At 68.9% G+C, this 50,895-nt stretch carries 43 protein-coding genes and 7 pseudogenes; 21 read left to right on the top strand and 29 right to left on the bottom strand.

The window, feature by feature from the left end; genetic code table 11:
• Positions 1–155 precede the first annotated feature (155 nt).
• Positions 156–689 carry an alpha/beta fold hydrolase gene (locus AQI88_RS38735; RefSeq protein ID WP_244184542.1) on the top strand — a complete coding sequence of 178 codons (534 nt, stop codon included), beginning with the start codon at positions 156–158 and terminating at the stop codon, positions 687–689.
• 14 nt (positions 690–703) lie between these two features.
• On the opposite strand, the gene AQI88_RS44270 is transcribed toward AQI88_RS38735, so the two are convergent.
• The 4 genes and pseudogenes from AQI88_RS44270 to AQI88_RS38720 form a co-directional block, all read right to left on the bottom strand.
• The gene (locus tag AQI88_RS44270) at positions 704–889 is read right to left on the bottom strand and encodes a recombinase family protein (protein WP_317931126.1); all 186 of its coding nucleotides are present in this window, start codon (positions 887–889) and stop codon (positions 704–706) included.
• A 222-nt stretch (positions 890–1,111) separates the two neighbouring features.
• Positions 1,112–2,047 (bottom strand): hypothetical protein, encoded by a 936-nt coding sequence (locus tag AQI88_RS38730; protein ID WP_067009535.1) that lies wholly within the window; start codon positions 2,045–2,047, stop codon positions 1,112–1,114.
• A gap of 493 nt (positions 2,048–2,540) precedes the next feature.
• Positions 2,541–2,963 carry a hypothetical protein gene (locus AQI88_RS38725; RefSeq protein WP_067009532.1) on the bottom strand — a complete coding sequence of 141 codons (423 nt, stop codon included), beginning with the start codon at positions 2,961–2,963 and terminating at the stop codon, positions 2,541–2,543.
• A 46-nt stretch (positions 2,964–3,009) separates the two neighbouring features.
• Positions 3,010–3,831: pseudogene (locus AQI88_RS38720) on the bottom strand (IS5 family transposase); the annotation flags it as partial.
• 151 nt (positions 3,832–3,982) lie between these two features.
• On the opposite strand from AQI88_RS38720, the gene AQI88_RS38715 reads away from it, so the two are divergent.
• From AQI88_RS38715 to AQI88_RS38705, 3 genes and pseudogenes are all read left to right on the top strand, one after another.
• Positions 3,983–4,276, top strand: coding sequence for a hypothetical protein (locus AQI88_RS38715; protein WP_208616022.1), 294 nt, complete (start codon positions 3,983–3,985; stop codon positions 4,274–4,276).
• 178 nt (positions 4,277–4,454) lie between these two features.
• Positions 4,455–5,128 (top strand): annotated as a pseudogene (locus AQI88_RS44265) (HARBI1 family protein); the annotation flags it as partial.
• Positions 5,129–5,373: 245 nt separating this feature from the next.
• The gene (locus tag AQI88_RS38705; RefSeq protein ID WP_067009529.1) at positions 5,374–5,772 is read left to right on the top strand and encodes a hypothetical protein; all 399 of its coding nucleotides are present in this window, start codon (positions 5,374–5,376) and stop codon (positions 5,770–5,772) included.
• Between the two features lie 948 nt (positions 5,773–6,720).
• Here AQI88_RS38705 and AQI88_RS38700 read toward each other — a convergent pair.
• Both AQI88_RS38700 and AQI88_RS38695 read right to left on the bottom strand, forming a co-directional pair.
• Positions 6,721–7,233: a hypothetical protein gene (locus tag AQI88_RS38700; RefSeq protein ID WP_067009526.1), complete on the bottom strand. Its 513-nt coding sequence runs from the start codon at positions 7,231–7,233 to the stop codon at positions 6,721–6,723.
• Between the two features lie 124 nt (positions 7,234–7,357).
• Positions 7,358–8,047 carry a DUF6159 family protein gene (locus AQI88_RS38695; protein ID WP_159050504.1) on the bottom strand — a complete coding sequence of 230 codons (690 nt, stop codon included), beginning with the start codon at positions 8,045–8,047 and terminating at the stop codon, positions 7,358–7,360.
• A gap of 263 nt (positions 8,048–8,310) precedes the next feature.
• On the opposite strand from AQI88_RS38695, the pseudogene AQI88_RS38690 reads away from it, so the two are divergent.
• Positions 8,311–8,475, top strand: a pseudogene (locus AQI88_RS38690) (ISKra4 family transposase); the annotation flags it as partial.
• A gap of 704 nt (positions 8,476–9,179) precedes the next feature.
• Here AQI88_RS38690 and AQI88_RS38685 read toward each other — a convergent pair.
• From AQI88_RS38685 to AQI88_RS38650, 7 genes are all read right to left on the bottom strand, one after another.
• Positions 9,180–11,156 carry a glycoside hydrolase family 9 protein gene (locus AQI88_RS38685; RefSeq protein ID WP_067009517.1) on the bottom strand — a complete coding sequence of 659 codons (1,977 nt, stop codon included), beginning with the start codon at positions 11,154–11,156 and terminating at the stop codon, positions 9,180–9,182.
• An 80-nt stretch (positions 11,157–11,236) separates the two neighbouring features.
• The gene (locus AQI88_RS38680) at positions 11,237–12,442 is read right to left on the bottom strand and encodes a sensor histidine kinase (protein WP_159050503.1); all 1,206 of its coding nucleotides are present in this window, start codon (positions 12,440–12,442) and stop codon (positions 11,237–11,239) included.
• A 65-nt stretch (positions 12,443–12,507) separates the two neighbouring features.
• Positions 12,508–13,203, bottom strand: a complete 696-nt coding sequence (locus AQI88_RS38675; RefSeq protein ID WP_067009514.1) for a response regulator — start codon at positions 13,201–13,203, stop codon at positions 12,508–12,510.
• Positions 13,204–14,101: 898 nt separating this feature from the next.
• Positions 14,102–15,469: a D-alanyl-D-alanine carboxypeptidase/D-alanyl-D-alanine endopeptidase gene (dacB, locus tag AQI88_RS38665; RefSeq protein WP_067009508.1), complete on the bottom strand. Its 1,368-nt coding sequence runs from the start codon at positions 15,467–15,469 to the stop codon at positions 14,102–14,104.
• A gap of 324 nt (positions 15,470–15,793) precedes the next feature.
• Positions 15,794–16,516 (bottom strand): L,D-transpeptidase, encoded by a 723-nt coding sequence (locus tag AQI88_RS38660; RefSeq protein ID WP_159050502.1) that lies wholly within the window; start codon positions 16,514–16,516, stop codon positions 15,794–15,796.
• Complete coding sequence (locus AQI88_RS38655; RefSeq protein WP_067009504.1) at positions 16,509–17,015, bottom strand: SigE family RNA polymerase sigma factor; 507 nt, start codon at positions 17,013–17,015, stop codon at positions 16,509–16,511. The genes AQI88_RS38660 and AQI88_RS38655 overlap by 8 nt, the downstream gene beginning before the upstream one ends.
• A gap of 61 nt (positions 17,016–17,076) precedes the next feature.
• Complete coding sequence (locus AQI88_RS38650) at positions 17,077–18,090, bottom strand: L,D-transpeptidase (protein ID WP_079058088.1); 1,014 nt, start codon at positions 18,088–18,090, stop codon at positions 17,077–17,079.
• Positions 18,091–18,562: 472 nt separating this feature from the next.
• On the opposite strand from AQI88_RS38650, the pseudogene AQI88_RS38645 reads away from it, so the two are divergent.
• Positions 18,563–19,561: pseudogene (locus tag AQI88_RS38645) on the top strand (IS110 family RNA-guided transposase); the annotation flags it as partial.
• A gap of 15 nt (positions 19,562–19,576) precedes the next feature.
• Here AQI88_RS38645 and AQI88_RS38640 read toward each other — a convergent pair.
• The gene (locus tag AQI88_RS38640) at positions 19,577–20,767 is read right to left on the bottom strand and encodes an IS110 family RNA-guided transposase (RefSeq protein WP_067009503.1); all 1,191 of its coding nucleotides are present in this window, start codon (positions 20,765–20,767) and stop codon (positions 19,577–19,579) included.
• A 231-nt stretch (positions 20,768–20,998) separates the two neighbouring features.
• Between AQI88_RS38640 and AQI88_RS45495 the strand changes: the two are divergent.
• Positions 20,999–21,208 (top strand): annotated as a pseudogene (locus AQI88_RS45495) (IS110 family transposase); the annotation flags it as partial.
• Here the strand turns inward: AQI88_RS45495 and AQI88_RS38635 are convergent.
• Together AQI88_RS38635 and AQI88_RS38630 are read right to left on the bottom strand one after the other, a co-directional pair.
• Positions 21,201–21,686 (bottom strand): hypothetical protein, encoded by a 486-nt coding sequence (locus tag AQI88_RS38635; protein WP_208616020.1) that lies wholly within the window; start codon positions 21,684–21,686, stop codon positions 21,201–21,203. The pseudogene AQI88_RS45495 and the gene AQI88_RS38635 sit on opposite strands and share 8 nt — an antisense overlap.
• Before the next feature lie 582 nt (positions 21,687–22,268).
• Positions 22,269–22,646: an HIT family protein gene (locus tag AQI88_RS38630; protein ID WP_244184541.1), complete on the bottom strand. Its 378-nt coding sequence runs from the start codon at positions 22,644–22,646 to the stop codon at positions 22,269–22,271.
• A 253-nt stretch (positions 22,647–22,899) separates the two neighbouring features.
• On the opposite strand from AQI88_RS38630, the gene AQI88_RS38625 reads away from it, so the two are divergent.
• The gene (locus AQI88_RS38625) at positions 22,900–23,664 is read left to right on the top strand and encodes an IS5 family transposase (protein WP_067009500.1); all 765 of its coding nucleotides are present in this window, start codon (positions 22,900–22,902) and stop codon (positions 23,662–23,664) included.
• A gap of 630 nt (positions 23,665–24,294) precedes the next feature.
• On the opposite strand, the gene AQI88_RS38620 is transcribed toward AQI88_RS38625, so the two are convergent.
• The 3 genes from AQI88_RS38620 to AQI88_RS38610 form a co-directional block, all read right to left on the bottom strand.
• Complete coding sequence (locus AQI88_RS38620) at positions 24,295–24,846, bottom strand: SMI1/KNR4 family protein (protein ID WP_067009497.1); 552 nt, start codon at positions 24,844–24,846, stop codon at positions 24,295–24,297.
• A gap of 384 nt (positions 24,847–25,230) precedes the next feature.
• Positions 25,231–26,133, bottom strand: a complete 903-nt coding sequence (locus tag AQI88_RS38615; RefSeq protein WP_244184539.1) for an FG-GAP repeat domain-containing protein — start codon at positions 26,131–26,133, stop codon at positions 25,231–25,233.
• Between the two features lie 561 nt (positions 26,134–26,694).
• On the bottom strand, positions 26,695–26,913 hold the full coding sequence (locus AQI88_RS38610; protein WP_067009480.1) for a hypothetical protein: 219 nt from the start codon (positions 26,911–26,913) through the stop codon (positions 26,695–26,697).
• 282 nt (positions 26,914–27,195) lie between these two features.
• Here AQI88_RS38610 and AQI88_RS38605 point away from each other — a divergent pair, with 282 nt between their 5' ends.
• The 4 genes from AQI88_RS38605 to AQI88_RS38585 all read left to right on the top strand — a co-directional run bounded on the left by AQI88_RS38605 (position 27,196) and on the right by AQI88_RS38585 (position 32,180).
• A complete protein-coding gene (locus tag AQI88_RS38605) occupies positions 27,196–28,743 on the top strand; it encodes an isocitrate lyase/PEP mutase family protein (RefSeq protein WP_067009477.1) in 1,548 nt (515 codons plus the stop codon).
• A gap of 272 nt (positions 28,744–29,015) precedes the next feature.
• Positions 29,016–29,492 (top strand): hypothetical protein, encoded by a 477-nt coding sequence (locus AQI88_RS38595; protein WP_067009474.1) that lies wholly within the window; start codon positions 29,016–29,018, stop codon positions 29,490–29,492.
• A 167-nt stretch (positions 29,493–29,659) separates the two neighbouring features.
• Positions 29,660–30,109 carry a hypothetical protein gene (locus tag AQI88_RS46300; RefSeq protein ID WP_159050501.1) on the top strand — a complete coding sequence of 150 codons (450 nt, stop codon included), beginning with the start codon at positions 29,660–29,662 and terminating at the stop codon, positions 30,107–30,109.
• Between the two features lie 1,198 nt (positions 30,110–31,307).
• Positions 31,308–32,180, top strand: coding sequence for an SAM-dependent methyltransferase (locus AQI88_RS38585; protein ID WP_067009468.1), 873 nt, complete (start codon positions 31,308–31,310; stop codon positions 32,178–32,180).
• A gap of 446 nt (positions 32,181–32,626) precedes the next feature.
• Here the strand turns inward: AQI88_RS38585 and AQI88_RS38580 are convergent, their stop codons facing one another.
• The 3 genes from AQI88_RS38580 to AQI88_RS38570 form a co-directional block, all read right to left on the bottom strand.
• Positions 32,627–32,995 (bottom strand): nuclear transport factor 2 family protein, encoded by a 369-nt coding sequence (locus AQI88_RS38580; RefSeq protein WP_067009465.1) that lies wholly within the window; start codon positions 32,993–32,995, stop codon positions 32,627–32,629.
• 347 nt (positions 32,996–33,342) lie between these two features.
• Positions 33,343–35,016 (bottom strand): alkaline phosphatase family protein, encoded by a 1,674-nt coding sequence (locus AQI88_RS38575; RefSeq protein ID WP_067009462.1) that lies wholly within the window; start codon positions 35,014–35,016, stop codon positions 33,343–33,345.
• 985 nt (positions 35,017–36,001) lie between these two features.
• Positions 36,002–36,598 carry a Type-2Aa cytolytic delta-endotoxin gene (locus tag AQI88_RS38570; protein ID WP_279616600.1) on the bottom strand — a complete coding sequence of 199 codons (597 nt, stop codon included), beginning with the start codon at positions 36,596–36,598 and terminating at the stop codon, positions 36,002–36,004.
• A 452-nt stretch (positions 36,599–37,050) separates the two neighbouring features.
• Here AQI88_RS38570 and AQI88_RS38565 point away from each other — a divergent pair, with 452 nt between their 5' ends.
• The 3 genes from AQI88_RS38565 to AQI88_RS38555 all read left to right on the top strand — a co-directional run bounded on the left by AQI88_RS38565 (position 37,051) and on the right by AQI88_RS38555 (position 39,001).
• On the top strand, positions 37,051–37,791 hold the full coding sequence (locus AQI88_RS38565) for a DUF6193 family natural product biosynthesis protein (protein WP_067009459.1): 741 nt from the start codon (positions 37,051–37,053) through the stop codon (positions 37,789–37,791).
• Between the two features lie 489 nt (positions 37,792–38,280).
• On the top strand, positions 38,281–38,571 hold the full coding sequence (locus AQI88_RS38560) for an alpha/beta hydrolase (protein ID WP_067009456.1): 291 nt from the start codon (positions 38,281–38,283) through the stop codon (positions 38,569–38,571).
• A 55-nt stretch (positions 38,572–38,626) separates the two neighbouring features.
• On the top strand, positions 38,627–39,001 hold the full coding sequence (locus tag AQI88_RS38555) for a hypothetical protein (RefSeq protein ID WP_067009453.1): 375 nt from the start codon (positions 38,627–38,629) through the stop codon (positions 38,999–39,001).
• A gap of 21 nt (positions 39,002–39,022) precedes the next feature.
• Here AQI88_RS38555 and AQI88_RS38550 read toward each other — a convergent pair whose 3' ends face one another.
• Positions 39,023–40,285 (bottom strand): cytochrome P450 family protein, encoded by a 1,263-nt coding sequence (locus tag AQI88_RS38550; RefSeq protein ID WP_067009449.1) that lies wholly within the window; start codon positions 40,283–40,285, stop codon positions 39,023–39,025.
• Between the two features lie 609 nt (positions 40,286–40,894).
• On the opposite strand from AQI88_RS38550, the gene AQI88_RS38545 reads away from it, so the two are divergent.
• Positions 40,895–41,428 carry a GNAT family N-acetyltransferase gene (locus tag AQI88_RS38545; protein WP_067009446.1) on the top strand — a complete coding sequence of 178 codons (534 nt, stop codon included), beginning with the start codon at positions 40,895–40,897 and terminating at the stop codon, positions 41,426–41,428.
• A 335-nt stretch (positions 41,429–41,763) separates the two neighbouring features.
• Here the strand turns inward: AQI88_RS38545 and AQI88_RS38540 are convergent, their stop codons facing one another.
• The 4 genes from AQI88_RS38540 to AQI88_RS38525 all read right to left on the bottom strand — a co-directional run bounded on the left by AQI88_RS38540 (position 41,764) and on the right by AQI88_RS38525 (position 45,492).
• Positions 41,764–42,894 (bottom strand): FAD-dependent oxidoreductase, encoded by a 1,131-nt coding sequence (locus AQI88_RS38540; RefSeq protein ID WP_067009443.1) that lies wholly within the window; start codon positions 42,892–42,894, stop codon positions 41,764–41,766.
• 285 nt (positions 42,895–43,179) lie between these two features.
• Positions 43,180–43,563 (bottom strand): hypothetical protein, encoded by a 384-nt coding sequence (locus tag AQI88_RS38535; protein WP_159050500.1) that lies wholly within the window; start codon positions 43,561–43,563, stop codon positions 43,180–43,182.
• A gap of 79 nt (positions 43,564–43,642) precedes the next feature.
• A complete protein-coding gene (locus tag AQI88_RS44250; protein ID WP_079058087.1) occupies positions 43,643–44,338 on the bottom strand; it encodes a DUF4232 domain-containing protein in 696 nt (231 codons plus the stop codon).
• A 362-nt stretch (positions 44,339–44,700) separates the two neighbouring features.
• Complete coding sequence (locus AQI88_RS38525) at positions 44,701–45,492, bottom strand: ATP-grasp domain-containing protein (protein ID WP_159050499.1); 792 nt, start codon at positions 45,490–45,492, stop codon at positions 44,701–44,703.
• A gap of 899 nt (positions 45,493–46,391) precedes the next feature.
• Between AQI88_RS38525 and AQI88_RS38520 the strand changes: the two genes are divergently transcribed.
• The 3 genes and pseudogenes from AQI88_RS38520 to AQI88_RS48205 form a co-directional block, all read left to right on the top strand.
• On the top strand, positions 46,392–46,709 hold the full coding sequence (locus AQI88_RS38520; protein ID WP_067009432.1) for an alpha/beta hydrolase: 318 nt from the start codon (positions 46,392–46,394) through the stop codon (positions 46,707–46,709).
• Between the two features lie 620 nt (positions 46,710–47,329).
• A complete protein-coding gene (locus tag AQI88_RS38510) occupies positions 47,330–47,884 on the top strand; it encodes a GNAT family N-acetyltransferase (RefSeq protein ID WP_079058089.1) in 555 nt (184 codons plus the stop codon).
• A gap of 138 nt (positions 47,885–48,022) precedes the next feature.
• Positions 48,023–48,244: pseudogene (locus AQI88_RS48205) on the top strand (transposase); the annotation flags it as partial.
• A 222-nt stretch (positions 48,245–48,466) separates the two neighbouring features.
• On the opposite strand, the gene AQI88_RS38505 reads toward AQI88_RS48205, so the two are convergent.
• A complete protein-coding gene (locus AQI88_RS38505) occupies positions 48,467–49,396 on the bottom strand; it encodes an AraC family transcriptional regulator (protein WP_067009427.1) in 930 nt (309 codons plus the stop codon).
• 126 nt (positions 49,397–49,522) lie between these two features.
• Here AQI88_RS38505 and AQI88_RS38500 point away from each other — a divergent pair, with 126 nt between their 5' ends.
• Positions 49,523–50,290, top strand: coding sequence for an MBL fold metallo-hydrolase (locus AQI88_RS38500; RefSeq protein WP_067009425.1), 768 nt, complete (start codon positions 49,523–49,525; stop codon positions 50,288–50,290).
• Positions 50,291–50,500: 210 nt separating this feature from the next.
• Here the strand turns inward: AQI88_RS38500 and AQI88_RS49210 are convergent.
• A pseudogene (locus AQI88_RS49210) lies at positions 50,501–50,779 on the bottom strand (TetR-like C-terminal domain-containing protein); the annotation flags it as partial.
• Between AQI88_RS49210 and AQI88_RS47215 the strand changes: the two are divergent.
• The coding region (locus AQI88_RS47215; RefSeq protein ID WP_208616017.1) for a hypothetical protein at positions 50,710–50,895 on the top strand (186 nt) is incomplete at its 3' end. The pseudogene AQI88_RS49210 and the gene AQI88_RS47215 overlap by 70 nt on opposite strands.

The raw sequence follows: 50,895 nt of genomic DNA, 5'->3' as shown, positions 1-50,895 counted from the left end.
AAGACAGACCTAACGGAGTCCTATTAGAGGAGCTATCATCACAGGTCAAGACACCCTTCCCTTATCCAGCTCACATTCTGTCACCAGCACCGGCCCGCCCATGAATTCATGAGGTCGGGTGCACCAGAGGTAGTCTTTCTCGAAGGGGAGGGCCAATGCTGATCGACTTCGTTCCCGACGGGAGTCTGTACCCCTTCGAGTCTCGCTGGTTCGACTCGTCCGTCGGCCGGGTTCACTACATCGACGAGGGAACTGGGCCGCCGCTCCTGCTCTGTCATGGCGCTCCGACGTGGAGTTTCCTATACCGTCATAACGTGAAGGACCTGCGCGACCGGTACCGGTGTGTCGCCGTCGACTATCTGGGTTTCGGATTGTCCGAACGTCCTGCGGGTTTCGGCTACACGATCGCCGAGCACACCGCGGTCCTCGGCGAGCTGATCGATCACCTGCAGCTCGACGGCTTCGTTCTGATGGGACAGGATTGGGGCGGACCCATCGGTCTGGGCGCGGTCACTGCGCGCGCGGATCGGGTGAGGAAGATCGTGCTGGGCAACACCTCGTTCTGGCCGACCGAAGCGATGGCGAATCGGGCTTTCAGCGTGATCATGGACAGCCGTCCGATGCAGCGGCGGATACTCGAACAGAATTTCCTCGTTGAGCGCGTCCTGCTCTCAGAGGGCGTTCCGTGATGGTTCGTCGGGTTTCAGGTTGATGTAGGGTCCTGCGCGGGTGGTGTGGGTCGGGGCGAGCCTGAGCGCCTTTCCAGTTTCGGCCGCGTCTTGACCCGGGTGGAGATCTTCTCGGAGCACGTCCGCCTGCAGACTGGTTCGAGCGCGTCGAGCTGGGACTGGAGTTCCTGCTGCGCGGTCGAGCAGCGCGCGTAACCGATCCGGATGGGGGTCGCCGCCGCGACGTCGACCGACTGTCGGCGTGATGACCGCTCTTCCCACGATCCTGGTGGAGCCCAGGCGTCAGGCTGGGGTGATGGGAGATCCGCGGGGTGCGCTTACGCCTGGTCCTGTCCGGACGCAAGGGAGCCGGGCCGGCCTCACGGGTTGCGGGCGGCCCGGCCGGTTCTCTTACCTGTTGGTGAGGGCTGGTGGGTGTGTGGTCAGCCGGTGCAGCTGGGGACTGCGGGGGAACTGCCGGTGCAGTTGTTAGGGGTGTTGCCGGAGATCGGGGAGGTGGTGACCGTCATCGTGCCGTTTTCGCGGTAGACGCCGCCGGCATTGAGGGTGGCGTGGTTGGTGCTGACCGGGGTGCTGGTCAGGGTGGTCGCGGTGGATTCGATGGCGGCGATGCCGCCGCCCTGCGACCCGGTGTTCGTCCCGTTGACGAAGCTGCTGGTGGTCGTCAGCGTGCTTCGGATGCCGTTGTAGATGCCGCCGCCCCTGCCTGTGGCGGTGTTGTTGGACACGGTGCTGCCGGTGAACGTCGCCGTTGCCCCGGTGGCGGGGGCGCTGATGTCGGCGTTGGACAGGCCGCCGCCCTTGCCCAGGGCGGTGTTGCCGGTGAGGGTGCTGGCGGTGAGGGTCACCGTGCCGTCGTTGAGGATGCCACCGCCGTCAGTTCCGGCGAGACCGTTGCTGAGCGTGATGTTCCCCTTGAGGGTGAGGTTGCCGGTGGAGGCGACCTTGGCGATGCGGAAGGGGAGGGTACCGCCGGCCGTTGAGCGGGTGATGATGTTGTTGTTGCCGGAAAGGGTGATGGCGGTGGTGATGGTCGGCAGTCCGTCCGGCCCGTCGGTGTCGATGCCGTGGGACGTGGTGAGGGTGTACGTACAGTCCTTCGTCAGGACCACGGTGCCCCCGCCGGCGGAGTTGGCGGTGTTGATGGCGTTGATCAGCGCCGTCTCGGTGCATGCCACGGCCGCCTGTGCGGTGGTCGGGGCGAAGAGGGTCATTCCCGCGGCCAGGACGAAGGCTCCGGCAAGGAACGGTGCGGTGCGGATGCGCCGGATGGCGCCACCGTCGGGGGTGCGGCGGGCTGTCCTGATCCACCGCCTCTGTGCGATCCTGCCGTGCCGGGTCGTGTGCAGAACTCTCATGCCCGTATCTCCAGTTGCTGAGTGCCCATCAGTCCGGGCGGCATGAGTATGCGTCGGGAGGCACGTCAAGTGCGCCTCCCGCGCAGGGGCGCACAGACGGATCCCTGAGCGCGTTGCCGCGAGCGACGGCGGTCTCTCCTTGGAATGTGGGGCGGTAGAGCCCTGTGGGTCGTGACTTCCGAACCGCTTTCTGAATCGACCAGCCAGCACTGCGATCACAGTTTGGGTATGCCGGTGAGCCAGGCGGAGAGGCGGGTGAGGTTGATGGCGGCGCCCATGGAATGGTTCCTGATCACGACGATGGTCTGTACAACCCCAACGGGCTCGCACAGACCGACGTCACGAAGACCCTCGCGATTTTACCAACAGGGTCACCACTTCGTCGCATGGGCCCCACCGCCGTGCACGATCCTTCTCACCGAATCACCGTACCGATGTCCCAAGGCCGACTGGCCGGCCCCTGAGAGAGTGCTCTGCGAGAGTTCGCGGAGTTTCAGCTTGAGTTGGTCTCTGAGGTGGCTGGTGTTGCCTTGGACAGGGTGAACAGCCCCGGCTCGGGTTCGGTGAGGATGTCGCGGGTCACCAGGCGTTTCAGCTTGGCGCGGGTGTTTTCGGTGTGGCGTGCCTCGGTGCCGAGGCCGAGCGCCCGGCTGACCTCCTTGGCGCGGAGTCCCTCTGCGGTCTGCTCGAAGAGCGCCAGGATCTCGCGGTATCCGGGAGGCAGCCGTTCGGGTGGCGAGGTGCCGTCTTCGGCGGCCAGTTCCAAGATGGTCTCCCGGGTGGTCTCCAAACGCTTCAAGGTCTCTTCCGCTGCGCCAAGTTGCTCGGTGAGACGAGCGATCTGATCACGAAGCCGTTCGGCCGTCTCGCGGACGAGATGCTGCCGGGTCTCGATCTTTTCCAGGAGTTCCCTCATCGACGCTCCCGCTGGTCGGGGGTGCTGCGTGCCAGGCCGGCGGGTCACGCCAGGTCAGGGTGGAGGTGCGGGTGAGGCGGCGGAGCATGACGTCGGTCATGGACCAGTGGATCATTGCCACCGAGCTAGCCGGCCGCGCCTCATAGTCACGTGCGAGACGTCGGTGGAGCATGAGGGTGCCCAGGGTCTGCTCGGCCACCCACCGCTTGGGCTGCGGCGCGAACCCTCTCGCGCCGGGCTTGCGCTGGACGATCTCGACGTCGATGCCGAGGCGGACGCCGTGCTCGACGACGGCCTTCTTGAAGCCAGCATCCACCCATACCTTCGTCACGGTGGGCGCGCAGGCTGCGACCTTGTCCAGCAAGGTGATGCCGATCGCGTTGTCGGGGACGCTGGCCGCGACCACGACGGCCGCGATGACCAGGCCGAGTACGTCGGTGACGATGCCTCTCTTGCGGCCCGGGCTTCTCTTCCCCGGATCCAGCCCGGTCGTCTCCTTCGGCGCGTTCATCGAGGCCCGCACGGTCTGGGAGTCCATCACGACTGCGGTGGGGTCCTCATGCCGCTTCCGGCTCTCGCGGACCTGCCAGCGCAACAGGTCGTGGACGGTCTCGGCGGTGCCGTTGTCGCGCCACTTGGCGAAGTAGTAGTACACCGCGCTCTTCGGCGGCAGGTCGTGCGGCAGGTAGCGCCACTGGCAGCCGGTGCGGGCCTGGTAGAGGATCGCGTTCACGATCTCCCGCATCGCGTACTGCCCCTCGTGCCCGCTGACCGAGGGGTGCCGGGCCTTCCAAGCGGTGATGACCGGCCGGATCAGCTCCCAGGCTTCGTCCGACAGGTCGCTCGGGTACGGAGGGCGCTCACCCACGTCCACCAGCACACCGCAGCGACAGCGAACCGCAAGACCGCAAACCAGACAACATGCCGTCAACAGCTACGAGAAGGGTGAATTACTGCAGAACACCCTCTCAGAACTGGGGCGCAAGCTCACCGCGGCCGAGGCCGACCACTATCGCGCGGTGCAGCCCACTGCGGAAGCCCGGCGCGGACTCGCCATGATGCCCAAGGAAATTCGCGCCGCACACCCGCTACTGGACCAACTCGCCCGAGACGTGCCCGTCCTGCTCGGCGACAAGCCGGCCCTGTTGGTGTGGGGAATGCGGGACGTGGTGTTCCGTCCGAACGCCTGTATCCCGCGAATGCGTGCCGCCTTCACCGACCTCGACGTAGTCGAGCTGCCGCGCGCGCGGCACTTCATCCAGGAACACGCACCGGACGCGATCGCGGCGGCGATCGCAAAGCGGTTCCCGTGAGTACGATCGACGAACGCCACTTTGAGGTCTCCTCGACCATGTGACGGTTGCGGTGCGTGACTGTCCGTGGAATGGCGAGTGGTGTTTTAGCGTCAGATGCATGTGACGCCCCTGATAGGAACGGGTCTGCGAAGATCACGTTCCGTACGACTAGAGGCTCCACGTGGCGTCCAGGATTTGGTTCGTCGACGGCACCGGCTGGTCCAGCTCGCCCGGGACAACGGCATCTCGACCCCCACCGCCTACCGCTACCTGCACGAGGGACTGACCGTTCTGGCCGATACCACGCGCCCGATCTGTCCGCCACGCTGGAGCGCGCGGCAACGGCCGATTACACCCACCTCAACCTGGACGACGGCACCGTAATCCGCACCGACCGCGTGGCCGCCGTCGGTCCCAACGGAGCGGACCTGTGGTGGTCTGGGAAACACAAGCACCACGGAGGGAACGTGCAGGTCATCTCGGCCCCGGACGGCTGGCCATTGTGGGTCTCCCCGGTCCGGCCGGGCCGCGGGCACGACACCACCTGCACCCGCGCACACGGCCTCATCTACGCCCTCAACCAGCTCGCCGCCACGCTGGGCGTCCCCCCTGACCGACCTCGGTTACGAGAACATCGGTGACGGCCTCCGCCACCCGGTCAAGAAGCCCAAGGGCGGCGAACTCACCCAGCCCGACCAGGCGTTCAATGCAGTGATCCGCGGCGTCCATGCCGTCGCCGAACGCGCCAACGCGCTGCTGAAGGTGACCTTCAAGGCCCTGCGCCGGGTCAGCCTCGACCCCGCGGCCATCACCCGGATCGCCCGCGCCACACTCGTCCCACTCCGGCTCGAACACAGTCGAACAACCTGAATGAAGAGCTCGCCCTGCGGGGCGAGCGGTGGCCGGCCGCTCTCGTCACTGCTGAGCGGGCGGACCGTTATGGCCGGCCGGTTCGCTATGACCGGCTTTCATCCGACATCAGTTACGAGGTAGTGACATTCGGGGGCCAACTTCTTGGCGCTCCAACTGCTCTTCTTCGGTGAATGTGCGTCAATTGAGCAGCTATGAACCCTAGTTGCTGCAAAGGGAACGAAGAGATCCAAGGAGACCCGAGCATGAAGCTTGGCATGAAGCGGCTCGCGGTAGTCGGCGCGCTGGGTGTGGCCTCGGCAACACTGGCGGTATCCCCGGCGTTCGCGAAGAGTGACATCTCGATTCAGGCCACCCCCCACACCGCGCATGCCGGCCACGTGGTGAAGGTACACGGCCAGGGTGACGACGACGCCGAGCAGTACACCACGCTCGTCATACAGGAGCGATCCGGCAAACCCGGCCACTGGGGCCACTGGCACGCCGTCAAACAGAGCTTCAACGGCGATGCGCGCGCAAACGTCAAGGCCACGCACACGGGCGATCTGCAGTTCCGATCCGTGCTGTACGCGACCGACAAGCACCACCAGCACGCGAAGACGGACCGCACCTCCACGCCAGTGACCGTCCACGTCGTCCGCTAGCCGACGCAAGAGCACCGCACGCTGATCGACTGCCTTCCCCGGAACGACACGGCTGTTCCGGGAAGGCGGCCCGCCGTTCCCCTCCCGCGCCGTCCGCACTGGCTCGATGAAGGGCATCCCCGTACGACACCTCGACGTACGGCCCGGCACCTTCCATCCCAGCCAGTACAGCCATGCAAACGCCCTCAGCGCACTCGCCCCGCACGACGAAACGGCTGGGTTCGATGTCAAACGCCTCGATTGGTTGGCAGAAGACACCCGTGAACCACTGACGACGCGACTCGTAAACAAAGCCAGCTGCTGGTGCTCTTGATCGCTCATGGTTCCAGGGACCACGGATCACCTGTGGACAGACTCCCGCGAGCCGCCAGGCGCCGAGGCCGCCGGGCAGTCGGCCGCCGTTCTCCTGGGGGGCGTGGCGTTCAAATACCCCGACGATCTGCTCCAGTTGCAGGAGGGCCTCGACACCGTGCGCTCTCCGACCTGGACACCCTGGTCCGGAGCTGCCGTACTCCGTGGCGGCCGATCGAGGCCTGGCAGCGCCCTGACGGCCACTGGCTGAGCACGTCCCCTTCTTACCGGGCCTCGCCGGGCTGGGCGGAGCAGGGGCAGAAGGAGGTCACGGCCCTGCGGGGCAAGGAGCGCGACCTCGCCGTCGCGATCGTCACCCACGCACTCTGGAACGGGGGCGCCGGCCCCGAGCGTCCCGATGTCCGCTCCCAGCTCAAGCACGCCCTCGGCAGCTGGGACGGCGAGGGCCAGGAGACGGCGTAGCCGCTTCCTCGTGCTCCAGCGTCCGCCGGCGAACGAGCGGCATGGGGGGCCTCAATTGCTTCACGCACGAGGGCGGTGCCCTCTACCAGGACCTCGCCGAGCCGACGGGACCGCTGAAGCACAACCCCGCCTCGCAGGAAGACCGTCCGGCTCCCGTCCTGCCACCCCAGGCTGTCACCCGACCGACCACGGCGGCAGGTCGGCCTCGGCCGCCCGGCGGAAGACATCTCCACACGTGGGGGACGCCGTCGGCAAGCGTTCGGCCAGGGTGACCAGCACGTAGCGCAGTTCCGAGCTCAGCTGGGAGAGCCGACGGCTGAACTGCCCGCCCTTGTAGGTGTACAGGCGGAAGACGTTGACGCCCAGTTCGTCTCGCTCGTCGGCGAAGGTTTCCGGGAGCCCGGCGAGCAGTTCAAAGTCGCGCTTGCCGGTCGCCGCGTCAGCCACCGCACTCACCGGTAGAGCGTCAAGGTCTGCGGCGGACACAGAAGTGTCGACCGCGACGGCGTGGGCGGCTACGGCCGCGAAGACCTCGATCAGGCGCTCGCCATCCACCATGTTGATGCCCCAGGCCCGCAGGCGCTCGCGGCGACGAGCCTGCCGCCACGGCTCCTCGTCCACCAGCGGCAGCAGGACCCGGCCCAGGTGTGCGCAGCGACGCCACAGCATGTCGTGCTCCGAGGTCACGGTCGATCCTCTCTACGGCGAGTGAAAGACTTGCAGCCGAGGACCAACACGATCGCTGCAGGCCCCCTCCACCTTCCCACTACTCGCAGGGCACGTAGAGGACGGGGCTGCGGTAAAGATCAAGCTAGTGACTGGTCGGGCCGGCCGCAGTGACCGCCTCGCGGTACAGAGAGGTCCGGTAGATGCCGGAAGCGGCGGAGTTGACGACGGCGACGAGTAGGAAGAAGGCCACGACCGCCGCAAAGGTGGCGAAGAGAACGGCCAGGCTGTCGGACTCTACCGCAAGGATCAGCACCACGATCGCGCCGATGACGACCAGTGCGGTCGTGATGAAGAGCTTGAGACCGCCCGCGACCCACTGGCCGAGCGAGTGGCGCCCGAGCGCGAGTGACCGGCGCAGACTGGTCACGAGTCCGGTTCCTTCGACGACGATGACGGGGAGTACGAAGAAGGTCAGCAATGACCAGGAGAACCCGAGCAGTTCGAAGAGCGTCGAAAGACCGGCCAGGGACTCTCCAGTCCGCAGCAGCGAACCGGCTACCAGCGAGAACAGGCTCCAGGTGATCAGGGTGGGCACACGCCGGCCGGTCGCGCGCAGCGAGGCGCCCAGCGGGAGGCGTTCGCCGCCCAGGAGTGTGTGTACGGAGTGGAGCAGGGCTGCGGTGAAGACGCTGTTGAGCGCGGAGGCGACCCACAGCACGAGTCCCATCGCGGCGGACTGAGCCTGGGTCGGAGCCTGGCCGCGCCCGGCCCGGTGCCAAACCTCTTGCAGCAGCAACGGCCAGGAGGCCGCCAGGACCAACGCAACGGTCACGAGGCCCAAAGCGGGAAAACAGAGGAGACCAGGGCGCTGACGCAACACGCGTGCGGCTGTTCGTATGATCCCGTGCTTCATCCTGGCCCCTCGTATGTCAGGTACGGCGCAGACTATCCGGCCCGGGCTTCGGGCACGACTGACGGCCCCGAGGCAGGCCATCCGGGAGCGATCCGGCTCGAGCGGCACGGGCTGGGAAACACGGAAGGCGTCCAGCCGACGAGCACCGCCTCGCGGCCGAGCGGCGCGGCGGGGTGAAAGAGTGCGTGCGCTACCTGGCGAACAAGGGGCCCTACCTGCGCTACGTCCAGGCACTGGAGCAGGGGTGGCCGATCGCGACCGGGGTGGTGGAGGGCACCTGCCGGCATCTGATCGTCGACCGCTTCGACATCACCGGCTCACGGTGGAGCGTCGAGGGCGCTGAAGCGTCCTCGCCCTCCGCGCCGTGATCGACTACGGGGGCTTCGAGGAGTAGTGGCGGTTCCATGCCACACGCGAACGGGAACGGCTCTATCCCGGTACTGACCAGGGAGATTACGTCCTCAGGGCTTGATCGGCGTCGTCACTCGAAACGAGCCGCACCGTGTGCCACGAACACGAGAAGGTGATTGACATGCAGACAGGTCATCAGCCTTTTGAGTGATGCTGCACGACAGATGAAGGGTCTTGACCGTTCGGAGCCGTCTTACGGAAGGAGGCTTCAAACGCCCCAAGGTCGGCCGCCGTGCGGAACGCGAAACCCCCCGACTGAGCCGGCGCCGGATGCGACCACGACACCGCCGCCTTCGCCGTCGCCCTGTCCCCCGCCGGCGGCAAGCGGCTGGACGGCACTCCCGTTGACGACCTGTCCGTCCTCGCTGCGGGCCGCCCAGTCGCGGCCTGCAGTATCAACCACTGCTCAGCTGTCAGTTCATGACGACGTATCACGCCACCGTGGTCCGCCATTCGATGACCTATGCAGACGGCTCCGGCTCGACGTCCGGCGTGAGGCTGTACGCCACAAGCCCGCTTCCGGCCGACCCAGATCCTCAACGGCACCCTGATCGCCACCGACCGCATCGCGGCCCGCGCACACGGTGTGATCCAAGCCTGCCTGTCACGGCAGGTCCACGTCATCGAGATCGCCTCGCGATCAGGATGAGAAGCGTTCACTGGGTTCGTTGTCCTCGGGCCCTGTCGAGAGGCTGAACGCCAGCAACGCGGTAGCCGTGAAGTCGTCGGCCGCCTCGACGGTCTGCCAGGCGCCGACGTTGTCCATATAGCCACCCCCGTGGCCATTGAAGGCGGAGAAGGGGTTGCTCGCTCGGGTCGGGCACGGGCGCATGGTCGGGAAGGAGTTGAGTTCCCTGAGCTTGGCTGCCTCGTTGGGGCCGTTGACCACACCGCCTACGAGGATGTCGCCCTTGCCCGTGAGGCTGCCTGCGAGGTTGGCGGCCTGGTGCTCCGGGCAGTGCGGGAAGGTGGATCCTTCTCCGATGACGAAAGACGATCCCCAGGCGTTGGCGCCCAGCGCCCAGTTGCGCTGCTGGGTGGCGAAGCTGTCGTAACGGGAGTCGCCGGTGACCCGGTGGTACAGCTGCGCGGTGGTGGCCAGGCCGAAGGCGTGGGGCACAGAGTCGAAGTCCGTGTAGTCGGCACCCGCTCGGAAGGGATCCCGGGCTGCGCGAGCCTTGCCGTCCTCGAGTTGCCGCTTCAGGTCGGCGACCAGACGCTCGCGGCCGACCTCGCCGCTCGGCCGGCCGTCGTCGATCAGCTTCGCAAGATCGGCGTGTGCCAGGGCGCTGACGTCGCCCAGCCCGAGAGTGCCGAGGTTGTCCGAGCTCAGGTACTGCTTGGCCCAGTGGCCCGCCTGCCGCGACCACTCCTGTGTCCGGTCGTCTCCCAGAGCCTCGCCGGCCAGGGCCAGTTCCGCGGCGCCGAACTCCATGTCGTCCTCCCAGGACGACTCGGGGTAGAAACCGTGGGGAAATGCGGTGACCAGCTGCCCCTTCGGCGAGGTGTCGGCAAGTGCGTAGATCTGGGCAGCCTTCTCCATTTCCGTGCTGGCCCGCTCCGGGTCGTCTTCGGCATCCAGTTGCGCGGCCAGCGCGAAGGCCGCGGCGACCCGGCCCGCGAGATTGGGGCTGATGGGCTCGCCGGGAGGGGCGGCACGGAAGACCGGCCGGTGTTTGATCGTGTAGTCGGGGTCGCCGGGCCGGACCCGCATCGCGTCATCAGCCTCGGGCAGCCGCCACACGTCGTGATCGGAACGCACCTTGCCGCTGCCGTCGTCGGTGTCGCCCACGCCTATGCCAACCTGGACGTAAAGGGTGCCGGAGGAGCCGTCCCACATCTTGTCCAGCCAGTCCAGCCCGTGGCGGGCCTCCTCGGCCAGCTTCTCACCACCGGCCGGGGTCGTGCGCTGAGCCAGGAGGAGGCTCGCGGTGGAATACGAGGCAGTGTGCGTGAACTTCAGGAAGTCGCCGGCGTCGAACCAACCGCCGGAGACATCGACCGGGCCGCCCACGGGCTTGAGAGGTTCGAGCAGCCGCTCGGCGTCTTCGTCGTAGGCGGGGGTGTCATAGAGCGTGGCCTGCCGGTCGGTCAGATGCGAGGGCTTGCGCCGCAGTACGTCGGCGTCGACATCGGCTCCGTCGCGCTGAGCTGCGAAGAAGCGGACATTGTCCTGGACCACCTTGTCCAACAGCTCGTCGGCGGGCGCCACACGGAACTTCGGCGAGGTCGCGTGGAGCGAACCGGTGACCTCCACCCGGTAGTCGCCGGGAGCGGTGAGGCGGGACAGGTCCAGGGTGTGGACGGACTTGTAGGTACTGCTCCATCGCCCCGTGGAGGGCCCGGCCGTGCCGGACAGCACCTCCTTGCCGGAGCCGTCGAGCACCCGGAAGGGCGCCCGGGTGACAGGGCGGGACGTCATCAGGTAGGCATGCTTGGCCTCGCCGGGTGCGTAGCCGACCTGGTCGACGCGGACCACGGCGGCGGGCGGACCGGCGGCCAGGTCGGCGGTCGGGTCGGCTCCGGGATGGGATCGCGGCAAGCAGGAGACAGCGAGGACGGCGGTGGCGACACCGGCAGCGGCCAGGATGATCGCGCGATTGCGTTGCGGGGACATGCCTGAAGGCTGCCGACGGCATCATGAGGAAATCGTGAGGCGGCCCGCACAGCCGGCATCACCCATGCCCCATCACCGCGTCACACGGGAGGACCGGCTGATTCCTGCGGGATGACCAGTTCGGCTACGGCCCCGCCTCCGGGGGCGTCGCTGATGCGCGCGGTGCCGGCGTGCAGATCGGCCACCCACCGCACAATCGCCAGCCCGATCCCCGTACCCCCTCCAGGTCCTGCCGCCCGCCGGTCGAAGACCCGCTCCCGCGCGGCCGGGGCCACACCCGGACCGTAATCGCGCACGGCGACCCTGCCCTCCGCGACCACCACATCGACCCGGGCCCGCTCTCCTGGAGCAGCTCCGTGCTTGAGGGCATTGTCGATGAGATTGCGCACCGCCTGGGCCAGCAGCTCGGGATCGCCGTGCACGACCGTGGGCTCGGCCCGCACCGTCACCTCGGCGCCCGACAACGGTAGTTCGTCGACGGCCTGCTCGACCACCTGGTCGAGCCGAAGCGCCGTCCGCTCCACCCGCTGCGTGCCGACCTGTACCCGCGCACGGGCCAGCAGGCCGGCCACCAGCCGCCCCATCTGATCCACCAGCCGAGTCGCGTCGCCCAGCGCCTCGGCGGACTCCCCCGGTGACCGCATACCGGCCTCCGTGACCAGCCTGAGCGTCGCCAGTGGGGTGCGCAGCTCGTGTGCGGCCTCGGACAGGAACTGCTCCTGCTGGTCCAGGGCCCGCAGCGCAGGACGCATGCTCCGTCCCGACAACAGATGGCCGGCACCGGCCGCCGCCGCCACAAGCCCCAGACCGCCGAGGACGAGCCACCGCACGAGACGGTCATGGTCGCGTTGCCCCGCCGCAGGGTCACCGACGGCGACGACCACCGCACCGATCCGGTCGTCGTCCCACACGGGTGCTGCCGCCAGCCGGACGGTCCGTCCATCGGCGGCGGTGCCCCGCTCCACGACAGTCTCCTGGTCGTCTCTGGCCCGCCCACCGGTCTCGCTCAGCCCGGCCAGTCCTGGCAGCAGCGCGGGGCGCCGGGCGAAGCGCTGCCGCGCGCGGTCCGCCGCGTCCCACTCCACCACCGCCACCGCGGCCGGGCCCTGGACCAGGTCGTCCTCGCGCAGCGGTCCCAAGTGCAGTACGCCCTGGTCGTAGTAGACCGCGCGAGCCAAGCCCGTCGCCCGCCGGTTGAGATCGCCGTCCAGGGCATCGGTGCGCGATCGCGCATCGATCGCCACCGCGACTGCGGCCAGAGCGACGAGACACACGGTGGTGGTCAACGTGAACAGGCAAGTCAGCATCCACCGCAGCCGCTTCAACCGCGACGCCGCCGGGCTGTCGGCGATCACCGGTCCACCGGTCCACCGGTCACCGGCCCCTCCCCGGCGTCGATCACGAACCCCACACCGCGCACGGTGCCGATCACCGCCGGCGCGCCGAGCTTGCGACGCAGCTGCGCGATCACCGCGTCCACCACGTTCGACATCGGTTCCGCCATCTCGTCCCAGCAGCACTCGATCAGGTCGGTGCGTGGCACCACCTGCCCGACCCGGGCCACAAGAAGTTCCAGAACCGCGAACTCCTTGGCGGTGAGCGTCAGCAGGACGCCTGAACGCCGCACCCGGCGTCGAGCCAGGTCCACTTCGAGGTCACCGACCATCGCCACGGGTGGGCGGGGCTGTTCGGCTCGCCGGCACAGCGCACCGACGCGCGCGGCCAGCTCCGCGAACGCGAAGGGCTTGACCACGTAGTCGTCGGCGCCCTCATCGAACCCGGCCACGCGCTCCGCCACAGCATCCATCGCCGTGAGCATCAGCACGGGAACCCGCGCACCCGCCCGGCGCAGGCCCCGAACCAGAACCAGCCCATCCCCGTCGGGCAAGCCCCGGTCGACCACCAGGCAGTCGTAGGCACTGACAGCGAGCTTGAGATCCGCCTCCGCCAGCCGATCCGCGAGATCCACCGCAAACCCGGCCGACCGCAGACCCGACAGCACCACCCGGCCAAGCTCCCGGTCATCCTCCACCACCAGCACACGCATGTGCCCGAGCGTAGACGGCCACAGGGAAACGGCGTCATCGCGGCCGACGCCACCGCCCGCAGCGGACTGCGCCCGGCGCACCGACCAGAACGCCGCCAAGAGGAATCGAGGACTACCGGTCACGAACTCCGGTTACACCTCCTCACTGACCAACGCTCTCACCCTGCCGAGACAGGATGAAACAGGTTCAGTGGGGCGCGTCACCGAATCCTCCGGCATCCTGGTCGTGGAGGCGGTGTCCACCGCTTGTCCGGACCAGTGCCCGGACTGCCGGAAACGGGCAAGACGGGTGCACAGCACCTCGCGTGCCGCTTCGATCGTGGTCGGCTCATCGGCCGGGACGTCGTCCAGCTCGGGAAGCACTCGCAGGCTGAGCGCGCGCCTCTGGCCCTCCACCGCTTCCCCGATGGGCGGGTCGATGCGGCTCGGGGGCGCGGCGGACTGCGCGGCGAGGGCTTCGTTGTAGCCCGCGGACGCCGTCTCCCGGGATTTCACCGGCGCCTTGGAGCGAGCCGCCGCGGACAGGGCGGGCTGCGTCGGGCGGGGCGCTGGCGGGCAGACCCCGGATGGCGCACCGCGTCGGTGCCGACTGAGTGGTTCGCCGTAGCGACGATCTGTGCCGTGATCAGCCGCAACTGGGTGGCCGGCGGGCGAGGCGGACGCAGGTCCAGCTGTCCGGTCCCTGCGTGGAAGGCGACGGCCGTGGACGTGGCTGGTGCTGTGACCACATAGGTTCGCCGTGTTGCAGAGACGATCGCACCTGAGGAGGCCTCGTGGCCTGTCAACGAGCTGGATAATGCCCGGTGTGACGCCCCTCCCCCGTTCCTCTCGTTCTCTCAACCGGCGGAAGCGGCAGCAGAGGGGATGTCAGAGCCCACCAGTGCCGAGGCTGAATCCCTTACGCGTAGCAGCCGTTGACGGTCGCGGCGAGGCCGTCCATGGCGTCCTTGATGGCGTTCGGGTCGGCCGTGGAGCCGTTCTCGACGAAGGAGAACACCTTCCACGTGCCGTCCTTGCCCTGCGTCAGACCGCTCAGGGCGATGGCGCCGGTGAGGGTGCCGGTCTTGGCGTGCACCTTGCCCACCGCGCACTGGGAATCGGGGTCGTTGAAACGGCCGTACTCCGGGCCGAGCGTGCTGCCGGCCTCGCCGGCCACGGGCAGCCCGTCCAGGATCGAGCCGAGGGTGTGCGCGTAGCGGGGCTCGGTGAGCAGTTCGAGGATCTGCGCGAGGGTGGCGGCCGGGATGCGGTCGGCCCGGGACAGGCCGCTGCCGTCGTAGAGCTCGAAGTGGTCGAGCGACACGCCGTACACCCGGCTCAGCACCTCGCGCACGACCTCGGTGCCGCCCTCGAAGGTGGCCGGGCGCCCCGCGGCCAGAGCCGTCATCCGCAGCAGGGTCTCGGCGATGTTGTTGTCGCTGCGCTTGAGCATCGTGTGCACGATGTCCGACAGCCGCGCCGACCTGTGCTGGGCCACGGGTACGTCGGTCGGGCTCGCGGTGGCGCGGGTGACGTCGCCGACGACCGTGACGCCGTGCGCGGTGAGTTGCCTGGCGAAGACCTGCCCGGCGTCGACGGAGGTGTCCTGGACACCGTGCCCGTCGACGACCAGCGCGCGGACCGGGGCGACGGTGTCGGGGTAGTACCCGTTGTTCCAGCCCTTGGCCAGGGTCGGCTTCGGGAACAGACTGTCGTCGACGGCGACCTTCACGGTGGTCCGGCCCGCGGCCTTGAGCCCGGCGACCGCGGGCTTGGCCAGTTCGGCGAGGTCGGCGGTGGTCAGGGTGCGGTCGCCGCCGCCGACGAGGGTCAGGGTGCCGTTGCCGTAGACGACCTTCGTGGTGAACCGGTGGCGCGGGCCGAGCACGGTCAGGGCGGCGGTCGACGTGGCGAGCTTGGCGTTGGACGCCGGCATCAGCGCGGTGGAGGCGTTGTGGCCCCAGATCGTGGTGTCCGAGTCCGCGTCGAGGACCACACCGCTCACGTTCGAGCCCAGCCGCTGATCGAGTACCCGGGTCTTCAGGTTCTTGGCCATCTGCCGGTCGCCGGTGTCCAGGTCGCGGGTCTTGGCCGTCGCCCCGACGCCGTTGTCGGCGGCGAAGGCGGACGGACCCGCCAGGGCGGCGGACGCCACGGGCACGGCCATGGCGAGGACGAGGGACCGGCGCAGGTCGGCCCCCGTGCCATTCTGTCTCGGCTTGCGGTGTCGGCGCCGGCCGCCCGGAAGGAAAGTTTTCTCGGGTGTCTTGGCAGTTATTTCAGCCATCGGGGTTCGAAGCTTTCAGGAGTTGGGGGACTTGAGTAAAGGAAAGTAAAATGCGCTGCATCAGCCATCACTCATGTACTCAGCCGGAGATCATCATGTGCCCGTGCGGGTAATTGACCTGGTCTCCGGCCGGTCGTTGGCTGTGCATGATGCAGGGTGTGACGGCTGAGCGGACAGCCGGGCAGGGACAGCGCGAGAGCCGGGCGGGTCAGCAGGGGCGGCGGCCTCCTGCTTGCATCGATACCCCGGCGGTCACCGGCTTGATATTCGCGCAGCCTAGGGCCAGTACGGTCGGAGTACCCGCGTCACGCTGCCGGTTCGGCATCAGTGGTCACCGATGACCGGCTGGCGGTCGTAGCACACGGAGTCCGGGTCCGCGCTCGCGGCCTGCCGACCCTTGATCTCCACACGTGCGCCGGGCTTGATGGCGTCATACACCCACTTCCCGTCCCGGGGTGAGAGGGCGACGGAGCCGGCGCCGGAGTTGTGACCGATGCTGTTGAGACCGGCGGAGGGGTCCAGCGCCCACATCAGCAGCCGCTCGTGGTGACGGCGGTCGGTGAAGGTGACCGCCCACTGCCTGACGTCCACATACTTGGTCAGCCTGGTGTACTTGTTGGGGGGCATGGTCAGGGTGGGGTACTTGGCGGTGACCGTGACTGCCCTCTCGCCGATCGGGCAGTTGTCCTGCACCCCGCTGATGGGGAACCTCCTGCCCTTGATGGTCAGTGTGTGAGCGTCCAGGTCGATCGTCACCCGCTGGACGGGCGTCGGGGACGGGACGGGTGTGGGAGTGCGGGACACGGACGCCGCAGGGGGTGCGGCCGCCTCGGTGGCGGAGCGGAGGGCGCCGGAGGTGACGACGGTGAGGGCCGCCGCCGCCAGCGCGGTGGTGGAGAGCACAACGCGCTTGCTGCTGCGGCGGCGTTGCGCCCGGCTCCTCGCCTGCGCCCCTGTGGCCGGTGCCGCGCCCTGCGCGGCCAGGCCACGGAGCCGGGCCGACAGCTCCGCCTCGGTCAGGGGATGCGGTGGTAGCTGGTCAGACACAGGCTTCCTCCGTGGAGTGGATTTCCTCGCTCACCAGGTGAGCGGCGAGTGCCGTACGGCCGCGTGACAGGCGTGCCTTGACGGTGCCGACCGCCGCACCGGTCTCGGTGGCTATCTGCTCCACGCTCAGATCGCACAGGTGATGCAGCACGATCGCGATCCGCTGGACCTCCGGCAGACGCCGCAGAGCGGCGACCAACACCACATGGTCCGGGTTCGGTTCGGGCACCGGCCGCGGCGCGGACTCGCCCCGCACCAGCTCCCACCAGCGACGCGCCCGGCGCCAGTGACTCATCGCCAGACGGTGTGCCACCGTGCGGATCCACGCCTCCGGATCCCGGTCGCCGTTCAGGACGGACGAACGCCGCTCCCAGGCGCGTGCGAACGCCTCCTGGACCACGTCCTGGGCTTCGGCGTAGTCGCCCGTCAGGGCGTACAGCTGACCCACCAGACGTGGGCAGGCAGCCGTGTAGAAGAGGTCGAACTCGTCCTCGGTCACCTTGTCGTGCTCTCTTCTTACGGCGCGGGGCGCGTGTGGCGCAGGGCCGGCGCGATGGAGGTCATGCGGTCGTGGTGGCACCGGTCTCGCTGTGCGCGAGCCACTGCTTCCAGGTCAGGTTCCAGTCGCCGTAGCCGTTGCCGGCGGCGACGGTGTCCTTGTCCGCCCCGGTGACCGTGACGACGTCGCCGACCCGTACCCGGTCGTAGAAGCGCTGGGCGGTGCCGTTGGAGGCGAGGCCGACACAGCCGTGGGTGACATTACGGTGTCCGGCCTCGGTGTTCGCCCGCGGGTTCTGGTGTACATACGTCCCCGACGTCGTCAGGTGCACGGCCCAGTAGTAGTAGCCATGGTAGGTGTCACCGAGGCCCACGGTGCGGGAGTCCATGTACACCTTGGGCTGTTTGTCCATGACGACCATCGTCCCGTTCCAGGTGTCCGTCCCCGGCGCCCCGGTGGTGACCTGGATGCGCTGTGCCGTACCGCCGGTGCGGACGGTCATCATGTGCGTCTTCGCGTCGACCGTGGCGAGCAGCGACCGGCCGATGGTGAAGCGGCGGGCGCCGTGCGAGCCGAGACTGAGGGTGATCTGGGTGCCGGACTGCCAGTAGGTGGTGCTGGGGCGGAAGTCGACGCGCTGCCCGTCCAGGAGGTTGTGGTCCTTCACCCAGCTCCACGCGCCCCTCGTGCCGGACGAGGTCTGTACGCGCAGCCAGCTCTCCACGCCCTTGCGTTCGGCGGCGGGGACCGGCTGGGAGAAGGTGACGGATATCGGCATGCCCACTCCGACCGTCTGGCCGTCGGATATGTTCACCCGCGCCTGCGCAAGCACGGCGGGCTCCGGCACCGACGGAGCCGGGCGTGCACCGGACGCCTTGCCCGCGCCGTCGTTGTGCCCGCCTGCGGCCTTGTCGGCCGCCGCGGTGGAGGCCCGTGCATACGGCGTGTCAGCGGCCACCCTGATGCCGGAACCCGCATCCGTGGAACAGCCGGCGGCCGAGAACAGGGCCGCACAGGCCACGACAACAGCGCCGAAACGGCCGGCGGTCTGACCGGCCGAACGGTTCACGTACATGTAATCCCCCGGGTGAGGTGCGGTATCGCCTCTAATACGCACGGGCTCGGAGGCAGGTTGCATCGCAGCACAGCCTTTTTGCCGGGCAGTTGGACTCGGGAGATACACCACGTGCTCGCGCGCCGCCTGTCCCTGCCGAGCGTGCACGCCGACGCCCTTCGAAGATGAACTCTGACGCCGCCGTGATACGGGAAGGCCTCGCAAACGGGCAGCGTGAATGGCTCCCCTCCCCCCCCGTTACCTTTTTCGCGGCTCCGCAATGGGGCCTCTGGCCTTCGGGCCCGGCATGACTTCCCCCTCCTGTTGTTCATGATCCGGGGGGTGGTGTCACCGGGTCCGGAGGCATCGACGGACCGCTGATGAGGGGCTTGAGCACCGGCTTCACCCGAGCCGGAAGAGCTCTCCGTAACGTGGATGTGGCGGCTCGGTGCCCTGGCAAGGCCGGACGAAAGCGTGATGGAGGGGCCTGCACGTGATCGACACCGGCGACATCGACGTCTTCCTCGGCCTGGACGTCGGCAAGGGCGAACACCACGCCACCGCCGTCACCCCAGCCGGAAAGAAGGCGTTCGACAAGCGCCTGCCCAACGCCGAGCCCAAACTCCGCGAGCTCTTCGCGAAGCTCCAGGCCAAGCACGGAACGGTGCTGGTCGTGGTCGACCAGCCGGCTTCGATCGGGGCACTGCCGCTGGCGGTCGCGAGGGACATGGGCTGCCCGGTCGCCTATCTGCCGGGGCTGACAATGCGGCGGATCGCTGACCTCTACCCGGGCGAGGCCAAGACGGACGCGAAGGACGCGTTCATCATCGCGGACGCCGCCCGCGCGATGCCCCACACCCTGCGGGTGATTGACGGCGAGGATGAGACGATCGCCGAGCTGGAGATGATCGTCGGCTTCGATGACGACCTGGCGGGCGAGGCCACCCGGGTCGCGAACCGGCTGCACGGCCTGCTCACTCAGATCCACCCCTCGCTGGAACGGGCCCTGGGGCCGCGCTTGCAGCACCCGGCCGTCCTCACTCTGCTGGAACGGTTCGGGTCACCAGCCCAGATCCGCAAGGCCGGCCGCCGACGGCTGGTCACCCTGCTGCGGCCGAAGGCTCCGAGGATGGCCGAGCGTTTGGTCGAGGACATCTTCACCGCCCTGGACGAACAGACCGTCACCGTTCCCGGCACCGAGGCAGCCGCACTGATCGTCCCGAGCCTCGCCGCCTCGCTGACGGCCGTGCTTGACCAGCGCAAACTGCTGGCCGGACAGATCGAGGAACTCCTGGAGGCACACCCTCTTTCCAAAGTTCTGACGTCGATGCCGGGAGTCGGCGTCAGGACCGGGGCCCGCATCCTGATCGAGGTCGGCGACGGCAGCACCTTCCCGACCGCCGCCCACCTCGCCGCCTACGCGGGTCTCGCCCCGGCGACCCGCAGTTCCGGGTCCTCCATCCGCGGCGAACAGCCCTCCCGAAGAGGAAACTTCCCAATCTCGATGTCAAGCCACTGCGGCGAGAGGAGGCGCGACTTGAAAAGGCGTCTTGTCTCGGATCATGGCCCATAGGACATTGGTTCGTCGGCGGGCAAGGGCGAGCACAGCCTGCTTGTGCCCTTTCCCTTCTTTGCGCTTCCTGTCGTAGTACGCCTTGGAGACCGGGCAGAAGAAGACGCTGACTTGCGCGGACATGTACATGGATCGCTGGAGGCCGCGGTGGTAGCGCCGGGGCCTCCTGAGGTTGCCGCTGATATTTCCGGAGTCCCAGGGCACCGGAGCCAAGCCGGCGAAGCCGGCCAGGCGGTCGGCGCTGCCGAAGGTGCTCAGGTCACCGCCGGTCGCGGCGATGAATTCCGCTCCTAGGGTGGGGCCCATGCCGGGCAGGCTGAGGATCACCTCGGCATCCCGGTGCTGGCGAAAGCGGGCGTCGACCCGGGCGTCCAGCTCAGCGACCTCTTCGTTGTGAGCCTTGATCGCGTTCGCCAGCCGGGCCACGAGCTCGGCAGCCAGGTCCTCACCAGGCAGCGCAGTCGTCTGCGCCTGCGCGGCTTCCACGGCCTTGCGAGCAAGAGCCGCGGCGCCGACGACCTTGCGGTTCTTCAGCCACGTCTCCAGACGCTTGACACCCAACCGGCGAAGGGAAGCCGGCGTCTGGAACCCGGTCAGCAACGTGATGGGGCCCTTCTTGGTGAGGTCCAGCGCCCGCTCCAGGCCCGGGAAGATCTCCAGAAGCTGTGCCCGAAGCCGGTTGATCTGGCGGGTGCGGTCGAAGACGACGTCCAGACGCCGGGACGTAAGCAGCCGCAGATCGACAGCGATCTCGTCGCCGGGCCGCAGCATGCTCACGTCGCGTCGGACGCGGGCCTGGTCGGCGATGATGAAGGCGTCGCGGGCATCGGTCTTGCCTTCGCCGCGGTAGGTAGCCGATGCCACGTGCACTGCCCGCCCGGTGAGATAGGCAATGGGCTGGCTGTGGTTGAGCAGAATACCGATGAACAAGGCGGCGATGCCGGTGTTGATGTCGATGGCCCACAGCACGTCGTCAGATATCTCAAGCACGTCTGTGAGCAGCTGCAGCAGTTCGGTCTCGTCGTTCTGGACCCGGCGGGACAGCAGCCGTTCGCCTTCAGCGTTGATCACCACCGCGTGGTGATGCTTCTTGCCGATGTCCACTCCGGCCCAGATCTGGGGCACGGTTACCTCCGTCAGCTCGCCGTCTCACACTGGTCCCGCAGACGACCTCGCCGACGTTGTCTTACAAGAGCGCTCGAGTCGCGTTTCCCAATTGGTGGTCGAGTCGTCGCGGGGCTCCGGGCGGCCAAGTTTCCTGAGCCATGCGAACCGCTACAAGCAACGAGCCATACCCGGAGCCCCTGGGCTTCACCGATCCTACGAATGACCAGTTCAGGCCCAGAGAGAAGGTAAGACAAGCAGCTCAAACCGGCTTTCTTCCTCTCCGCGTTCGCCGCCCTGGGCGACCCCACGTCCCGGACCTACTACGACAGGAAGATCGCGCAAGGCAAGCACCACACCCAGGCCCTGCTCTGCCTGGCCAGGCGCCGGGCCGACGTCCTCTTCGCGATGCTCCGCGACGGCACCTTCTATGAACCTCAGCCGTCGGCCTCAGTCACCTGACCAGCGGTTCTGCGAGGAGAACGACTCGATCAGCCTCGACGTCGAAGCCGAGCACCGGATGGCCATAGTCGCCCTCCGGATCCATCAGCACCGGCTTACCCAACCGCCGCCCGATCTCCCGAAGGAAGCCGCAGAACACATCAAGTCGCTCCTGGCCCTGCAACTCCCGCAGGTCAACGTCGAAGTCGACTTCATCGTCGGCATGGAAACGAAAGATCGCCAACACATCAGCAGTCGGCCAGACCCGCAGGTCCGGGCACTCGGCATCCGCCGGGCGCGACAGCACGTCCTCCGCCCGGGGCACCGGAAGCACCGTCTCTCCCTCGGAGTACTGGCACCTCCAGCCCTTCTCCGCGACAAGATCGAGAACCGACTGCCAGTCCTCCACCGAGACATCCGGGACACGCACATCCGGCAGCGACCCCATCAAGTCCGGGTCGAAGAAACAACTCACGTCATCCCACAGCAGATCAGCCACCCCGACATGCTGCACGGCTCCCCGACCCAACGCACCCTCGTTTCCCTTGACCAAAGACATAGGGGCACCCCCCCGCATCACACCCGGGAGCGCGTCCGCGGACTTCGAACGCGGGTGCGTGGCTCGCGCCCGCTACCGAGAACGCTCCGGCAACCGTTCCGGCGGATGCAGGCCTGTTTGTTGTTCCGGGTCCGCCAGAACAGCCAGAGCTGACCTTCGCGGCCCCCGGAACATGGCCGGGGAGCCAAGGACGTCAGCGTCGGGAACAGCGGGCCGGACGGCCGCCGCGCGTTCGTCCGCGCTCGTGTCGCGCTGGATTCCCAGACCAGGAAGACGTGGTAGTGGTGGAGGGCTCATTGCACTGCCGAGCCTGGCCGTGGACGGCTCGGACGAAGCTCTCTGCCCAGCCGGTGAATCGGGCGCGCTTGGCCGGGTCATCGCGGTCGTCGATGGTCTCGGCGATCTCGCCGAGCCAGTGAGCCTTTTTCAACCTCACGTTGAGGGTGCGTGACGGGGAAGACTGCAGTGCTTCCTCGCATGTGCTCGCCCGACTGCGCCGCGACGTCGGTCTGGCACCGGTGATCAGCTGCGGTCTTCGGTGCTGCTGTCGGTGATCGCTCGGAACAACTCGCGAGCCCGCTCGCAGAACTGCTCGACCTCCGTGACGTCCGGCTCGTCACCGTCCGCCAGCATCCGGGCCTGGAGCTGCTCGGAGCGCAGCCCGCCGTAGCGGGCCCGCACCTCCGCGGTCACCGGCTGGACCGCGATGTGCAGGTGCTTGCGCGCGTCGCGGCCGTGCGACCACATGCAGACGTAGGTCTGCTCGGGCCGGCACAACGTCTCCACGACACGAGCGGTATCGCGCAGCAAGGGGCCGAGTTCCGCCGCTGCCGTGTCGTCGAGTTCCACGATGGCCACGATGTGGTCCCGCGGACCGACGATCAAGGTGCCGATATTCATCGGGCCGACGACGTGGTTCACCACCCAAGCAGAGGTTTCGTGCAGGACACCCCCGGGCAACTCCCGGCGCCCGGTCAGAAGGTCACACCCAAGACACCCCATCACATCCATGCGCACCAGCCTATACAGAGCCCCCAGCAATGAAGTCGGCCGCCAACCTGGTTGATCAATCCGCTAGTTGGCCTGCGCACGCGATGAAGCTCCTGGTAGACGGGTTCACGACCAAGATCGCCCGTGCCGCCAGGAGCTTCGTGTGCTTGTCTACCCGTCTGCCCTCGACCTGTCCACCCGGCACCTGCGGTTCCTGACCGACCGGTTGGCCGCGCATCGGGCGGCATGCGGGACTCGGTGGCGCCGACTGTCCGCGGGCCGCCAGGCGCTGCTGGTGCTGGCACACCTGCGCCTGGGGCACACCTACGCACAGCTCGCGGCCGGGTTCGAGGTGGGCGTGAGCACTGTGTACCGGTACATCACCGAAGCCGTCCATCTGCTCGCGGTGCGGGCACCTGACCTCGCCACGGCGGTGACGGCCGCCTCGGCAAAGGCGTTTGTGATCCTGGACGGCACGCTGCTGCCGATCGACCGGATCGCCGCCGACCGGCCCTTCTATTCCGGCAAACACAAGAAGCACGGCATGAACATGCAGGTCATCGCCGATCCACACGGGAAACTACTGTGGGCCTCGCCCGCCCTGCCCGGCGCCGTGCACGACATCAAGGCCGCCCGAACCCACGGCATCATCGACGCCCTCACCGAGGCGGGCCTGGCCTGCTGGGCGGACAAGGGCTACCAGGGCGCGGGCGGCACCGTGCGGGTGCCCTTCCGCGGCCGGTGGGACCGGCTCTCGGCAGGTCAACGCGCGGTCAACGCCGCGCACGCCCGCATCCGGGCCCTCGGCGAGCAAGCCATGGCGACCTTGAAGAGCTGGCGCCTGCTGCGGAAACTCCGCTGCAGCACCACCCGAATCACCAGCCACGTCCAAGCCGTACTCACCCTCCACCTGACCTGCTCAAAGTGAGGTTGGCAAAGGCTCAGTGATGTTCAGCCAGTCGTGTGCCGCCGCGTATGCGCACATCCCGAGGGGCGGCCGCGCAGCTCTGGAGTTGAATCGGCCCATGGACATGCCCTCCCGAGAGATCCGCATACCCCTCGACAAGGCCGTCGCCGTTCTGCTGGACCTGAACGAGTTCGTGGTCTCCCTCCACCGACTCGGATCCCGCATGGCAGGCGGAGACGCCGACGAGTACACCGTCGGCACATTCATCGGCGACTGGCCTGCGCCCGAGACGTCATCAGTGTCGCGTTGGATGAGCAGCTCAGCCTGGAAGAGAACCTTGAGATCGAGGCCCTGGGCGAGGAGGGCCGCTTCTGCACGGACAACGTCGGCTACCCCTCCCCCGACCAGGCCAGCTGAGACAGCGAGCGCCTCGGCCCGGACCCATCGGGACGGGGATCGGTTCAACCCGGGACCTGGTACCCGGTCGGCGTGGTCTGCCAGATGCCGCCCCACGCGCCCGACCTCAACATCCGATCCGCAGTGTCGGACACGGCCACATCCAGCTGATCGGTCACGGGCTCAGGGATTCAAGCGCGAGTAGCAGCGGCCGAGCCCCCGCCGTCTCGGTCCCAGTGCCGGCCGCAACCTCCCTCACGGCTGGTCCAGCCAGGCGGTGTACCAGTCCCGGAAGTCGGGACCCGGCCGGAAGCCGCCCCAATCCGGGTCATGGGACCAGACCTGCCCTGCACAGGGACCGTTCACGACGAGTCGGTAGTAGGTCGCGCACCCCATCTCGCAGAGGGTGAGCGAGCCGACGAGGGAGGTGTCACTGTCGAGGACGCGGCCGATCGGCACGTGCCCGGTGAAGCGGAACGGCGTGGCCAGGAAGCCGGGCGTCCGGTCTCTCCGTCGCTCGTCGACCGACGCCCACTCGTCCCAGTGCTCCTCGGGTACAGGGTCGAGCAGCGGCAGCAACCCGTAGGCCGGCCCGGCTCCGCCGTCGCCGACCTCCACGAGGAAGGTGCGGTACGACTCGGGCAGCCGGATCCCGTACGCCCCCTCGAAGGCTTGCACCTCCGCCTCCGTACGCCGCCGACCAAGCTCGTAGCGGTGTTCTGCGGCCCCATGGACCGTCAGCTTCGGGTCCCGCGCAGCCTTCTCATGTATCCGCTCCCGTACGGCCTCGGCGTCCCACCTGTCCACGCCTGGACCGTACCCGAGATCTGGGGCGGGCCGCCGGCGCCGGACTCGGGTGCGTTCTGCTTCCGACGTTGTTCGCGCTGGCCTTGGGCGCGGCCCTGACCGAGGGCTGAGCGAACCGGGTGCGGCACTTCAGGCCCGCGGCTCCAAGTCCGGCGGGCCGACGCGTCGAGCCGGCACCGAGGACGGTGCCGGCGCGACGCGCCAGCGGGCGCGAGTCCAACGCGCCTGCCAGGGTCCTGAAACGGTTCGGGCTTGCGACCATCAGCCGTCAGGAGGACACCGGCGGCTCGCCGTCGGTGTCGTGTTGTCCACCACCGTCTTGCTGAAGGAACCCAGACGCGCGGATCCGCACAGGGGCCCGTGCCAGGCCCCTGTCGGAGGCCGTTAGAAGAGGTCGCGGTACTGGTTGAAGCCGGTGCCGATCTTGACTCGGGACTTGAAGGGTGCGGCCGCCTTGCCCATCCCCTTGTACAGCCACAGGTTGCCCTTGGGGTCGCGGGCGAGCAGGTCGCTGTGGCCGTCGCCATCGACGTCACCCGTGGCCACCAGCTTGTTGAACTGGTTCCAGCCGGAACCCACCTTCACGCGGGACGCGAACGGCTTCCGCAGATCGCCCGTGCCCTTGTACAGCCAGAGGACGCCCTGCTTGTCGCGGGCGACGATGTCCGGCTTGCCGTCGCCGGTCAGGTCGCCCTGGCCGGTGATCTGGGTGAACTGGTTCCAGCCGGGGCCGGCCTTGACGCGCGGTGCCAGCGTGCCGTCCGCCTTGGTCTGGAAGCGCCAGAGGACGCCCTGCTTGTCGCGGGCCAGCAGGTCGGGGTGCTTGGCGCCGCCCAGAGTGCCAGGGGAGAAGACGACGTTGTACTGACCCCAGCCGGTGGCCACCTTCTTGAGGCGCCCGTTGCGCCAGAGATTCAGCGTGCCGTCGTCCATGACGTGGTACGCGCCGTCCTGGTAGCCGGTCAGATCGGGGTCGATCGACGCCCCATATCTGAAGTGCGGCCAGACGTAGGCGCCCGACCGGTCATCGAAGCCGCCCTCCCCGTCAGGCATGTAGGCGTACATCTGGCCCGACGGCAGGATCCCGGAGAGGAAGAAGAACGGCGCGGCGGGAGTGGGCTTGTACTGCCCGGCCGCAGCGGCGCTCCGGGCGACGTTCTTCGCCGGACCGGTCGCCGCAGAGGCGTCGGCCAGAGCGGTGCCGGCGGTGGCGCCGACCAGGGCGACGGCAATCGCCGAGGTGACGAGACGCGACAGAGCGCGTGCACGCCGGGAAGACTGGGTCACGTATGACTCCATGAGGTATGCGGAATCAGGCGGTGCGCTCTGCATGGGTGTGGGGAGCGCCCGCATCATTGTCCGGATCTTTGCACGTCTGTCCCAGTGGTTTTACGGCGGGGCACGGAATCCAAAAATCCGCCCAGACAGCACCGCGGAAGGGCCGGCAAGGCTGCTTCGCGGGGCCTGGTGCCACCACCGCATGTGCCCAGTCGAACACCCGCTCCGTCTGCACCCCCGACCAGGCCGCGTGCCGAGCCGGCCCCCGCCCACCGCCGGCGCGCCGCCACGACCTCCGGCAGGCCGCGCAGATCCAGATCCTCCAGCGGCTGGTCGGCGTCCGCACCCACCCACGCCCCGCTCCCGCGCCGTCGTGCCGCGCACAACCGGCAGCCGAACGCCACCGGCCCTGCCACCGCCCCGCCCACACGCCACACCGCGCGCGGCGTCGTTGGACGGTACTTCCCCCGATCCGAGCCCCGAGGACGTCATGACTGATCCCCCGGGGCCCGTGGTGTGTCCGGACCGGTCAGGACGCGTCGGCGGCTCGCTGGGCGGCTTCGGCGTCGGTCAGGGTGAGGACCTGCGTGGGGTGGCGGTGCCGTCCTTCACGACGTGGACGCGGACCGGGCGCCTGCTGGGCTTCGGGGCGGGGCCGGACCCGGTGGCGAGTCGGTGCCAGATGTGGGCGTTGACCCGGGCGAGGACGACCGTGGCGAGCTGCTCGCGGGCCGCCGGGCCGAGGCCGCCGGGGGCGAGCAGGCAGCCGAAGAACACATGGAGGCGCATCTGCCGGCCTCCTTCGAGAATCCAGGCGAGCGCGCCGACGGCCGGGGACGTCTCCGGGGCGCTCTTCTCCCGGACCGTCTCCCAGTAGAGGTCAGACGCCGCAGGGTGGCGTCGCCGCCTTCAAACACGACCGCCAGGCGCGGCAGGTCGTAGAGGTCGCCGCCGTGGTCGATGTGGCCGATGCGGCGCTGAAATTCCATCAAGGTGAAGCCATGAGGTCATGATGATGCCGCAGGGACGGTTCGGGGAGTGCCGAACTGTTCCGGACCTAGCGTCGGGGCCATGACGCACACGATGCATGAGATCGACCGCTATGCGGACGTGCGGGCGGCGCTTGCCGACCCGGCGCTTGTCCCGGAGCTGCCGGCTGCGGACGACGGTCCGGCCGGGGCGAGTGTCGCCTGGCTGCGTGCCACCGTGGCTCGGTTCAGTTCCGGTGAGCCGCACCGGCGCCGACGGGCTCTGGTACAGGCCGAACTCGCCCGGCTGGAGCCCGCCGCGCTATGGCAGGCGGTGGCGGCAGGATCCGAGCGGGAGGTCCGGGTGCGGGTGGTGCGTACCCTCGCCGAAGCTCTGGGGATGCCGGAGGCCGAGGCGGTTGCGGAGGCGGTGACCGTGGTGGCCAGGGCCTATTTCGGGGGTGCGGACGCGGCCGCGGACGAGGCGGTGGCCTGGCTGGTGGCGCAACTGGCGCCAGGGCGCGCGGATGAGGCCGCTCTGGAGTCCGTCGCCAACCGCATCGGGTTGCTGGTGCAGGCATGCGAGGCAACGGCTGCACTGGTGGAGGCCGCGGCCGGCGGTGACGTTCCGCTGGCCCGGGTGCTCCGGGAGGTTCCGCCGGTGAAGACCATGCGCCGGGTCGCCGCCCGGGCCACCCGGGTCGCCGGCCGGGAGATCGCCGAGGGCGATATTGTGCTCCTGGATCTCGCGAGTGCCAATCGCGCACACCCTGTGCCCCTCACCTTCGGCGCACCGCCGCGGGTCTGCCCCGGCCGAGCTCACGCCCTCGCCCTGGCCGGGGGCTTGCTCCAGCGCCCGCTGACGGACTTCGCCCGCCTGCACCATCAGGCCGCCCCGCTACTGCTGCCCGATGCCTGGGACTACGCCTCCGCGGCGGCTCTGGCGGCGCAGGGCTTCCCGGCGATCGGCACCACGAGGCTGGGGGTGGCCGCGGCCGCTGGTCTGCCGGACGGGGCGGCTGCCACCGCTGACGCGACCTTGGCCCTGGTCCGCCGGCTCGGACAGGGCTCGTTCCTGTTCACCGTCGACGCCGAAGGGGGCTTCAGCGACGACCCGGAGGAAGTGGCCGAGCTGGCCCGAAGGCTGCACGACGCGGGCGCCGCGGGCATCAACCTCGAAGACGGCCGCCCGGACGGCACGCTTGCCCCCGTGGAACTCCATGCCGCGAAGATCGCGGCCGTCAAGGCCGCCGCTCCGGATCTGTTCGTGAACGCCCGCACCGACACCTACTGGCTGGGCCGCCAGGAGGAAGAGACCACTGACCGCCTCGCGATCTACGAACAGGCCGGCGCGGACGGACTGTTCGTGCCCGGGCTGTCGGATCCGGACGGGATCGCCACCCTGACGGCAACCCTCGTCGTCCCGCTGAACATCCTGTACACGCCGACCGGACCCACCCTGGCCGAGCTGGCCGAGCTGGGCGTGCGCCGGGTCAACCTCGGCTCACTGCTCTACCGCAGGGCCCTGGCAGCGGCCGTGACCACCGCGACCGCCATCCGCGACGGCCGACCGACGGGCCTCAGGCCCCCCTCCTACGCGGAAGTACAGGCGCTGGGAATGCCTGATGAGATGGCGCAGAGGCTCATGTGATGCCTCCAAGTCGGCCTGGAGAAGGACTGGGACGCGGTCGTCCATGGCCTGGCCACCCGCTGGAACTCCGGTCCGGTGGAAGGCCGGGTCAACCACATCAAGATGATCAAGCGCCAGATGTTCGGCCGGGCCAAGCTCCCACTTCTCCGCAAGCGTGTCCTTCTCACCGCCACCGTCTGCCGGCACACCGAGCAACCGCCGGACAGGTCCGGTCCGGCGATCCTTGAGCGGGACATAGAGTGAGTGCTTCGACGACTCGGCGGGAGCACGCCATGGAGATCACCGTCCAGTGGATACGGACGTCCTGGACGAAGGCATCTCGGGGAGGCGAGGCTGCCTCGCACAGGAACGCGGCCCCGATCGGCTTCGCTCTCCCGCCTGCCGAGACCACCACCTCCGCACATGTGATTCGCATGCACGAGCGCGACGGCTTTGAGTCTTACGACACCCAGGAAGACCGCGCCAAAGTCGATGTCCAGCTTCGAGAAGCCGACGGACGGCTGCGGGTCCTCCCCCGAGTCCAGCCCTTGTTTGCCCTGCCGCCCCGGCCGCGACGTCCCCCAGCAGTGCGGCTCGCCCTCGGCCAGTGGGTGCGCTGGCAGCTCAACTATCGCTTCAGTAGTGCGCTGGGGATCCGGGACTGGTCGTACTGGCTGGACACGTTCAACATCGCCTACGGCCCGGTGGATGCCGATGTGTTTCTGTCCACGCCCACCGTGTTCATCAATGAACAAGGACCGCTCCGCTAACCCTGTCCGAAACCTCGCCCCCGGTCCCAGATGACGTTGCGTCACCGCGGCCGAACCCCGTTGATCGACCTCACGGAATGTGTGCCTGATCCAAAAATGATGAACATCCGCAAGCTCGCTGATCGCCAACTGCCGTCCGGACCCATCGATAAACGCTGTCGTGAGAAGTGAACGAAGCCTCATCCCCGACCCACGACTCGCCACCTCCGTCCACACCCGAGCCGCGCCCGAATTCGCGCAGCGCACCACGCCCACCGGCGCCTCCTACGACATCCCCGCGCCGTCACGCCTGGAGCGCCGCACGCGCCATCTCCACCCGCTGGTACGACCACCAGCAACACCTCACCCACCGCTGGCACACCCGCCTGACCCAGCTCTGCGCGGCCAAGGCCCACCTGGCCACGGCGGGCAGCGCCTCACCCGTACTCCTGACCCGTGACCTGGTGATCCATCCCGAAACAGTCACCCTCGCCCGCACCCTCACCACGCCGCCCGACCAGCCACACCGCACCGCCGACGACGCCCTCGCCCTCATCGCACGTCGCCTCGGCCTGGCCCGCCTGGCCCCCGCTGTCCACGACCCGCTCCGCGCCTGGCTCACCCCCACACGCCGCTGACCAGTGCCGACCCGCCCCGACACATCGCGCTTCGCGGCTGTCTCCGGACGCACCACTGCATCCCCCGGAACACCAAGATCATTCCCAGGCACCTACCGCCTTCCGAGCCGCGCCGGCGGCCCAGGCGCGCGGATACCGGGACTCGCATCTTCAACGACATCAGCAAGCTCTACGACCTGCGCTCCCGCCTCGTCCACGGCGGCAGCATCCCGGAGAAAGACCTCCGCCAGATCGTCGCCGCTGTCTCTCCGGTCCCCGACGACATCCCCTTCGGCATCGCCCTCATCTTCGCCGTCGACCGCCTGCGCGACCTGGTACGCCGCGCTTCCCTCGCCCGCCTCTGCCTGACCGCAGGCCCCAACGCGCTATGGCCCTTCGACAAGAGCACCTCCGTCGACGCCACACTCGCCGACGACGCAACCCGCACACAGTGGCGCGCCCACTGGCGAAACCAGCTCGCCAGCCTCGACATGGCAGCAGCCGCCGACCCAGTCCTCCCCGGTATCGACCCGATCGCCCCGTACCGCTCACCAGAACCACCACCCAGCAGCCCCTGAACTTCCCCGTAGGCGGCCCGTTGGAACGGCCTCCCACCCAGCGCTGCTCAACCACCCCCAGCCCACGCCGCACGCACCCTCAACCGCCTGCCGACACACCACTGCATCAACGAGAACACCGAGATCATTCCCACACAACTACAGGACTGCAGGCCAATCGCGCTCCGTCACACAGAGCAAGCGCTCAAGGCGATCGACGAGCACTGGAACCCGGCGTTTGCCGGCCGATTGGCAGCGCCACTTCACCGCCGTACGCGAACTCCCATGCGAGGAGACCGACTTCGCAAAGTTCCTGCCCGGCGTCACCGTGCACGGCATGGACGCCAGCACTTGGCTGGCTCGGCAACGTCAGCACGCGGTCTGGACAGAGCAGGGCTGATGGACGGACAGCGCGAGCCTCTGGAGGCGATCGGGGTTGTACGCGTCCCTGTCCAACGCCACCCGACGCGCCAACTCACCGCCGGCAAACTCCAGCAGCTCGCCCACCATGGCCTCGAACGAGCGGCAGGGTAATCTCCCAGCCAGCGGCGGGTCACTGCCAGGGCCCCCTCGCATTCGCAGCCGACGGACCGATGGCGGATAGTCACCGATGATCGCAGGTGGGGCGAATTACTCTTGTCGATGCAGGGAATGCAGCCGCCATGAGTGATCACGCCAGGAATGACAGCAGCGCACCGGACCATGAGGAATCGACCCGCCGCTACTACGAGACCAGCGATGTCGATGCCTTCTACGACGCTGTCTGGGGCGGTGAGGACATCCACATCGGCGTATACGCCCACCCACAAGAGGCGATCGCCAACGCCTCACACCGCACCGTGCAGCACGCCGCGGACCGGATCGCAGATCTGCTCGGCCCGGATGCCACCGTACTCGACCTCGGTTCGGGCTATGGCGGTTCAGCCCGCGCGCTCGCCGAACGCTTCGGCTGCCGGGTGGTGGCCCTCGACCTCAGTGAAGAACACAACCGGCGCCACCGCACGGCCAACATCCGACACGGGCTGGACGGTCTGATCGAGGTCGTCACCGGCTCCCTCAACCACCTCCCCTACAAGGCGGAACACTTCGATGCGGTCTGGTCCCTGGAAGTCCTGTGCCATGTGACCGACCGGGACACCGCACTGGCCGAGGCGGTGCGCGTACTCAAACCGGGCGGAGCGCTGGTCTTCTCGGACATCATGGCGGCCGAGGAGACTCCGGCCCCGGCTGTGCGGCCCGCGCTGTCCCGTCTCGGCGTGCAGAGCCTGGCAACGCCGTCCTTCTACCTTCAGAGCCTGTCCAGACTCGGTCTGGAGACCGACTTCGAGGACCGCACCGCGGACCTCACCACCCACTACGCACGCCTCGACGAGGAGGTACGCCGCCGCAAACCCGAGCTGCGCAGGGCCATCAGCCCCGCCTACCTCGACGACCTGCTGACCAACCTGCCCCTGTGGACGGACATCACCCGCCGCCGCCTGCTGCGCTGGGGCCTCTTCCACGCCCGCCGCACCACAGCCCGAACCCGCCCCTGACACAGCATCGACAAGCTGCACCGACCCACGCGGGGTATGAGCGCAGAAAGTCCACCCATACCGGCGCCACCGGCGGTCGCAAGGGCGCCGCCGGATCAGAGCTCCCTTCCGGCGCGCGCTGTCGGCAGAGGACGGAACCGAGGTCAAGCTCGCCGTGTTCCTCTCGAACGCAAAGTCGAGGTGCGCGAAGCTCGCCGCCGGCAGACTCCAACAGCTCGCCGCCCTCGAGCCGGCGTGGACAGCACTCTCAGATGCGGCAGGCCCGGCCGGGAACTCCGGTCGCGCCTACGGCATCTGGGGTTGGCTGTCGAGGATGTATTCGGTCTTCGCGGGCTCGGGGCCGCCATGGGCGATCAGACGGCGGCCGCCTGTGCCGTGGTGCAGCGGGCTGACGCCCCGCGAAGGGTATCGAGCAGGTTCTTGCCGATCGTCTCCCGGGAGAAGATTCATGCCCCGGGGAGCCGGCCGAGGAAGCCGAGGACGGAGGTGATCCGGCCGTCCTCGGTCAGGGTGATCACGTCCGAACCGGCGACCGGCGCCGAGCCGTCGGCGGTGGACACCAGCTCCCAACTGGATCGGGCGATGTGATGGTTGCCGTCCACATCACCGGCCAGCCTGAACTCAAAGCCGGGGAACTGCTCGTGCGCGGCCTGGATGACCGCGGCGATCTGCTCGTGGCCCCGCACGTCGGCCATCGGGTCGGTGTACGTGCCGTCCCCGGACCACGCCGCGGCGACCGCCTTGGCGAGCGCGTCGGCGTCGGTGGCGTTCCACCCCTCGAAGTAACGGACCACGGCAGCTTCGTAGATCGACATGACGGGACTCCCGTTCCGGTGAAGTGACTTGGCATCCAGGTCAGTTGACCCGGGCTCCGAGCAGGAGTCCGCCGGCCCGGAACCCGATGACTCCACCATGCCCCGGATGCGCGGTCGTCCGGTGGATTCTGCGGTGATCTCGCGCGCGGCTGTTTCGGTGAGGGGGCGTGAGGGCAGCCGGTGCCGCCAGTCGGGCGGCACCGGCGTGCACGGGCCGGTGCAGGGCTGGGTGCCGTCGAAGGAGACGAGACGGTCCAGGGCGGGTACCAGCCACCCACCCCCGGCTCGTCAGTTGGCCAGGGGCTGGGGAGCCCGGAAGGCGGCTCCCCAGCCGCAGGACCGTGAGGTCAGCGCACGGGCAGTGCGGGGGTGTGCTCGGCGCGTACGGAGTCCAGGGCCCGCGGGTCGAGGCCGAGGAGCCGAAGGATGGTCGGGGCAATCTGGGTGGTCTCGACCGGGCCGGCGATCCGGACGTCGTGCGGGGTGACGGCACCGGAGACGACGAGCGGGACGTCGAGGTCGTCGGCGTGGGCGCCGCCGTGCTCGGCGATCTTCTTCTTGCCGCCGGTGTACACGACGCCGTACTGGGTGATGCCGAACAGGTCGGGCACTCGGGAGTCACCCGGCTTCACGTGGAAGTACCGGGCGGCGTCCGCGCCCGCGTACAGGGTCTTCAGGCCGCTCGCCGTGAACGGTTTGGCATTGCCGTCGATACCGTTGCCGGTGCCGGACCGGGCGAGCAGGTACGCCTTGGCGAAGTCGGTGGCGGCCTTCGAGCGGTCGGTGAGCCAGACCAGCATGGCGTCGTCGTCCACGGCGTGCGCGACCAGGTCGCCGGAGCCCGGGTGAGCCTTCTTCCACGCGGCGTTGAGGCCGTCCAGGAGGGGGCCGTCGTCGATGCGGGTGAGCGCCTTCGGGTCGGTCGGCGACTGGCCGTGCTTGGCGGACAGGACGACTGTGGTGCTGCCGTCCAGGTGCCGCTTGCGGAGCTCGGTGACGAACGCGTCAACCTCCTTGTCGACGAAGGCGAGGTTCTTCTCCAGCAGCGGGCCGGGCACGCCCTGTGCCTTGTAGCCGCCGGCCAGTCCGTCGGAGGCGGGCAGCTTCTGGGCGGTCGACACGGACTGGAAGTTCATACCGAATACCGCCGGGGTGCCGACCTTGTGGGTGCCGCCGTGGTCGTAGCCGTCGATCTCGTTGAGCACGGCCTGCACCTTGTAGCCGTCGTACTGCTCGGTCGCCGCGTTGTCCTTGGTCCAGTCGTCGCCCGCGGGGTAGCCGATGGCGGTGCTGTTGATCTCGGGGGCGAACAGGTCCTGGATGCCGTTGCCCGAGGGGCCGTTGAGGATGTCGTACGCGACGTGCTTGTCGGACCACGCGGTCCGCAGCCCGGCCCTGCGAGCCACGTTGAAGACCGTGTTCACCCGCAGGTACGCGTGCGGGGAGACCGGCGCGCAGGACGTCGGGTCGACCGGCAGCTTCGTCGGGTCGATGAGGCTCGCGGCGTGAGGGGTCATCTTCAGGATGCTGCCGGGCAGTCCGGTCAGGCCCTGGCCCGCGTCAAGGGAGTCCTTGTTCTTGTCGAGGTCCTCGGTGAGGTCGACTTCGGCGCCGGGCTTGGCGCCCGCGCACTTGGTGGTGCCGGCCGGGAGCAGGGCGGCGTCGTAGCTGTCGTCGTAGTAGACGCCCGTGGTGCCCGGGTTGCCGCCGGTGAGCTGGCCGACCATGCCGGGGAACGAGTCGGAGGGGACGGTGGTTCTCGCGTGCGTGTACTCCACGCCGCCGTCGGCGAGCCGGGCGAGCGCCGAGTGCGGGTGGCGGGCTATGTACCAGGCCAGGTCGGACTGGTGCAGGCCGTCGACCGACAGCAGCAGGACGTGCCGGGCGGCCGGGTGTCCGGGCGTGTGCGCCGAGGCGGGCTCGATGGCCGTGGCGGTGAGCGCGCTGGTGGCGGCGAGCGCGGCGGCTGCCGCGGTGACCGTACGGGCCGGACTGGCCGGACTGGCCGAACGTCGGAACAAGGGTTCTCCTCAGGCAGTGCGGGAGGGGGGCGGCATGCGGTCTGTCCGGGGACATCCGACGGGCAGAACGTGTACGGAAGCGGACGTTCGCGCCGTGTCCTGACCAAGAAACTCACGTGGCCACGCAAAGCCGCGTTCCAGGTACCCGCGGCCTTCCGCGGGCAACGGTCCAGTGCATCCGCCACCAGGCGGTCCACACCCGCGATCTCTTTCACCTTCTTACCGCCGTCGAACCCCCCACGTCGCGGCCTGGCACCGACGCAGCCGCCTTCATTGACTGTGCGTCGATGATTCCGGCAGCGTGTTCCGGCAGACGGCGCGCGGGATGGCCGGGCCATCCCGTTCGATGAAACTCCATGCGGCATCGGAGTCGTTGGTGATCACGGTGAGAGGCAGGCCCGAGGCCGAGCAGGTCCGCAAGGTCATCGCGGACGGACGGGTGGTACGGCTTCAACCTCTCCGCGGCCCAGCCCCTGGAGCATGTCCCCGTACCGGCCGGCCACTGCACCGAGCAGCATCGTCGCCTGGACGAACTGACCGCGGCGGTCACCCTGACCGACGGCAGCCCCGCCCTGCTGCCCGAGCTGGCACGAGCTGGTGTCACTGGTGGACGTCGGCGCACCGCCGCGACGGCGGACGAAGCCGGGCGCTGGATCGCCCGTCTCGCCGGCCAGTGAATGAACCGCACGGGTGCCTGAGGTGCATCGCATTCGGGGCCGGGGTTACTAGCCACGCTGCTCGGCAGCCATAACCTCCATGACTGCCAGCGGCTGGCGCCGCCGTACACAACAGGGCCTGACCTGCCTGAACCGGATGTGTGCCGCCGCCGCGACGGTCCCAACCCGCAAAGCAGCTGGCACCACCGCACAGCAGTGCGCAATTTCGCGGCCCGGGACGGCGGGCCGTGACTGGTCGTGGGGACCTGTGAGGGAACCGGCCGCAGGAGATACGCGGGGCGGCCCCGAAAAGGGCGCTGCCCGGAGGATCAGGCCACGTTCGTGAGCTTCTGGCGCACGACGATCGCGTTGAGCCGGACCGCGAACGGCGCAGTGTCGGTGAGGCCCAGAGTCCCCACACGGGACTTGCCGAAGCCGACGGTGACGTCGGCGCAGAAGGCAACGGCGTACAGGTACTCGCCGGCTTCCTCGTCCTGGAGGGCGAAGAACAAATCGCGGTAGTAACTCGTGCGGTCCGGCCCCTCCTCGTAGTAAGCCAGTCCCGGTTCGCCCTCCTGCGCCCCGAGACCGGTGAAGGCATCCACGAGGTCGCGCTCGACGGTGTCCCAGAACGACGCCTGCGCCGCCTCGGGCGGGAGCGCCTGGCGGACCGCCTCCTTGAGGGAGAGCGCCATCACCAGGATCGGCGCCTCCTCCTGGAGCCCCCAACCACGGACTACCCTGACGATGTCGCTGTCGGGAAGCATGGCCGCAGCATCACGAATGTGACCGAAGTCGTAGTTGACGGTGGCGGGCGCGATCGCCTCCTGGAAGGCACGCCCCAGGGCGTCCGCTTGGGCAAGATGGGCCTCTCCCACCTCAGTGACTGTCCTGAAACAGGCTGCCAACTTTCCCTCCTTAAACATTTTGTTGCACTGGTGAGGCGTCAGTATGCCGTAGCGGTGCGCCACCGCGACCCACAGGGCGCCGATACGGGAGTACCTGGCGCGGTTCGATGACGCACACCACGCCCGAATGCTCCTGCCGGCCGATCTCATCCCGCCGTCCCCGGGAGGCACCACCGCATGAGTCGGTCAGGACGGCCTAAGTGGGGTCAGTTGGTGCAGGTGTCCAGCATGGACGACTGGGCCGTCTTCTCCTGGTCCGTGGTGGTCAGCTTCCAGACGGAGCATGGTGACTGAGCACGGCAGTTGGCACCTGAGCAGCCCAGTTGGGATCAGAGCACCTTAGCTGGCACCGCGTGGCACTCCGGTACACCTTGATCGGGCGGCCTTATCGCCTTGACGGGAGCCGCCCAGGCCTGTGGCGGGCCGGCCGCCTGCTCCAGGAATCAGCGGCTCTGCCAGAATCAGCGATCGTGCCCATCGCTCCCGATCCTGCCGTGCTATACCCCCACGTCGCGGCCTGCGGCAGCCTCGCCGAAGCGCTCCAGGCTGAAGCGGAAGGCTCCCTCGACGCCGTACTCGTCACGTCTCCAAGCTCCGCTCCGCTGCTCCACGCGACCGTCGCAAGCCTCCTGCCGCACCGTGCGCCGCTGCAGATCAGCGCATGGATGCACGAACGTCGGTGGTCCATTCGCGGCGAGGAACCGTTCCAGAACATGCCGCTGATCGACGGTGAGACGAACGATCTGGCGGAGGTCGCCAAGGCGGTCCGGATGTGGCACGACGGGGCCGCCCTGAACGATATCCGCCGAGCAGCACCCTTCGTCCACCTGACCGGCCGGTTCGAGGTACCCGACCACGACCCCGCATGCCTGACGGAGTCTGAGTGGCAAAGCATGCGCCAGGAGGCGGACGAACTGGCGTACGCCTGGCAGGAGGCATACCAGGCACTGATCGAAGCGGCACACGCCCAGCCGACACTGCGCTCTCTCTACCCCTTCACAAGTCACTGGGCGCTGCGCTTCTCGACCACCACCCGCCCACGTCTGACCGTCGTGGGACCGTGCCTGATGGCGAACAGCGACGGCACATACGGAGTGGGTAAAGGCTTCATCAGCCAGGACCTCGGCCAATTCGCCACAGCACACGAGGCCGTCGCGCTCGCCGTGCGCCACCTGCCGTCCGGCCTCGGCCCGACCACGCTCGGTGGATGACCGACGCAGCAAGCAGCCGGGGCGGCAGCGCCGCAGCCGACTGAGCACGACAGTTTGGGGGTGGTGCCGACTAGATGCGAGGTGAGGGCACCCCGCTGTTACATCGCGGCTGACCTGGATCCTTCCGACTGGGCATGCTCGTCCGTCATCGCTGCTCGCGAAGTAGCGCGCCCCGGAGCCGCAAACTACGGCCGGGCTGACGATCCTCGTGGTGCTGGAGTGACCTCGGACATCGGGCCATCCCCGGGTGGGTGCACTGGCCGGCGCGGGTGCTGATGCTCGCCCTGTGTCAGCTGACCGCCATCACCGTGATCGCCGCTTGGATCAACGGCAGCTACGTACTCCTCCTGGGACGATCTGCTGGGCACCGGGAACGGGCAGGACGCCTCAGCGATGACCGGGCCGAAGCCGGGCCGGGCCCGGTTCACGCCGGGCGCAGACCGCCTACTTCCGCGGCACCCACTCGAAGCTGACCGGCCAGTTGATCGTGTGGACTCCGCCCAGTACCGGGCCCCGGGCGCGCAGTGGAACCGGTTCCCGGTGCTGGTGCTGGTGCTGGTGCACGGCTTACAGGGCTCGCGGCGGATGTGGATCGACCTCGGCGGCATGTCGGACGCGCTGGAGCAGCTCATCGCGCTGGGCGCGGCGCGCCCGTTCAGCCTCGTGATCCCGGAGATCTGCCCCGGCGGGGTGAACACCGACTGCAGCAACACGGCCGCCCGGAAGGTGGCCGACTGGCTCGCGAGGCAGTTGCGCACGCTGCGCGAGCCCGCGGCCTGATGGGCGTGTCGACCGGGAGGGCTGCGCGGCGAAGCTGCCGCTGCAGTACCCGAAGGTGCGCGGGGCCGGTGCGCCCCTGGATCCGGACCCGCTGACCGCGGACCCCGAGGCGCTGCCGGATGCGGTGCTGCGCGGGCGCAACAGCCCCGATGTGGCTGGTCCGGCAGGCGCGAACGCCGACGTCGGGCTGTTCCTGGCCATCTCCGCGCAGGACCGGGACAGCCTGCCGCAGCGGTCGGAGGCGTTCGTCCGGGCCGCAGCGGGCAGCGGGGTCCGTGTCAAGACCCTCATCCGTCCCGCCGACGGCCACAACTTCCAGACCTGGAGCGGTATGTACCTCATCGCGCTGGGCTGGCTGAGCACAGAACGGTCCCCGCCCGCCGCGGGCCGGCAGGGGTCAGCGCTGTCCCCGCCCGCCGCGGGCCGGTAGGGGGCAGCGGGAAAACGCGCCTCAGAGCCGGACCCGGTGCACCGGCCGGACCGGGAGCGCTTCGACGCTGTTGCCGATGAAGCTGCGCTGGCGGGGCAGTTCGGCCTCGGGGACTGCGAGGTCGAGGTCCGGGAAGCGGGTGAAGAGCCGTTCCAGGGCGATCGTGGCCTCCAGGCGGGCTAGCGGGGCGCCCACGCAGTAGTGCACGCCCTGGCCGAAGGAGAGGTGCCGGGCCGCGCCGGGCCGGGTGACGTCGAAGCGGTCGGCGTCCGGGCCGTGGAAGGCCTCGTCGCGCCCGGCGGCGGTGTAGCCGGCGAGGACCGGGGTGCCCTGCGGGATGACGGTGCCGCCGAGGGCCAGGTCGCGGGTGGGGTAGCGGAAGGGGAACCAGCTGACCGGGCCGTCCCAGCGCAGCGTCTCGTCCACCACGTCCGACCAGGTGGCCTTGCCCTCCAGGACCAGCGCCAGCTGGTCGCGGTGGGTGCACAGTGCCCGTACGGCATTGCTGATCAGGTTGAGGGTGGTCTCGTGGCCGGCGACCAGCATCAGGCGCATCGTGCCGATGAGTTCGGCCTCGCTGAGCCGGTCGCCGCCGTCCTCGCGGGCGGCTATCAGGGCGCTGGTCAGGTCGTCGCCAGGGGCGGCCCGGCGGGCGGCCGCGATCGTGCCGAGCAGCTCGACCAGCTCGCGTACGGCGGCCATCACCTCCGCCGGGGTGGTGTCGGTGGCGATGATCACCGTGTAGGTGAGGTCGTGCAGCCGGCCGCGGTGCTCGGGGTCCACGCCGAGCAGCTCGCAGATGACGCTCATCGGGAGCGGGAGCGCGAAGTGGGTGCGCAGGTCCGCGATGCCGTCCGGGTCCTCGGCGGCGGCCCGGCCGAGGTCGTCGAGGAGGCCTGCTGTCAGCTCCTCGATGCGCGGCCGCAGCCGCTCCACCTGGCGGGCGGTGAAGGCGTTGCCGACGAGGGAGCGCAGCCGGCGGTGGTCGGCGCCGTCGGCGGTGTGCATGCCCTGGGCGTTGGCGAAGACCCGTAGCGGCCAGTCCGCGGGGATCGTGCCGTCGTTCAGGGCCGGGCAGTGGCGGGCGTCCTTGGCCACGTCGGGGTGGGAGAGGAACTCCTTGAGCGCGTCGTGCCCCAGGACGACCGCTGCGGGCACCCCGCCGGGCAGGACGATGTCCGCAACGGGCCCCCGGGCCCGCAGGTCGGCGTTCAGGGCGTGCGGGCAGCCGCCGACGGGGTCGACGACGTGGGCGGGCGCGGGAGCGGGGGTAGGGGAGGACAAGCCGGGACTCCTGACCGTATGGACGAATACCGGCCAACAGTGCGGTGCCGAAGGCCGGTTGCACAAGTCCGCCCCGCCGACGCCTCGGCCGAGGGCCCGGTCCGTCCAGCCCACTGACTTCCCAAGCCGGGGACCGTCGACTCCAGCCTCGCCTTCCGTTTTCGGAGCCGGGGTCCGGCGTATCCAGCCTCACCGGCGTCGGAGGCACGGGTCTGGAGCAGCGCCCCAGAAGCCCAGCCGGCTCCGCCGACGCCTGCACGAAGGCGACCACGATCGGCCCGCGCCCACTCCGCGCCACAGCGTTCGACAAGCGGGGATTCTGAGCTCGGCAGGCCACGGAAGCGTGGTCACAACCAACCACTCGTTCAGTGGCCGACCGCAGGGCTCTGCCCGCGATTCCGTGAACGGTCTCGGTGCTGCGGCAGGCTGCCGCCGAATCGGTCTCACCTCGCGACCACGCCGACGAATCGGCACGTCATCGCCCTGCTTCGGCCCGATTCACCCGTCACGGTGTGTGGTGCAGGCGGCTTGATGCATGGCCTCCCGGAGTCGCGGTAAGGTCTGGCGCCGATTACCGATGAGGCCGTTGTCTTCGGCAGGATGAGCGCCATGACCGAGATCCGTACACCCCGTCTCCTCCTCCGTCGCTGGCTTGACGACGACCTCGCGCCCATGGCGGACATCAACGCAGACCCGCGGGTCATGCGCTGGGTCGACGACGGCTCGGTGCGCGACCTGGACCACACGGCAGAGGCCATCGAACAGTGGGAGGAGGAGTGGGACGAGGAAGGCTTTGGACTCTTTGCCGTCGAGCTGCTGGGTTCGGGTGAGCTTGCCGGTTTCACGGGTCTGTCCGTGCCCGAGTTCCTGCCCGAGGTACTGCCCGCTGTGGCGATCAGCTGGCGGCTCGGCTCACAGTTCTGGGGTCAGGGATACGCATCCGAAGCCGCCCATGCCACGCTGGAGTTTGCGCTCCAGGACCGCGGCATCGACCGCGTCATCAGCATTAATCGGATGGGTGACGACGCCTCCGAGAACGTCATCCGCAAGCTCGGCATGGTTCCGCAGCAAGAAACGGTGCACCCGGTGTACGGCTATCCGCTGCGCGTTCACAGCATCGACCTCACCGAGTTCCAGGCGTGAACCGGCCGAGCCGTCGATCATCACAAGCCAGCCGACCACTGTCCATGCATCCCCGGCCGCATTGATCGCCACGGAGTGGACACCCAGGCCACAGATGTTGCATTCATGTTGCTGACCCGTGCTTTCACGGAAGCGCGGCCAGAGCCCCTCGCTGGTTCTGGCCGTGCTGCCGTGAAGGATCCACTCGCCGAAGTACAGACAGACGATGCATCGGCCGTGGCCGTCACGGGAGCCCGGCCAGAATCCCTCAGTTTGGCCTTACGTTCCAGTTACGGGATGGTCGAGACCTGCGTACGAGGGCGGTAAGGAGAGCATCAGTACGGGGCTCGAGTGGCTCATTGGCCCTTCTCCGTGAACAGGTTGATCAGGCCGTGAGCCGTGTTGGCGTCGGAGTCGATCCGGTGGACCTCGACACCTTCAAAAGTGACGACCTCGGCGCTGCGGGGGAACATGGCCTGCTCGTACTCGGTGAGCGCGGCCTCGACGTCGTCGGGGTGCGCGGCGAGGGCCTTGCCGAGTTCCGCGCCGTCGAGCATGGCCAGGTTGGCACCTTCGCCGTTCGGGGCCTGGAGGTGGGCGGCGTCGCCGAGCAGGGTGACCCCCGGCACCCGGTCCCACCGGAGCCCGGTCGGCAGGGCGTGGAGCGAGCGCAGCACGGGCGCGGTGTCGCCGTCGGTGATCAGCGAGGTGAGCTCCGGCGCCCAGCCGTCGAACTCCGCCGCGATGCGCGCGGTCGCCGCCGTGGCATCGGTGAAGTCGATGGCAGCGAACCAGTCCTGCGGCTTGCTGAGCATCACGTAGATGTGCAGGGTGTCGCCGCTCTCCCGGTGGGCGAAGATCTCCTTGCCCGGCGAGGGCGCGATCATCGACCCGCCGCCGACCGTCTTCGCGGCGGCGGGGTGACGGGTGTCGGCCTCGTACAGATAGAACTCGACGCACGACGTACCGGTGTACCCGGGGGTGGCATCGGAGAGCAGCGGCCGCACCCGTGACCAGGCGCCGTCCGCGCCGACCAGCAGGCCGGCGACGAGGGTGCCACCGTCGGCGAACGTCACCTCGTGGCGGCCCTCGCCCAGGGCACGGGTGCTGCTGACCTTGTGCCCCCACCGGACGGTGTCGGCCGGGAGCGATTCGAGCAGGATCCGTCGCAGCTCGCCGCGCATCACCTCGGGGCGTCCGCCCGTGCCGTCGTCGGCCTCTTCGAACAGGACGGTCCCGTCCCGGTCGAGGACCCGCATCGCCTCGCGGCCCTCCAGGACGATGGCGCGGAACTCGTCCATCAGACCGGCCGCCTCGAGGGCGAGCTGCCCGTTGTAGTCGTGGATGTCGAGCATCCCGCCCTGCCTTCGCGCCAACTGGGAGGAATCTGCCTCATAGACCGTGACCGGGATTCCGTGGACGTGCAGAACGCGGGCCAGCGTGAGCCCGCCGAGTCCGGCGCCGATGATCGTGACGGGAGTGTGCATGGTGGCTCCTTCGGGATCGGGCCGCCCGGTGAGCTCCGGCCGGCCGTCTCTGGAAAGGTGTCAGCCCCCGCCGACGAGCCACCTACATCCGACCTACATCCGACCGACAGCCCCCGATATGCGACTGCCACCGCGCATCACTCCCGACGCCTACCTGGAACGGCGTGCAGCTCGGCGTCTGGATCGACCAGAACCGGATAGTTGGCCACTGAGCACGGCAGATGGCCACCCGGTTTCGTGCGAGGCCGTCCCACTCGGCATGCCCGTAGGCTCCGGCCAGCAGCGTCACGCCGTCAGCGCCGCCTCCACATGTGCCAGTTCCTCCTCCGGGTCGACCGTCCGGGACAGTACGTCCAGGTCGTCCCGGCTGTAGCGGGCACTCACGTCTTCGTCCCAGCGTGCGGCGGCGGTCCGCAGCGGCTCGATGGCTTCCACGAGGCGGCCCAGCCGGTGCAGGACGAGTCCGTAGTACCCGGCGGCCTCCGTCCTGTACGCGGAGTCGCCGCCTTGTTCCCAGGCCATGCGGAGCAGCGGTTCCGCCTCGGCGTACGCGCCGCGCTGGGCCTTCAGTTTGCCCGCGAGCATGGCGTTCAGCGGGGACCCGTCAGCGGCCGCGCGCACGTACCAGCGCTCGGCCTCCTGGTAGTCCGGTGGTACTCGGAGAGCCACCCCATCTGGTTGCACGCGTCGTGTCCCGGCCATGGGCCGCACCGGGGTGGTGCGGCGCCCGCGGTCCGCCGACGGACGGTCAGGGCTGGTTGGGCAGGAAGGCCGTAGTGCGGACGACGTCGTCGCACTCCGCGAAGTTGCCGCCGCCATCGCCCATCTCGACCTGGAAGTGGCCGCCGGCGGCCCCAACGACGAGGGAGGGCGGCGCTGCGGGCGTGGCGCCGGAGCGGCAGTATCCGTCGGCTTCGCCCATCACCTGGTGGAAGGTGAGCATCAGATAGGCCCGCCCGCCCGGCGCCAGACGCACGGGGTGAGCGGTGCCCTCAGGGGTCACCTTCAGCGGCCGGCTGCGCGTGGGGTCGCCCTGGCCGGCGACCGCCACGGTGGGGAAGCCCTCGATCACGCAGGCCCGGCTGCCGCTGTTGGCGAAGTTGAGCAGGACGCCGTAGGTGTTGTCCGGGTTCGGCTCGAGGCGGTGCGCCGCGGACGGGGTCAGGGCCCCGACGGCGCACGCGGGTGTGCCGGCCGCAGTGCCGCGCGACGCGGGCAGCGAGGCGGCCGAGCCCGGCTTGGACGCCACACCGGCGGGAACAGCGGACGCGGAGGCACCCCCCGGAGACGCAGCGGACGAAGAGCCGTCGTCGGCCGACCCGGAGGCGGGGGCCGGGGCCGCGCCCGTCGAGCCACCGCCCGACTGGCACGCGGTGAGCAGCAGGCAGCAGGCGAAGAGGGACGTGAGGGTCGCGGCGGATCTTCGCGAGCGGACGATATTCATGGGATAACTCCTGGTCAAACGGCATCCGATGTACCGGTACCCACCATGACGGCTGTCCTGTGCCGTGTGGTTGGCAGCAAGACGGTGCTGTGACACGGAGGTGACGTCAAGGAGATGGTTCGGTCCGGCGTCGGGACGTTCGTACCGTTCGCCACGGACCAGTGGAGCCAGTGAGGAACCGTCAGCGCTGGGCTGCCTGGAGGGCTTCCTGACCCAGGCAAAGCGCACGGCGTCCCGCTGGCCGTATCGCCGTAACGCACATCGAGGCCTCGGCGTCGGTGAACCCTGAGCTTGAGCAAGTACACCACGCTGGTGGCTGCCCATCTTGGGGCGACCGCTGCAAGCCTGTTTCGTCTCCTTGTCTACGCCGCTGGTCCGGGCGGGCCGCGCAGGGTGTCGACCGCTTGAGCGATGAGGCCAGACACAGCTTCGGCCAGGTCGCCGCCGGCTTCCGCGATGAGGTCGGGATACAGGCCGGGAAAGGTGTTCTCGTCGACGATGACGCGAGCGCCGTCGGGGAGGATCATGTCGAAGCCGATAATCTCCGAGCCGAGGGCTTGTTGCGCTCGCATGGCCTGCTTGGCGTGGGCGGGCGGGACCTCGCACAGATCTGCTTCGCCTCCCGCTCCGGCGCCGTCGTACACCTTGACGGCTCCGCGGCCGAATTCCGCCCAGCGGCTGGGGCGTTTGCGGTAGCCGTAGAGGACGGTGCCGTTCACGAGGGTGACCGACCGCCAGTCGGCCGGGTCGTTGTCGTACCGGCGTTCCAGAAGCATGGTGCCATCAGCAGCTGCGGGAGTTGTGCCGGCCAGGTATCCGGCGACGTCTCGCAGGGTGCTGAAGTCGTCGATGAGCAGGACCCCCTGGCCGAAGCATCCCCAGCGCGGCTTGAGTACCGCCCGGCCCCACTGCTCCAGCACGGCTTCGACGGTGGCGGGGGCGTGCGGCTGGAAGAGCACGGTGTCCGCTACCGTCACGCCGGCCCGGCGGAGCGTGAGGTGGGAGCGGTACTTGTCGACGCCGGTGGCGAAGCTGTCCGGGCAGATGACGACCCGCCTGTCCTGGGCGAGGGTGCGCAGTGCCTCCAGATGGAAGCTGTAAGGCTGCGGTCGATCCGGGCATACCAGACGTAGAGGTCGAGGTCGTTCAAGCACCGTCCGTCGTGCAGGTAGACGCGTCCGTTGCGGATGTGCGCCCGGTCGATGTTCAGACCGTGGTGGAACTCCACCCCCTCCAGGGCGGACAACAGGTGCAGACAGCGGTCACGATCGGCGACGGGAAGAGTGCCGCGCGGCTGCCTGCGCAGTACCTCCGAATCACCCATCGGCTCCGTCGCCAGGAAAGTACCCGCCCGCACCACATCACGGCCCACCAAATCCCCCCTCCTCAAGCACTCCGGCTCTCGGTGCATACCCACCACGCCCGCCCGCAGGCATACCGGCGAGGACGCCCCGCCTGATCGGCGGATGCCACGGCGAGGACCGCACGTCACTCGTCGGCCGGGGCACCACTGCTTACGGCCACAGCCCTGCCTAAGTCAGGGCCGACCGTGACGGTCACGCGCACGGTGCGGCGGACGGGCCCCGAGGCAGGGCGGATGCTTGGGGGCCGCCCGAGGTCCCTGCTGTCCTGTCGAGGCAGAGCATGACGACGGTTACGGGCGGCGCCTGGCTTTGCCCTGGGGCAGGACACCTCGATCATCACCGCGGTGAACGCTGGTGCATCGCCAATCCTCCAGCCGTCACAGTGATCGGCAGCGGCCGCGTGCGGGCATCGCCCACCAGAAGGCCGAGTTCGCGCTGCGTGCGTGGGTAGAGCACGCTCATGGTCATAGCTACGCGTCACCACGCGGACCCACAGCGCGTCGCGCTGGTTCTCCCAGGGCTCACCTACACCCCTGCCCGGCCCCTGCTGCACTACGGTGCACGCGTACTGCACTCCCACGGATGGACGGTTCAGGAACTGTGGTGGGAGCCACCCAGCACCGACCAGCTCCAAGACTGGGTGGAGGAGCGCGTCAGGGCGGCACTCGCGGCCGAGACGGCCCGGTGTCATGATCCTCGCGAAGTGCCTGGGCAGCCGGGCCATGCCCGTCGCCGCAGCCGACCGCATAGCAGGGATCTGGCTCACCCCCATGCTGGACATCCCCGAAGTACACCAAGGACTGCGGCAGCAAACCGCCCCCACGCTCATCGTCGGCGGAACGCGCGACCCACACTGGGACAGCTCGACGGCGCACAACAGCGGCCACGAAATCCTGGAACTGGACAACGCGGACCACGGCCTGGAGATCCCCGGCAACGTCCCCGCGTCCCTTCACGTCCTCACGGACGTGATGACCGCCATCAGCACTTTCAGCAGCACCCTGTGACATCGACGTGGCTAGGGTCTGTCCGGCGGATCCTGCGGTCTCACACGGTGGAAAAGGGGCCAGCCGTCCACTTCCACCGACCCCGTCGCGGGAAAATGCCCACGGACCAGGGCCTCGTCGAGCAACGCCCTTACACTGCCCGGCTCGTGGAGATTCAGATACTCCCGGTCCGGCAGGCGCACCACCGCGCCCTCGTCGAAGTAGCCGTCGGCGATGACTCGGTCGGATGCCGGCCGGAACACCAGACGCAGACAAGCCCGGCTTCCGGGACGCCACAGCGTCACCGTGCTACTGCACCCGGGGTAGCCCCGCACACGATCGTGCCGGTGCCCGAAACACCAGCCGTACACCGTGCCGCCCACCATCAGGCGGCGAACCCTGCGCCTGCTCCCCATGGCGGCACTCTAAAGCCATCGCAGCGAGGCCTGCTGCACTCGCAGGCACCGACCATCGTCTTCAGGCTGATGGTGATCCGCCGGACAGCACACATAGGGCCTGTCCGGCGGATCTTTCCGGGTGCGCGCCGCCGGGCATCTAGCCGGGGCGCGGCTTGATGTGGGGAAGAGTCAGACGCCGTTGCCCACGCCGGCCATACGAGGTCGAACCGTGTGGTCGAGAGGATGAGGAGTCGTTCCCTGTCCGATGAGATCACGCTGCGCCCGGTGGCCGCCGACGATCTCGACCTGTTCGAGGGCGAGTTCAACGGGCCGGAGGGAACCGGCCAGTACCAGTGGTTCGGCTTCGGTTCACCAGCTGGCCTGCGCCGGCAGTTCGCGGAGACCGGCCTGCTCAGCCCCGACGGCGGCGTGCTCTCCGTCGCGGAGGCGGGCCGGACGGTGGGCCGGGTCGAGTGGTTCGCCAGCACCTGGGGGCGGCCCGCCACTTCCACCTGCTGGACCCTGGGGATCGGCCTGGTGCCCGCCGCGCGCGGTCGCGGCATAGGCACCCAGGCCCAGCGACTGCTGGCCGAGTACCTCTTCGACCACACCAGGGCCGAACGGCTCCAAGCCTGGACGGACTACGCCAACCTCGCCGAGCAGCGTGCGTTGGAGAAGGCGGGCTTCGTCAGGGAGGGCGTGCTGCGCTCCGCGCAGTGGCGCGGCGGCCAGTGGCACGATCAGGTGATCTTCTCCCTGCTCCGCGCAGAGCGGTCCGGCGGCGAACCAAGACGGTGATCGACGTGACGAGTCTTCAGTTCCTGAGCTGGAGCCTCGTCAGGCACCCTCGCCGAGCGCCTGTCCGAACTGTCCCGCAGTCCCGCCGGGCAACCCCTGTGCAGTGTTCTGGCGATCAGTTGAATCGTTGATAGGACCATGAGATACAGGGGTGATCTGACTGATGCTCAGTGGGAGCGGCTGGAATCGCTTCTGCCGGTAAGCAATGGGCGTTGTGGCAGGTGGCGGTACCGTCGCCAGGTCGTGAACGGGGTGCTGTACCGGATCCGCACGGGCGTGCAGTGGCGTGAGCTACCGGACCGGTACGGGCCGCGGGAGACGGTGCATGAACGGCATCGCCGCCGGTCGGCGCACGCAACGTGGGAGATGCTTCTCCCTCAGATCCAGGCGGAGGGGGACGCGGCAGGTGATATCGACTGGGACATCTCGGTCGACTCAACGTCCGTACGCGCGCACCACCACGCCGCCGGCGCCCATCCTCGACCGTCTTGCTTGCCACGGCAGCAAACACCCTGGCGAAGCGATCCCGGGTTCCTCCTTCTGAGCTGGGGGTTCAGGAAACCGCGGACAGAGCCTTGGTGCTCATGGCAGGTGAAGGTCGGTGCGGTGGCGGCTCGGCGGTGTTCCCCATTGACGCGTGAAGGCCCGGGAGAACGCCGATACCGAGGTGTAGCCGACGCTCCTGGCCACGGCCGGCAGCGCGTCGGCGGTGTCACGGAGGCGTCGGCCGGCCAGTTCCAGGCGCCAGCGGGTGAGGTAGGCCAGTGGCGGCTCGCCGATCAGGTCCGTGAAGCGCCGGGAGAGCGTGGCGCGGGAGACACCGACTCGGTGTGCCAGTTCCTCGACGGTCCAGGGCCGGGCCGGGTCTTCGTGAAGGAGTGAGATCGCAGCAGCGACCTCCGGGTCACGCAGGCCCAGGACCCAGGAGGTGCCGTGCTCGCCCTGATCTGCGGTCCACCGGCGCAGGATGTGGACGAACAGCACGTCGGTCAGCCGGTCGATGACCGTCTGGGAACCGGGCCGGGGTTCAGCAAGTTCGGCTGTGAGCATCCGAAGGGTGTCGGCGAGCTCGCTCCGCTCGGGCGCTTCGCCGTCGGCAGCGGGCAGCACCAGCACCGGTGGGAGGGTGAGCAGCGGGCGGGAGACGCGTCCGTCGAAGCGGTAGCCGCCGCAGACGATCCGGGTACGGGGCCCCGGGCCGGCGATGTGGACCTCCGACTCCCGGTGTCCAGGGCGCGCGGCCACGAGGTCGTCATAGGCAGTCGCCGGGCCGCTCGGGGCGCCGGACATCACGTGGCCGGCGCCGACGGGCAGCAGGACCAGGTCGCCGGTGGCGAGCCGGATCGGCTCGGCCCCTGGACGGCGCAGCCAGCAGGAGCCGTTGATGACGGTGTGGAAGACCGCGATCGGCAGCTTCGGGAACTCGATGCCCCAGGGCGCTGCCACATCGACCCGGGCGAGCACGGTGCCGCCGACCTTGGCTGCGGTGAGGACATCCGCGAGCGCGTCCATGCCAGCAGCGTAGCCGAACACGTGAGACGAACGGCAATGAATGTGCGCATCACAAGCATGGATCAGCTCATTCGGTGTTCGTAGCGTCGAGATGTCCGAACCTGTTCACTCTGAACGGAGTACTCCGTGCCCCGCACGAAGGTCATCCCCCTCCCGCTCCTCGGGAAGCGGAGCGTCAACGCCTACCTGCTCCTCGGCCGCCGACCGGTCGTCGTCGACTCCGGTGTCCCCGGCAGCGGCCGCAAGGTCTACGACCGCGTCGCCGAGCAGGGGGTGGACCCGAACGGCATTTCCATGATCGTCGTCACCCACGGCCACATCGACCACTTCGGCGGAGCCGCCGAACTGAGCCGTCTGACCGGGGCGCCGATCGCCGCGCACGTGGGCGATCTTCGGCAGTACACCAGCGGCCGGGTGCGCGAGCCCTACCTGCCGACCGGGAGGCTGGGCAGGCTTGTGGCCCCGCTTCCGCCTTTCCACGTCCGAACCGAGCCGTTCACACCGCAGGTCCTCGTCCGCGGGGACACGCCGCTGGCGGACTACGGCATCGACGCACGCATCGTCCCCACCCCGGGCCACACCGCCGGGTCGGTGTCAGTCCTCACCGAGACGGGCGACCTCGTCGCGGGAGACCTGATCGCGACACCGCTGCTGGGACTGCTGCCCCGCCGACCCTGGAACCCGCCGTTCCACGACGATCCCCTCGCCAATCTGGCGAGTCTCCGGCGCATGCTCGACCTGGGACCCGAACGGCTGCACGCAGGCCACGGCGGCATGCTGGACCCCGACCGGGTACGTCGGTGGGTGGTGAAGGAGCAGCGACGGCTGGAGCGGCTGGAGGCGAAAGGACGGTTGCGGGTACGCGTGGATGACGCCGTTTCCAGCGATGCCTGAGAGCCCGTCACCGCCCCGCGTCCACCGCCGCCCTCGAAGATCTCTGGACCGGCATCGTGCTTTGCGGGTCGGCCGGAGCGCCGAAACCCGTGGCATTCCAGGGCTGTCGCCCGCTGCGCTCGGGACCGTCGATGCGGGCGGCTGCGGGTGGACACGGGGGCTGGTGTCAGCGGCTCGGGTGGCGGGGGGCACGAGGGCCTGGTCGACGAGTGCAGCGGCGGTGTCGCACGTGATGGGGTCGCCGGTGATCAGGCGGCGGTAGTACAAGGTTGCCGTGAGGAAGGTGGCCGCGGCCTCCGTGTCCGTGTGGCCGGGCAGATCGCCGGTGTCGACGCCGCGGTTGAGGATGCCGAACGAGCCGTCGACACCGCCTCCACCACCAGGGCGCCGAAGGAGCGAACAGCATATCCCCGACCATCTTGCTCGCCACGGCAGAAAACACCCTGCCGAAGCGATCCCGCGTTCCAGCCCGCGACCTGGGGATTTCACGGAACTGCGGACAGAGCCATGAAGAGAACCGGACCTACGCCTCCGACTCGTCCACGTCTTTGCGGACCGTCGTCTCGCTGACCTGGGCCGCCCGCGCGACCGCCCGGATACCGCCG

The sequence above is a fragment of the Streptomyces cellostaticus genome (assembly GCF_001513965.1).
Lineage (GTDB): Bacteria > Actinomycetota > Actinomycetes > Streptomycetales > Streptomycetaceae > Streptomyces > Streptomyces cellostaticus.
This window is presented reverse-complemented; position numbering and strand designations above follow the sequence as displayed.

Coding starts and splice junctions, on each gene's coding strand:
- AQI88_RS38735 (WP_244184542.1), top strand. CDS start 156: ATGCTGATCGACTTCGTTCCCGACGGGAGTCTGTACCCCTTCGAGTCT.
- AQI88_RS38730 (WP_067009535.1), bottom strand. CDS start 2,047: ATGAGAGTTCTGCACACGACCCGGCACGGCAGGATCGCACAGAGGCGG.
- AQI88_RS38725 (WP_067009532.1), bottom strand. CDS start 2,963: ATGAGGGAACTCCTGGAAAAGATCGAGACCCGGCAGCATCTCGTCCGC.
- AQI88_RS38705 (WP_067009529.1), top strand. CDS start 5,374: ATGAAGCTTGGCATGAAGCGGCTCGCGGTAGTCGGCGCGCTGGGTGTG.
- AQI88_RS38685 (WP_067009517.1), bottom strand. CDS start 11,156: ATGTCCCCGCAACGCAATCGCGCGATCATCCTGGCCGCTGCCGGTGTC.
- AQI88_RS38675 (WP_067009514.1), bottom strand. CDS start 13,203: ATGCGTGTGCTGGTGGTGGAGGATGACCGGGAGCTTGGCCGGGTGGTG.
- dacB (WP_067009508.1), bottom strand. CDS start 15,469: ATGGCTGAAATAACTGCCAAGACACCCGAGAAAACTTTCCTTCCGGGC.
- AQI88_RS38650 (WP_079058088.1), bottom strand. CDS start 18,090: ATGTACGTGAACCGTTCGGCCGGTCAGACCGCCGGCCGTTTCGGCGCT.
- AQI88_RS38630 (WP_244184541.1), bottom strand. CDS start 22,646: ATGAATATCGGCACCTTGATCGTCGGTCCGCGGGACCACATCGTGGCC.
- AQI88_RS38610 (WP_067009480.1), bottom strand. CDS start 26,913: ATGCGCCTCCATGTGTTCTTCGGCTGCCTGCTCGCCCCCGGCGGCCTC.
- AQI88_RS38605 (WP_067009477.1), top strand. CDS start 27,196: ATGACGCACACGATGCATGAGATCGACCGCTATGCGGACGTGCGGGCG.
- AQI88_RS38595 (WP_067009474.1), top strand. CDS start 29,016: ATGGAGATCACCGTCCAGTGGATACGGACGTCCTGGACGAAGGCATCT.
- AQI88_RS38585 (WP_067009468.1), top strand. CDS start 31,308: ATGAGTGATCACGCCAGGAATGACAGCAGCGCACCGGACCATGAGGAA.
- AQI88_RS38580 (WP_067009465.1), bottom strand. CDS start 32,995: ATGTCGATCTACGAAGCTGCCGTGGTCCGTTACTTCGAGGGGTGGAAC.
- AQI88_RS38570 (WP_279616600.1), bottom strand. CDS start 36,598: ATGTTTAAGGAGGGAAAGTTGGCAGCCTGTTTCAGGACAGTCACTGAG.
- AQI88_RS38545 (WP_067009446.1), top strand. CDS start 40,895: ATGACCGAGATCCGTACACCCCGTCTCCTCCTCCGTCGCTGGCTTGAC.
- AQI88_RS38540 (WP_067009443.1), bottom strand. CDS start 42,894: ATGCACACTCCCGTCACGATCATCGGCGCCGGACTCGGCGGGCTCACG.
- AQI88_RS44250 (WP_079058087.1), bottom strand. CDS start 44,338: ATGAATATCGTCCGCTCGCGAAGATCCGCCGCGACCCTCACGTCCCTC.
- AQI88_RS38520 (WP_067009432.1), top strand. CDS start 46,392: ATGATCCTCGCGAAGTGCCTGGGCAGCCGGGCCATGCCCGTCGCCGCA.
- AQI88_RS38510 (WP_079058089.1), top strand. CDS start 47,330: ATGAGGAGTCGTTCCCTGTCCGATGAGATCACGCTGCGCCCGGTGGCC.
- AQI88_RS38505 (WP_067009427.1), bottom strand. CDS start 49,396: ATGGACGCGCTCGCGGATGTCCTCACCGCAGCCAAGGTCGGCGGCACC.